This is a genomic window from Herminiimonas sp. (assembly GCF_030655415.1).
Genome location: NZ_JAURVN010000014.1, coordinates 173,015 through 230,311 on the forward strand (window position 1 = coordinate 173,015; position 57,297 = coordinate 230,311).

55 protein-coding genes (1 of these 55 running past the window's edge) are annotated in these 57,297 nt (G+C 51.1%); 22 read left to right on the forward strand and 33 right to left on the reverse strand.

The features are described 5' to 3' along the window. Window positions 1–309 precede the first annotated feature (309 nt). The 4 genes from Q7T66_RS09905 to Q7T66_RS09920 are packed head-to-tail and all read left to right on the forward strand — an operon-like array spanning window position 310 to window position 3,358. The gene (locus tag Q7T66_RS09905; RefSeq protein ID WP_304933168.1) at window positions 310–1,029 is read left to right on the forward strand and encodes a DUF4198 domain-containing protein; all 720 of its coding nucleotides are present in this window, start codon (window positions 310–312) and stop codon (window positions 1,027–1,029) included. Window positions 1,030–1,062: 33 nt separating this feature from the next. Beyond that, window positions 1,063–1,371 carry a DUF3649 domain-containing protein gene (locus Q7T66_RS09910; RefSeq protein WP_304933169.1) on the forward strand — a complete coding sequence of 103 codons (309 nt, stop codon included), beginning with the start codon at window positions 1,063–1,065 and terminating at the stop codon, window positions 1,369–1,371. After that, window positions 1,368–3,008: a PepSY domain-containing protein gene (locus Q7T66_RS09915; protein ID WP_304933170.1), complete on the forward strand. Its 1,641-nt coding sequence runs from the start codon at window positions 1,368–1,370 to the stop codon at window positions 3,006–3,008. The genes Q7T66_RS09910 and Q7T66_RS09915 overlap by 4 nt, the downstream gene beginning before the upstream one ends. Further along, window positions 3,005–3,358, forward strand: coding sequence for a DUF3325 domain-containing protein (locus tag Q7T66_RS09920; protein WP_304933171.1), 354 nt, complete (start codon window positions 3,005–3,007; stop codon window positions 3,356–3,358). The genes Q7T66_RS09915 and Q7T66_RS09920 overlap by 4 nt, the downstream gene beginning before the upstream one ends. Before the next feature lie 78 nt (window positions 3,359–3,436). Here Q7T66_RS09920 and urtE read toward each other — a convergent pair whose 3' ends face one another. The 11 genes from urtE to Q7T66_RS09975 all read right to left on the reverse strand — a co-directional run bounded on the left by urtE (window position 3,437) and on the right by Q7T66_RS09975 (window position 17,994). Next, a complete protein-coding gene (gene urtE / locus Q7T66_RS09925) occupies window positions 3,437–4,135 on the reverse strand; it encodes an urea ABC transporter ATP-binding subunit UrtE (protein WP_304933172.1) in 699 nt (232 codons plus the stop codon). Window positions 4,136–4,142: 7 nt separating this feature from the next. Then, window positions 4,143–4,961 carry an urea ABC transporter ATP-binding protein UrtD gene (gene urtD / locus Q7T66_RS09930; RefSeq protein WP_304933751.1) on the reverse strand — a complete coding sequence of 273 codons (819 nt, stop codon included), beginning with the start codon at window positions 4,959–4,961 and terminating at the stop codon, window positions 4,143–4,145. A gap of 44 nt (window positions 4,962–5,005) precedes the next feature. Continuing rightward, the gene (urtC, locus tag Q7T66_RS09935) at window positions 5,006–6,139 is read right to left on the reverse strand and encodes an urea ABC transporter permease subunit UrtC (RefSeq protein ID WP_304933173.1); all 1,134 of its coding nucleotides are present in this window, start codon (window positions 6,137–6,139) and stop codon (window positions 5,006–5,008) included. Then, entirely contained in the window at window positions 6,136–7,737 is a 1,602-nt protein-coding gene (gene urtB, locus Q7T66_RS09940; RefSeq protein ID WP_304933174.1) for an urea ABC transporter permease subunit UrtB, read from the reverse strand. Before urtB ends, urtC begins: the two co-directional genes overlap by 4 nt. Window positions 7,738–7,892: 155 nt before the next feature. After that, complete coding sequence (gene urtA / locus Q7T66_RS09945; RefSeq protein ID WP_304933175.1) at window positions 7,893–9,146, reverse strand: urea ABC transporter substrate-binding protein; 1,254 nt, start codon at window positions 9,144–9,146, stop codon at window positions 7,893–7,895. A gap of 240 nt (window positions 9,147–9,386) precedes the next feature. Next, on the reverse strand, window positions 9,387–10,103 hold the full coding sequence (locus Q7T66_RS09950) for a GntR family transcriptional regulator (RefSeq protein ID WP_304933176.1): 717 nt from the start codon (window positions 10,101–10,103) through the stop codon (window positions 9,387–9,389). Window positions 10,104–10,153: 50 nt separating this feature from the next. Beyond that, window positions 10,154–13,750, reverse strand: a complete 3,597-nt coding sequence (gene uca / locus Q7T66_RS09955) for an urea carboxylase (protein ID WP_304933177.1) — start codon at window positions 13,748–13,750, stop codon at window positions 10,154–10,156. Between the two features lie 20 nt (window positions 13,751–13,770). Then, on the reverse strand, window positions 13,771–15,585 hold the full coding sequence (atzF, locus tag Q7T66_RS09960) for an allophanate hydrolase (RefSeq protein ID WP_304933178.1): 1,815 nt from the start codon (window positions 15,583–15,585) through the stop codon (window positions 13,771–13,773). 228 nt (window positions 15,586–15,813) lie between these two features. Further along, on the reverse strand, window positions 15,814–17,127 hold the full coding sequence (locus tag Q7T66_RS09965; RefSeq protein WP_304933179.1) for an ATP-binding protein: 1,314 nt from the start codon (window positions 17,125–17,127) through the stop codon (window positions 15,814–15,816). After that, the gene (locus Q7T66_RS09970) at window positions 17,124–17,864 is read right to left on the reverse strand and encodes a response regulator (RefSeq protein ID WP_304933180.1); all 741 of its coding nucleotides are present in this window, start codon (window positions 17,862–17,864) and stop codon (window positions 17,124–17,126) included. The genes Q7T66_RS09965 and Q7T66_RS09970 overlap by 4 nt, the downstream gene beginning before the upstream one ends. Then, on the reverse strand, window positions 17,851–17,994 hold the full coding sequence (locus Q7T66_RS09975) for a hypothetical protein (RefSeq protein WP_304933181.1): 144 nt from the start codon (window positions 17,992–17,994) through the stop codon (window positions 17,851–17,853). The genes Q7T66_RS09970 and Q7T66_RS09975 overlap by 14 nt, the downstream gene beginning before the upstream one ends. A 174-nt stretch (window positions 17,995–18,168) precedes the next feature. On the opposite strand from Q7T66_RS09975, the gene Q7T66_RS09980 reads away from it, so the two are divergent. Genes Q7T66_RS09980 through Q7T66_RS09995 form a run of 4 tightly spaced genes read left to right on the forward strand, consistent with a single transcriptional unit; the run spans window position 18,169 to window position 20,977 of the window. Then, complete coding sequence (locus Q7T66_RS09980) at window positions 18,169–18,876, forward strand: cytochrome c biogenesis CcdA family protein (protein ID WP_304933182.1); 708 nt, start codon at window positions 18,169–18,171, stop codon at window positions 18,874–18,876. A gap of 1 nt (window position 18,877) precedes the next feature. After that, the gene (locus Q7T66_RS09985; protein WP_304933183.1) at window positions 18,878–19,396 is read left to right on the forward strand and encodes a thioredoxin family protein; all 519 of its coding nucleotides are present in this window, start codon (window positions 18,878–18,880) and stop codon (window positions 19,394–19,396) included. A 47-nt stretch (window positions 19,397–19,443) separates the two neighbouring features. Further along, entirely contained in the window at window positions 19,444–20,499 is a 1,056-nt protein-coding gene (locus Q7T66_RS09990) for an alpha/beta fold hydrolase (RefSeq protein ID WP_304933184.1), read from the forward strand. Between the two features lie 58 nt (window positions 20,500–20,557). Continuing rightward, window positions 20,558–20,977 (forward strand): organic hydroperoxide resistance protein, encoded by a 420-nt coding sequence (locus Q7T66_RS09995; RefSeq protein ID WP_304933185.1) that lies wholly within the window; start codon window positions 20,558–20,560, stop codon window positions 20,975–20,977. A 241-nt stretch (window positions 20,978–21,218) separates the two neighbouring features. Here the strand turns inward: Q7T66_RS09995 and Q7T66_RS10000 are convergent, their stop codons facing one another. The 8 genes from Q7T66_RS10000 to Q7T66_RS10035 form a co-directional block, all read right to left on the reverse strand. Further along, window positions 21,219–22,223, reverse strand: a complete 1,005-nt coding sequence (locus tag Q7T66_RS10000; RefSeq protein ID WP_304933186.1) for an SDR family oxidoreductase — start codon at window positions 22,221–22,223, stop codon at window positions 21,219–21,221. A gap of 188 nt (window positions 22,224–22,411) precedes the next feature. After that, window positions 22,412–22,615: a hypothetical protein gene (locus Q7T66_RS10005; RefSeq protein WP_304933187.1), complete on the reverse strand. Its 204-nt coding sequence runs from the start codon at window positions 22,613–22,615 to the stop codon at window positions 22,412–22,414. Beyond that, complete coding sequence (locus tag Q7T66_RS10010; RefSeq protein WP_304933188.1) at window positions 22,602–23,261, reverse strand: SRPBCC family protein; 660 nt, start codon at window positions 23,259–23,261, stop codon at window positions 22,602–22,604. The genes Q7T66_RS10005 and Q7T66_RS10010 overlap by 14 nt, the downstream gene beginning before the upstream one ends. 62 nt (window positions 23,262–23,323) lie before the next feature. Then, window positions 23,324–24,484 carry a zinc-dependent alcohol dehydrogenase gene (locus Q7T66_RS10015; RefSeq protein ID WP_304933189.1) on the reverse strand — a complete coding sequence of 387 codons (1,161 nt, stop codon included), beginning with the start codon at window positions 24,482–24,484 and terminating at the stop codon, window positions 23,324–23,326. Between the two features lie 372 nt (window positions 24,485–24,856). Continuing rightward, window positions 24,857–27,232, reverse strand: a complete 2,376-nt coding sequence (locus Q7T66_RS10020) for a PAS domain S-box protein (protein ID WP_304933190.1) — start codon at window positions 27,230–27,232, stop codon at window positions 24,857–24,859. 128 nt (window positions 27,233–27,360) lie between these two features. Then, entirely contained in the window at window positions 27,361–27,564 is a 204-nt protein-coding gene (locus Q7T66_RS10025) for a hypothetical protein (protein ID WP_304933191.1), read from the reverse strand. 121 nt (window positions 27,565–27,685) lie between these two features. Then, on the reverse strand, window positions 27,686–28,051 hold the full coding sequence (locus Q7T66_RS10030) for a cytochrome c family protein (RefSeq protein WP_304933192.1): 366 nt from the start codon (window positions 28,049–28,051) through the stop codon (window positions 27,686–27,688). After that, the gene (locus tag Q7T66_RS10035; RefSeq protein ID WP_304933193.1) at window positions 28,048–28,593 is read right to left on the reverse strand and encodes a cytochrome c; all 546 of its coding nucleotides are present in this window, start codon (window positions 28,591–28,593) and stop codon (window positions 28,048–28,050) included. Before Q7T66_RS10035 ends, Q7T66_RS10030 begins: the two co-directional genes overlap by 4 nt. A gap of 194 nt (window positions 28,594–28,787) precedes the next feature. Here Q7T66_RS10035 and Q7T66_RS10040 point away from each other — a divergent pair, with 194 nt between their 5' ends. The 6 genes from Q7T66_RS10040 to Q7T66_RS10065 all read left to right on the forward strand — a co-directional run bounded on the left by Q7T66_RS10040 (window position 28,788) and on the right by Q7T66_RS10065 (window position 35,957). Further along, on the forward strand, window positions 28,788–29,186 hold the full coding sequence (locus Q7T66_RS10040) for a cytochrome c family protein (protein WP_304933194.1): 399 nt from the start codon (window positions 28,788–28,790) through the stop codon (window positions 29,184–29,186). A 38-nt stretch (window positions 29,187–29,224) separates the two neighbouring features. Beyond that, complete coding sequence (gene coxB, locus Q7T66_RS10045) at window positions 29,225–30,214, forward strand: cytochrome c oxidase subunit II (RefSeq protein WP_304933195.1); 990 nt, start codon at window positions 29,225–29,227, stop codon at window positions 30,212–30,214. After that, a complete protein-coding gene (gene ctaD / locus Q7T66_RS10050; RefSeq protein WP_304933196.1) occupies window positions 30,211–32,787 on the forward strand; it encodes a cytochrome c oxidase subunit I in 2,577 nt (858 codons plus the stop codon). Before coxB ends, ctaD begins: the two co-directional genes overlap by 4 nt. Before the next feature lie 13 nt (window positions 32,788–32,800). Next, window positions 32,801–33,148, forward strand: a complete 348-nt coding sequence (locus Q7T66_RS10055; RefSeq protein WP_304933197.1) for a hypothetical protein — start codon at window positions 32,801–32,803, stop codon at window positions 33,146–33,148. Window positions 33,149–33,157: 9 nt separating this feature from the next. After that, window positions 33,158–33,694: a M23 family metallopeptidase gene (locus tag Q7T66_RS10060; RefSeq protein WP_304933198.1), complete on the forward strand. Its 537-nt coding sequence runs from the start codon at window positions 33,158–33,160 to the stop codon at window positions 33,692–33,694. 136 nt (window positions 33,695–33,830) lie between these two features. Next, window positions 33,831–35,957: a TonB-dependent receptor gene (locus Q7T66_RS10065; protein ID WP_304933199.1), complete on the forward strand. Its 2,127-nt coding sequence runs from the start codon at window positions 33,831–33,833 to the stop codon at window positions 35,955–35,957. A 217-nt stretch (window positions 35,958–36,174) separates the two neighbouring features. On the opposite strand, the gene Q7T66_RS10070 is transcribed toward Q7T66_RS10065, so the two are convergent. The 3 genes from Q7T66_RS10070 to Q7T66_RS10080 all read right to left on the reverse strand — a co-directional run bounded on the left by Q7T66_RS10070 (window position 36,175) and on the right by Q7T66_RS10080 (window position 38,231). Then, on the reverse strand, window positions 36,175–37,467 hold the full coding sequence (locus tag Q7T66_RS10070) for a sorbosone dehydrogenase family protein (RefSeq protein WP_304933200.1): 1,293 nt from the start codon (window positions 37,465–37,467) through the stop codon (window positions 36,175–36,177). After that, entirely contained in the window at window positions 37,464–37,898 is a 435-nt protein-coding gene (locus Q7T66_RS10075; protein ID WP_304933201.1) for a DUF2231 domain-containing protein, read from the reverse strand. Before Q7T66_RS10075 ends, Q7T66_RS10070 begins: the two co-directional genes overlap by 4 nt. Before the next feature lie 129 nt (window positions 37,899–38,027). After that, a complete protein-coding gene (locus tag Q7T66_RS10080; protein ID WP_304933202.1) occupies window positions 38,028–38,231 on the reverse strand; it encodes a DUF3606 domain-containing protein in 204 nt (67 codons plus the stop codon). A 461-nt stretch (window positions 38,232–38,692) separates the two neighbouring features. Between Q7T66_RS10080 and Q7T66_RS10085 the strand changes: the two genes are divergently transcribed. Beyond that, window positions 38,693–39,340, forward strand: coding sequence for a DsbA family protein (locus Q7T66_RS10085; protein WP_304933203.1), 648 nt, complete (start codon window positions 38,693–38,695; stop codon window positions 39,338–39,340). Between the two features lie 158 nt (window positions 39,341–39,498). Further along, the gene (locus Q7T66_RS10090) at window positions 39,499–40,608 is read left to right on the forward strand and encodes a YbfB/YjiJ family MFS transporter (RefSeq protein ID WP_304933204.1); all 1,110 of its coding nucleotides are present in this window, start codon (window positions 39,499–39,501) and stop codon (window positions 40,606–40,608) included. Window positions 40,609–40,824: 216 nt separating this feature from the next. Here the strand turns inward: Q7T66_RS10090 and Q7T66_RS10095 are convergent, their stop codons facing one another. Further along, window positions 40,825–42,612 carry a monovalent cation:proton antiporter-2 (CPA2) family protein gene (locus Q7T66_RS10095; protein WP_304933205.1) on the reverse strand — a complete coding sequence of 596 codons (1,788 nt, stop codon included), beginning with the start codon at window positions 42,610–42,612 and terminating at the stop codon, window positions 40,825–40,827. A 572-nt stretch (window positions 42,613–43,184) separates the two neighbouring features. Between Q7T66_RS10095 and Q7T66_RS10100 the strand changes: the two genes are divergently transcribed. From Q7T66_RS10100 to Q7T66_RS10120, 5 genes are all read left to right on the forward strand, one after another. After that, window positions 43,185–43,337 (forward strand): hypothetical protein, encoded by a 153-nt coding sequence (locus Q7T66_RS10100; protein WP_304933206.1) that lies wholly within the window; start codon window positions 43,185–43,187, stop codon window positions 43,335–43,337. A 2-nt stretch (window positions 43,338–43,339) separates the two neighbouring features. Then, window positions 43,340–44,194, forward strand: a complete 855-nt coding sequence (locus Q7T66_RS10105; protein ID WP_304933207.1) for a sterol desaturase family protein — start codon at window positions 43,340–43,342, stop codon at window positions 44,192–44,194. After that, entirely contained in the window at window positions 44,184–45,860 is a 1,677-nt protein-coding gene (locus Q7T66_RS10110) for a GH3 auxin-responsive promoter family protein (RefSeq protein ID WP_304933208.1), read from the forward strand. Before Q7T66_RS10105 ends, Q7T66_RS10110 begins: the two co-directional genes overlap by 11 nt. Further along, window positions 45,841–46,941, forward strand: coding sequence for a mandelate racemase/muconate lactonizing enzyme family protein (locus Q7T66_RS10115; protein ID WP_304933209.1), 1,101 nt, complete (start codon window positions 45,841–45,843; stop codon window positions 46,939–46,941). The genes Q7T66_RS10110 and Q7T66_RS10115 overlap by 20 nt, the downstream gene beginning before the upstream one ends. A 137-nt stretch (window positions 46,942–47,078) precedes the next feature. Next, the gene (locus Q7T66_RS10120) at window positions 47,079–48,671 is read left to right on the forward strand and encodes a CocE/NonD family hydrolase (protein WP_304933210.1); all 1,593 of its coding nucleotides are present in this window, start codon (window positions 47,079–47,081) and stop codon (window positions 48,669–48,671) included. 309 nt (window positions 48,672–48,980) lie between these two features. Here Q7T66_RS10120 and Q7T66_RS10125 read toward each other — a convergent pair whose 3' ends face one another. The 5 genes from Q7T66_RS10125 to Q7T66_RS10145 all read right to left on the reverse strand — a co-directional run bounded on the left by Q7T66_RS10125 (window position 48,981) and on the right by Q7T66_RS10145 (window position 53,597). After that, window positions 48,981–49,955, reverse strand: a complete 975-nt coding sequence (locus Q7T66_RS10125; RefSeq protein ID WP_304933211.1) for an alpha/beta fold hydrolase — start codon at window positions 49,953–49,955, stop codon at window positions 48,981–48,983. A 148-nt stretch (window positions 49,956–50,103) separates the two neighbouring features. Beyond that, the gene (locus Q7T66_RS10130) at window positions 50,104–51,561 is read right to left on the reverse strand and encodes an NAD-dependent succinate-semialdehyde dehydrogenase (protein WP_304933212.1); all 1,458 of its coding nucleotides are present in this window, start codon (window positions 51,559–51,561) and stop codon (window positions 50,104–50,106) included. 125 nt (window positions 51,562–51,686) lie between these two features. Next, the gene (locus tag Q7T66_RS10135; protein ID WP_304933213.1) at window positions 51,687–52,364 is read right to left on the reverse strand and encodes a type 1 glutamine amidotransferase domain-containing protein; all 678 of its coding nucleotides are present in this window, start codon (window positions 52,362–52,364) and stop codon (window positions 51,687–51,689) included. A 144-nt stretch (window positions 52,365–52,508) separates the two neighbouring features. Beyond that, a complete protein-coding gene (locus Q7T66_RS10140) occupies window positions 52,509–53,123 on the reverse strand; it encodes a TetR/AcrR family transcriptional regulator (protein WP_304933214.1) in 615 nt (204 codons plus the stop codon). Window positions 53,124–53,348: 225 nt separating this feature from the next. Next, a complete protein-coding gene (locus tag Q7T66_RS10145) occupies window positions 53,349–53,597 on the reverse strand; it encodes a DUF3297 family protein (protein WP_304933215.1) in 249 nt (82 codons plus the stop codon). Window positions 53,598–53,913: 316 nt separating this feature from the next. Between Q7T66_RS10145 and Q7T66_RS10150 the strand changes: the two genes are divergently transcribed. Continuing rightward, entirely contained in the window at window positions 53,914–54,312 is a 399-nt protein-coding gene (locus Q7T66_RS10150) for a hypothetical protein (protein WP_304933216.1), read from the forward strand. A 55-nt stretch (window positions 54,313–54,367) separates the two neighbouring features. Here the strand turns inward: Q7T66_RS10150 and trbK are convergent, their stop codons facing one another. The 5 genes from trbK to Q7T66_RS10175 form a co-directional block, all read right to left on the reverse strand. Further along, the gene (trbK, locus tag Q7T66_RS10155) at window positions 54,368–54,553 is read right to left on the reverse strand and encodes an entry exclusion lipoprotein TrbK (protein ID WP_304933217.1); all 186 of its coding nucleotides are present in this window, start codon (window positions 54,551–54,553) and stop codon (window positions 54,368–54,370) included. Window positions 54,554–54,594: 41 nt separating this feature from the next. Further along, entirely contained in the window at window positions 54,595–54,960 is a 366-nt protein-coding gene (locus Q7T66_RS10160; protein ID WP_304933218.1) for a PleD family two-component system response regulator, read from the reverse strand. Between the two features lie 412 nt (window positions 54,961–55,372). Continuing rightward, window positions 55,373–55,987: a pyridoxamine 5'-phosphate oxidase family protein gene (locus Q7T66_RS10165; protein ID WP_304933219.1), complete on the reverse strand. Its 615-nt coding sequence runs from the start codon at window positions 55,985–55,987 to the stop codon at window positions 55,373–55,375. 103 nt (window positions 55,988–56,090) lie between these two features. Then, a complete protein-coding gene (locus Q7T66_RS10170) occupies window positions 56,091–56,666 on the reverse strand; it encodes a flavin reductase family protein (RefSeq protein WP_304933220.1) in 576 nt (191 codons plus the stop codon). Window positions 56,667–56,808: 142 nt separating this feature from the next. After that, window positions 56,809–57,297, reverse strand: partial view of a DUF3299 domain-containing protein gene (locus tag Q7T66_RS10175; RefSeq protein ID WP_304933221.1) — the 3' portion only. It continues 36 nt past the right edge of the window; 489 of the gene's 525 nt are visible here — the last part of the coding sequence; its start codon lies off the right edge, out of view; it ends in the stop codon at window positions 56,809–56,811.

Below are 57,297 nucleotides of genomic sequence, written 5' to 3' on the forward strand. Positions count from 1 at the left end.
GCTCCTCGTTTTATCTGCTTCAAACTTGACCAAATAGTGATGTGCAATAGGCGAGCGGGGCATGTTTTTCCTCGCCTATTTTCTCTACGCATCAATTTAGTCTTGGCAATTTCTTATTATTTTTCTCCCTCTGCATTTTTCTAGCAAATTTCCCTGAGTGGTGCATTTGTAAAGCTTCATCTATTGGTTGCTGAAGTTGCCATTTCTCATTAAAATGCTAACGATAATTATTCTCATTGGCGTTTGCGGCTTTGTTGCAGCGTTAATGGCACCCCGATTTTTCCATTCACACAGAGAAGGAAGTCCGCGATGAAATTACGTTTAGTCCTGTTGCCTTTGGTATCCGCATTGATGTTCACCGGCGCAGCAAACGCGCATCAAATCTGGTTGGAGCAAACGTCGAAAGCGGCGAATCTGTACTTTGGTGAATTCGGCGAAAACCTGCGTGAAGCATCGCCAGGCCTGCTGGACAAATTCGTCAAGCCAAGCGCGATCTTGTCAGGCGCAAAAGGCGATCAAGCTTTGACGCTGAACAAAGAAGCTGGCTCATTTGTATTGTCTGCACGCGCAGGCAAGAACGAAAGCATCACCGCTGAAGAAGCAAACTATCCAGGCTTCGAAAAGAAAACCGGCGAAACCGTGGTCCGCAGCATCTGGACTCCAGCGGCGCGTCTCGTTACTTCAGATACAGTACAAGCACCAAAGTTGACATTGGATCTGGTTCCTAGCGGCAAACCAGGTGAGTTCAAGGTCTACTACAAAGGCCAACCATTGCCAAAAGCAAAAGTCGGCATCGTCGTGCAATCGGGCTGGAGCAAGGAAGCAACTTCCGATGACCAGGGCGCAGTTAAATTCGATCTGCCATGGCAAGGTACTTACATTCTCGAAGTGCATCACACAGACAAAACAGCTGGTGAGCGCGACGGCAAACCATACGATGTCGCCAGCTTCGTGACGACTTTGTCACTGGCGCAAGCGAAAGGCATCAAGCCAGTACCAGCGGGCCCAGCGGCTACGCCAAACAAATAAGCATCAAAAATACACAAGCGACGAACAAGCAAAATGAGTGGTTCAAGAGTGATGAAACTGAATGAAGATGTGCGGTATCGCCTGGGTGTCGCTTCACGGGCGATTGCCGCCATTGTTGGCGGATATGCATTAGCGGCAGCATCAACTGCCGTGTTGTCACTGGTGTTGCCTTTGCCGCGTGTAGACGCGGTCATGACGGCCACCTTGTTGTCGTTTACCGTTTATACCTGTGCGGCGATTTGGGTTTTTGCAGCGCGCGATGCGTTGCGAGCCTGGCTCGGCATAGGCGTGCCCACAGTAGTGATGGGCTTGGGATTGTGGTTGCTTCGGAGTGCAGCATGAAAGAAGGATTTCGCCAGTCTATGGCATGGATGCACACTTGGTCAGGTTTGCTGGTGTGCTGGGTATTATTTTTGGTGTTCACTGCTGGTACTGCGTCGTACTTCCGCGATGAGATTTCGCTGTGGATGAAACCGGAGTTGCATGCTGCTGCACTGACGCCAGTATCGAATGCGGTGGCGGCACAAAACGCAGTCCGCATGTTGGAAAAAGAAGGTGCCAAGTCACCGCGCTGGTTTATCACGATGCCAAACGAGCGCAATCCGGCTCTGACTGTTGGCTGGACCAGCCCACCGGTTAAAGGTGAAAAAGGCCGCGGCAAATTCAATAACGCACAGCTTAATCCGGCGACCGGCGAACGTCTTGCAGAAGTGCGCGAAACACGCGGTGGCGACTTTATCTATCGTCTGCATTACGACTTGCATTACATGCCGGCGAAATGGGCACGCTGGATTATTGGCTTCTGCGCGATGTTCATGCTGGTGGCGATTGTCAGTGGCGTGATTACGCACAAACGTATTTTCAAGGACTTCTTCACCTTCCGTCCGAAGAAGGGACAACGGTCATGGCTGGATGCGCATAACGCAGTCGCGGTTCTGGCATTGCCGTATCACTTGATGATTACGTATTCCGGTCTTGTGACATTGATGTTTATGTACATGCCGTTTGGTGCGCAAGTCGCCTACAACGGGGATGAGAAAACCTTCCTTGCTGAGTCCTTCCGTCAGGCCGAAGTTAAAAAGCCGGCGCGTGAAGCAGCACCATTAGTGGCGCTTGAGCCATTGATGGCACAAGCAGAAAAACACTGGAATGGCGGACAAGTTGGCCGTCTCACTATCAACAATCCTGGCGATGCGAATGCAACGATCCAGATCACACGTGGTGGTGAAACCAAGCTGTCGAACCTGCGTCAGTCCATGCAGTTCGACGGCGTCAGCGGCAACCTGATTTCAACCATGGGTGATGAGGCCAGCGGCGCTGCAGAAACTCGAGGCGTGCTGTACGGTTTGCACGTTGCTGATTTTGCCAATCCATTGTTGCGCACCTTGTTCTTCCTGTGCGGCTTTGCCGGCTGTGCAATGGTCGCCACTGGTGCCTTGTTATGGGCAGTCAAAACGCGCCAGGGTTATGCCAAAGCGCTGGCCAAAGGAGGGCGCATCGGCTTCGGTTTGCGTCTGGTCGATGGCTTGAACATAGGCGCGATTGCCGGTTTGCCGATTGCACTGGCAAGTTATTTCTGGGCGAATCGCTTGATCGAAGTCGGTATTGAAAAACGTACTGAAGCGGAAATCAGCTGGTTCTTTATTGCATGGGGCATCGCCGCCATCCTTGCGCACATTCGTCCAAATCGTCGCATGTGGCAATTCCAATTGTTCGTTGGCGGCGTCTTGTTTGCGTTGATCCCGGTATTGAATGTCTTTACGACCAATTCACATTTGGGCGTTACCCTGTTCCAGGGTAAAGGCCCAGTCGCGGTTGCTGGTTTCGATTTTTTCGTGCTTGGCTTTGGTCTGCTGTTGATCTATGCAGCGAAAAGACTGGCACCGAAAAAAGTCGCGCTTAAGTTGAACGCGAAAGACAAGGCGATTGAAATCAAACACAAAGATGGCGACCACTCGTCGCTGCGGGAGGCAACATGACCGCATTTGGTGTGATCTCTGGACTGGCCTTCGCCTATGCAGGTTGGACCGCGCTGAGCATAGGCATGGATAGGCATTATTCGGATATCCACGGCCGCGGCAAAGAGCCGGATCAACGCACGCGCAATCAATGTCGTTTGCTGGGCACGCTGGGCTTGCTCGCTACCTTTGCCGTCAGCGTCAAGCTGCAAGGTTGGACGGTAGGCGCAGTGCTCTGTCTCGGGATCATGACTGCCGGTGCATTGTTGCTGGTGTTACTGCTAACCTACGCACCGCATCGCGCGATCAAATTTGGCAAAGTGGCTGCGTTGCTTTCCGTCATGTTTGGAATGTTGTGGTTGTCTGCTTGAGTGTAAACAAATCTGTATAAATTTAAAAAGCCGTGGAAGAGAGTGATCTCTTCCACGGCTTTTTTATAAGATAGCTTTTTATACGGCCAGATGTCGCTTCACACTTTCGTCATCCATTTGATCTGCGGTGCCGGATGCGACCACTTCGCCGCGCGACATCACGATAAAGTTATCGGCCAGCTCACGTGCGAAATCGAAATACTGTTCGCACAATAAAATCCCGATATCGCCGCGCTCGCGTAACAAGCTGATAACGCGGCCGATATCTTTGATGATGGATGGTTGTATGCCTTCTGTAGGTTCATCCAGAATGATCAGTTTCGGATCTGCCAGTAGCGCACGTGCAATCGCCAATTGTTGTTGCTGACCGCCGGATAAATCGCCGCCACGTCTATGCAGCATTTCTTTTAAAACCGGGAACAGTTCATATACTTCGCCACGTATCGTCGAAGCCTTGCGACCGGATTTGGTTGCCATCCCCATCAACAGATTTTCTTCAACCGTCAGGCGTGCAAAAATTTCGCGACCTTGCGGCACATAAGCGATGCCGAGTTGTGCGCGTTGATGCGGTTTCAGCTTGGTGATGTCGCGGCCTTCCAGCGATACATTGCCGGCGGCGGTTGGCAAGACGCCCATCAGGCATTTCAGTAGAGTGGTTTTACCCACACCGTTGCGGCCCAAGAGCGTCAGGCATTTGCCTTTTTCCAGTGACAGCGAGACGCCACGCAAAGTATGCGCTGCGCCGTAATATTGATTTAGTTGATCGACTTGCAGCATGATTTTCCTATCGTCCCAGATACACTTCAATCACGCGTTCATCCGCTTGCACCTGCTGCATGGTTCCTTGTGCGAGTACCGAACCTTCGTGCAGCACGGTGACTTTGCCGCCTTGCGAAATCTCTTCGACGAAGCCCATATCGTGTTCAACCACCATGATCGAATGCTTGCCGCGTAATTCGTTCAATAGTTCTGCGGTGCGTGCGGTTTCTGCGTCGGACATACCGGCGACTGGTTCATCCAGAAGCAATAATTGCGGCTCTTGCATCAAGAGCATGCCGATTTCCAGCCATTGTTTTTGTCCATGAGATAGCAGGCCAGCAGGTCTATGTTCGCTGCCGTTCAGGCGGATCAACTTCAGGATTTCTTCGATCTTGCCTATCTGTTCGGAATTCAAACGCGCAAACAAAGTTGTCTTGACGCGTTTGTCCATCTTCATCGCGAGCTCAAGATTTTCGAAGACGGTGTGTTGCTCGAATACGGTCGGACGCTGAAACTTACGGCCTATGCCGGCATGGGCAATTTCGTATTCCGTCATCTTGGTCAGGTCGATACTCTGACCGAAAAAGACGGTGCCGGAAGTAGGGCGCGTCTTGCCGGTGATGACATCCATCATCGTGGTTTTTCCAGCGCCGTTCGGGCCGATGATGCAGCGCAGTTCGCCGACCGAAATATCCAGATTCAACTTGTTGATCGCCTTGAAGCCATCGAAGGAAACAGTGATGTCCTCCAGATACAGAATCGCACCGTGTGCGGTATCTACGCCTTCCGGCTTGATGCGGCCGTAGCTAACATCGCCTTCGCCTAGCTCGTTGTCTTCGATCATGTGACCGGAGTGATCGATAGGTCGCATGACCTTGTTGATGTTGCTCATGCTGCCTCCTCGGTTTTAGCACGCTTCTTGAATTTCTTCGCCAGGCCCAGAATGCCTTGTGGCATGAACAGCGTGACCAGGATGAAAATCAGACCCAATGCAAACAACCACAGGTCAGGGAAAGCGGCAGTGAACCAGCTCTTTAAACCGTTGACGGTGAAAGCCCCAATGATCGGGCCGATCAAGGAACCGCGACCACCGACCGCAGCCCAGATCACCATTTCAATTGAGTTGGCTGGCGACATTTCGGACGGATTGATGATGCCGACTTGCGGCACGTACAAGGCACCGGCGATACCGCACAACACCGCCGACAAAGTCCAGACGAAAAGCTTAAACCACAAAGGGTTGTAGCCGATGAACATCAGACGCGATTCGGAATCGCGCACACCTTGTAATACACGACCGAGTTTTGAAGTAACGATAGCGCGGCACAGGAATAGAGCGCCCAGCAAAAAGAGCAATGTCACCATATATAGCGCAGCCTTGGTCGATGGATCTGTGATCGTAAATCCGAGTATGCGTTTGAAATCGGTGAAGCCATTATTGCCGCCGAATCCAGTGTCGTTGCGGAAGAACAGCAACATGAATGCGAAGGTCATGGCTTGCGTGATGATCGAAAAATACACACCCTTGATGCGCGAGCGGAAAGCGAAGTAGCCGAAGACAAAAGCCAAAATGCCAGGCACCAAAACCACCAGCAGCATCGCGAACCAGAAGTGCTCCGTCATCCACCAGTACCATGGATATTCCTTCCAGTTCAGGAACACCATGAAGTCCGGCAAATTGCTTTGGTACACGCCATCGCGTCCAATGGAACGCATCAAATACATGCCATGCGCATAGCCACCTAGCGCGAAGAACACACCGTGACCCAGCGACAAAATGCCGGTGTAACCCCACACCAGATCAAGCGCCAGTGCCGCCATCGCGTAACACATGAACTTGCCGATCAGCGCAATCGTGTAGCTGGAAATATGCAGCGCATGACCGTCAGGGAAGATCAGATTCAATAAAGGTAATGCTGCAAGAACGACTGCGCAAAACACAATCCCTATCCAGGCTGGACGAGAGAAGAGGGCTGGTTTTGCGGCCAAACTCAAAGGGGCGTTTGGATTCGAGGTACTCATTCGACGCTCCTGCCTTTCAGCGCAAACAGGCCTTGCGGGCGCTTCTGAATAAAGATGATGATGAAGACGAGAATGGCGATTTTTGCCATTACTGCACCGGCGACAGGTTCCAGAAATTTATTCACTTCGCCCAGGCCGAATGCGGCAATCACGGTACCCGCCAAATTGCCTACGCCGCCGAGCACCACCACCATAAATGAATCAACGATGTAACCCTGACCAAGATCGGGACCGACATTGCCTAGCTGCGACAGTGCGACGCCACCCAGTCCGGCGATACCGCAACCAAGTCCGAAAGTCATCATGTCTATTTTGCCGGTCGATACGCCGACGCAATCTGCCATGCGGCGATTCTGCGTGACTGCACGGACAAACAAGCCGAGTCGCGTTTTATTGAGGATGAGCCACACAGCCAGTACGACAAACAATGCGAAGAAAATAATCACGATGCGGTTATAAGACAGCACCAAAGATCCAAGCACCGTGACGCCGCCCGACATCCAGGACGGATTCGCGACTTCGACGTTTTGCGCACCGAAAATAGTCCGCACGGTTTGCATCAACATCAAGCTGATACCCCAGGTACACAACAAGGTTTCCAGTGGACGACCATACAACCAGCGTATGACGAGTCGTTCCAGCATAATGCCGACCAAACCAGTCACGATGAACGCGGCTGGCAATGCCACAAGAAGATATGCATCGATGGCGCCGGGGAAATAGTTGCGGAACAGCAGTTGGCATAAATAGGTTGTATAGGCGCCTATCATCAACATCTCGCCATGCGCCATGTAGATGATGCCCAACAAGCCGAAGGTGATGGCCAGTCCCAAGGCTGCCAACAACAAGACGCTGCCTAGAGAGATACCGTAGAACAGTTTGCCGACGAATTCGGTAATTGTCAGATGACGATTCAATGCGGTCAGCGTGCGCACGACTTCGATGCGAACTGCTTCGCTAGGCTCGTTGTAAGTGCCGTCAGGATTTTTCACCAGCATTTGTTCCAGCACCGACTTCAGGTTGGCGTTGGTGGTGCTCGCCAATGTTTTGACCGCAGCGCGGCGCTGATCGGCATCGGGCGATTGCAGGTTGGCAGTGGCGACGACTTGCAACAGGATCTGCTTGATCTCTTCGTCTTTTTCTTTTTCCAGCGCCTTGTTGATCAGGGGAATTTGTGCCGGATCGGCACCTTTGAGTAATTCATTCGCTGCGATCTTGCGAGCATTGCGATCGTCGGAAAACAATTTCAAGCCGGACAATGCCGCTTGCACTACACCGCGCAAACGATTGTTGACGCTGATACCTTCTGCATCATCGGGTGCTGGCGCGGTCTTGCCTGTCGCAGGATTGTAGGCATCGGTGTCTTCGATGATCAGCACGTCGCCGGCCGGCGTCGCGTACAAGGTATCGGTATCGAGCGCAGTCAATATCTTGCGCGCATCGTCGTCGACCAGCGCTGCAATTTGAATGACCGCTGCTATGCGTGCGTCAGGATCGTCGCCTGCGAGAGGCTTGAGCAAAGTCGCGTCGATCGCAGCCTGCGCATGTACGCAAGCGGCTAACAACACGACTGCAAATAATTTTGGAAGAAGTTTCATGGTCTTTTCAATAGCCGGCAAAACATGTGGAAAGTCTTGCGGGTGAAACTGGAAATCTGCTTCTCTAATCTGTCGGACATCTGCGCCGGATCGATACTTGATCCGGCGCATTGCCACGTTTCTTGCTATATCAATTTACTTTTCAAACCTGCTGCTTACATCTTTTGCTTGCCTTCGTTGCCCGGGATGTATGGGCTCCAAGGTTGGGCGCGGATGGTGGTTTTGGTTTTGTTGACAACGTTGAACTGACCGTCAGCCTTGATTTCGCCGATCATGACTGGCTTGTGCAAGTGATGATTGGTTGCGTCCATGGTCAACGTGTAGCCGGATGGAGCCTTGAAGGTTTGGCCAGCCATTGCTGCGATGACTTTGTCGGTATCGGTGGACTTGGCTTTTTCTACAGCCTGTTTCCACATGTACAAACCAACGTAAGTTGCTTCCATCGGATCGTTGGTCACGACTGTGTTCGCGTTAGGTAATTTCTTCGCGACTGCATAGGCTTTCCATTTTTTGATGAAGGCAGCGTTCACAGGATTCTTGACGGATTCAAAGTAGTTCCATGCAGCCAGATGACCAACCAATGGTTTGGTATCCACGCCGCGCAGTTCTTCTTCACCGACCGAGAATGCAACGACAGGGACGTCGGTTGCTTTCAAGCCTGCATTACCGAGCTCTTTGTAAAACGGTACGTTGGAATCGCCATTGATGGTCGAGATCACCGCTGTCTTGCCGCCGGCTGCAAACTTTTTGATGTTGGCAACGATGGTTTGATAATCGGAGTGACCGAACGGTGTATAGACTTCGCTGATGTCGCTGTCTTTGACGCCTTTGCTATTCAGGAATGAGCGCAGGATTTTGTTGGTAGTACGTGGATAGACATAATCGGTGCCGAGCAGGACGAAACGCTTGGCGCCGCCGCCTTCTTTCGACATCAGGTATTCAGTTGCAGGAATCGCTTGCTGATTCGGTGCTGCACCAGTGTAGAACACGTTTTTCTCGAGTTCTTCACCTTCATATTGCACAGGATAGAACAGCAGGCTGTTGAGTTCCTTGAAGACCGGTAAAACTGATTTGCGCGAAACCGAAGTCCAGCAACCGAACACGACCGATACCTTGTCTTGCGAAATCAGTTGACGTGCTTTCTCTGCAAACAATGGCCAGTTCGATGCTGGATCGACGATCACTGGTTCCAGTTTTTTACCCATCACGCCGCCATTGGCATTGATCTCTTCGATCGTCATCAGTGCGACGTCTTTGAGCGAAGTTTCGGAAATGGCCATCGTGCCCGACAAGGAATGCAAAATGCCGACCTTGATCGTATCCGCAGCAAATGCAGCCGGGAGCCAGGATGATGCGCAGAATGCAAATGCGCCTAACGCTGTTGCTTTTAATAGTGTGCGACGTGACATTTTGGTGAGCTCCTAAAGTGAATGAAGAAAATCAATACCGAAGACAAAGAAATAAACAATGCAACAACACAGAAAACAGCACGGACAACAGCAACAAGAAAACAAACTTCTGATTCAAATCTTTAATTCAGTTTCCAACTCAAATCCCTACGAAATTTCTTGTTCAAACAACAGCAAATTTCAGGCCATGCAATTGTTCGTTAAACACCTGCAGACAATTGATGCAAACACGGAAAATAATCATGCTTCCTCCCGACTGCCATAACGTTCACGTGCGGTCTGTAACATGAACAATGTGATGCGCTTCACTTCGGCCTGGCTTTCGGCAATGTGACCGCAAATCATTTTTTGTGCGCCGGCAACATCCTTGTCGAAAATCTTTTTCAGAATTTCTGCATGTTCGCGATAGGTCGCTTCGATGCGCGGCGCTTTGGTGAAGTCGAGGCGGCGAATGATGCGTATGCGCTCGGTGACGTCTTGATGGATGCGGACCATTTCATCATTGCCGACGGCAGAAACGAGTCGTGCGTGGAAGGCTTCATCCAGTGCGGCTACGGTGGTCGGGTCTGTCAGATATTCTTCTTCCGGAATCAGCCAGATTTCGCGCAAGGTAGCTAGGCGCTCGGTGAGGTCTAGTTCCACCAGTTTGGCGATGGCATTGGTTTCCATCATGATGCGGATTTCGTACAAGTCTTCGAAGTACTTGAAGTCAAAGGCGCGCACTTGCCAGCCACTGCGAAAATTCACATCAACGTAGCCTTCACGCTGCAACCAGAACAAGGCTTGCCGTACAGGAGTACGACTGACTTGCATGCGGGTTGCGATATCGCCTTCACTGAATTTATCGCTAGGTAGCAAACGGAAATCGAAGATATCCGCTTTCAGTTGCGTATAAATCTGGATCGCCAGATTGTTCGCATTTCTTCCGGAAGAGGGCGGCGCTTTCAAATCGAGCATGATGGTTCCAGTTAAGAAGCTTGCTTGTTCAACTGACGTATTCGTTTAAATTATTCGATCGAGACCAGCGGATCGCCGGCGTTGATCATCATGCCGGGCTGACAATGGAACGCTTTTACGATGCCGTCATGCGGCGCTGCGATATGGAATTCCATTTTCATGGCTTCCAGAATCAGCAATGGATCGCCAGCCTTGACCTTGCTACCGGCCTCGGCGACTAGCTTCCACACATTTCCTGTGATGTCGGCCGATACAACCGAGCCGGTCAGCTCGGTCACATCGATGGCATTTTTTTCAACTTCATGTGAGCCGGCGTTAAAGCCTTCGCTGGCCCAATGCGCGATTTCGGTATCGAAGGCAGCTTTTTGCTTGGCGCGGAAATCGACCATCTCTGGCTCGATGCGTGCGAGGAATTCGTTGTACTTGCCTAGGTCGAAAATTTCTTCTTCGATCAAGACATTGCAACGTCCTTCGCGGAAGTCATTGCGCAACGTTGTAAGTTCTTCTTCTGTCACTGGATAGAAGCGCACTTGATCGAAGAAGCGCAACAGCCACGGCTTGTTGTCGACGAACATCGCGTTCTTCATGAACTTGTTCCAGATCGGCAGCGTGCGGCCGACCAGTTGGTAACCGCCCGGGGAATCCATACCGTAGATACACATGTAGACGCCGCCAATACCGACCGTGCCTTCAGCCGTGTAAGTGCGGGCCGGGTTGTACTTAGACGTCAGCATGCGATGACGCGGATCAATCGGCACTGCGCATGGTGCGCCCAGATATACGTCACCGATACCAAGCACCATGTAGCTGCTTTGATAAATCGTGTCGCGCACTGTGTCGTCGGATTCAAGACCATTGATGCGGCGTATGAATTCGGTATTGCTAGGTAACCACGGTGCGGTGTCACGCACAGATTGGCGATATTTGGCGACTGCATCCAGCGTCGCGGAATCGTTGTAAGCCATCGGCAGATGGACGACGCGACTTGATACCTGCATCGTTTCGATACCGGTCAATGCGCCGTCGGTCGTCACCAATAATTCAACCAATTTCTTCTGGCTGATAATGCGGCTGTCGTAACGCACTTGCAGCGAACGTACACCTGGCGACAACTCAATCACACCATCGCTCGGATGCAATTTCAGTGCTTCCATCAAGGCATGAATGCGGAAACGCAGATTCAGATCGAGTACGTTTTCGCCGTATTCGATGAGGATGTATTTATCACCAGCCTGGCGGAAAACGGTTTTTGGTCTGCCATCGGCTGCTGGCGCTTCAAATAGAATCGGCTCGCCGCGTGTCAATGAAAGAACTGGTTCAGCAACCACGCCTTGCCATGTTTCGATGAAAGCATCTTGTTGCTGTTCAAGGACTAACGCGTCATCAAAAGACATTTCACGGAAGCGTATCTTGTCGCCCGGTTTAACCTGACCGACTTTCCACAACTCGCCTTTGACGATCGTCGCCGCGCAAACGAAGCCGCCCAGACTAGGGCCGTCGCGTGTCAGGATGACTGGCATGTCGCCAGTGAAGTTGATACTGCCGATCGCGTATTCGCAATCATGCACATTCGATGGATGCAAGCCAGCTTCGCCACCGTCGGAGCGTGTCCATGTTGGTTTCGGTCCGTTCAAGCGTATGCCGAGGCGATTCGAGTTGTAATGCACTTCCCATTCGCTGGCGAAGAATGTTTCTATCGATTCAGCAGTGAAGAAATCTGGCGCGCCATGCGGGCCGTACAACACACCGATGTCCCAGGTTTTGCCGTAGCTTGGAATCATGGATGTAGGCAAAGCAGCCGGTGCATACAGCGGCGCAGTGTCTGCCAACGCAGGCAAGGATGGATTCGCCAATGGCAAAATATCTGCAGCGCGCAAAGTGCGACCGGCGTGACCGCCGAACTGACCCAGTGCAAACGTCGCGCGACTACCGAGATACAAAGGCAGATCAAAACCATTACGTACGGCGAGGTAACTGCGGCAACCGCTGATCGCTTTGCCGATGCGCAGGATCTGGCCGGCACGAACGTCGATTGGTTTCCAGAAATCGACAGCAACACCATCGAGGTCGGCTTTGGTTGGTGCGCCGGTTAGTGCAATGACGGTGTCGCAATGGAAGCGCAAGGTCGGTCCGAGTACGGTGGTTTCAATGCCTGCGGCTTGCGGATGATTGCCGACGATGCGATTCGCCAAACGGAATGCCCAGTCATCCATCGGGCCGGATGGCGGCACGCCGATATCCCAGTAACCGACGCGGCCTGGATAATCCTGCACCGTGGTGTAGGTGCCGCCGTCGATGATTTCCACCACAGACGGGCGGTAATTAAAGCTGTCCAGATAACGTGTCGATACTTCGCCGGCAGCAAAGCCTGCGCTGGCGACGACCTGACGCAAGTAATCGAGATTGGTCGAGATGCCGGCCAGGCGTGTTTCGCTCAAGGCACGCGACATGGCGGCGATTGCAGCGACGCGGTCTTTGCCATGCACGATCAGCTTGGCGATCATTGGATCGTAATGGGCTGATACTTCGGTGCCGGTTTCTACCCAGGTATCGATGCGTGCGTTTGGCGGGAAATAAACTTCCGTCAATGTGCCAGGACTTGGTGCGAAATTGCGCAGCGGATTTTCGGCGTAGATACGTACTTCTATCGATGCACCAACTGGCTCGATCAGACGATCGAGCGAAGGCGGTTTGCCCGCTGCAGTCAGGATCATCCATTCAACCAGATCGATGCCAGTCACGCTTTCGGTGATCGCATGTTCGACCTGCAAACGCGTATTCACTTCGAGGAAATAGAACGCTTGTTTTTCGCTGTCGTAGATGAACTCGACGGTACCGGCCGAACGATAGCCAACCGAACGCCCCAGGCTTTCTGCAGCTGCCCACAACTGACGACGAACTGCTTCCGGCAAATCTGGTGCGGGCGTTTCTTCCACTACTTTTTGATTGCGACGTTGCAGCGAACAATCGCGCTCGCCCAAGGCAATCACATGACCGCGACCATCACCAAAAATCTGGACTTCAATATGGCGTGCTCTATCGACGAAGCGTTCTACAAAGACACCGGCGTTTGAAAAGAATGACTGGCCGAGACGCTGTACGGATTCAAACGCGGCGATCAATTCGGCTTCGCTATTGCAGCGTGTGAGACCGATGCCGCCACCGCCTGCGGTGCTTTTCAACATGACCGGATAACCAATGCCGGCTGCAGCTTCTTGTGCTGCAGCCAGACTTGGTAGCAACCCGGAACCCGGTACCAACGGTACGTTTGCTAGTTCAGCTAGTTCACGTGCGGCGTGTTTCAAGCCGAACTGTTCCATCTGTTGCGACGTCGGACCAACGAAAGCAATGCCTTCCGCTTCGCATTGCGCAGCGAAGTCTGCGTTCTCGGACAAAAATCCATAACCAGGGATGATCGCTTGCGCACCAGTTTGCTTTGCTGCCGCGATGATCAGGTCACCACGCAGATAGCTTTCTGTTGCAGTTTGACCGCCTAGAGAGACGGCGACATCGGCTGCCGAGACGTGCAAACTATTGCGATCGGCGTCGGAGTATACGGCAACCGACTGTATGTTCATCAGCTTGAGCGTGCGCGCGATACGGCATGCAATTTCACCGCGATTTGCAATTAGAACGGTAGTGAACATGTTGGTCCCGGGTCAGTTTGTTATGGTTTTGCAGTCGTGTTCAAGCTGGCCAAATACGCTGCCCAGCCGCCGAATTCCGTGATGTCGCGTGCGCCATCCAGACCGGATGGTTCGCAAATAAATCCTTTGACTGTGCTGCCGTCCGCCAGCGTCACGGTGCCGATCCCCAGTGGTGCAGGGACGCCAGCAACGAAGGAACCGAAAGCTGCCGATGGCACATCCCACAGCTCTAGCTTGATGGCCGAGCCGCTAGTACTGCGCACCAAACCTGGTTTTGGCGGCTTGGTATTGGCGAGTGCATACAACAGATAGTTGTCAGCGCTGGTTGTGCTGAGAACGAATTGCGCATCGCGGCTGGTCAGTTCATGATTCAGCGGCATGCCGCGCAAATGTGCGCCGACCACGGCAACACGAATCATGTCGACCGATGCAGCAATAGTTGCGATTGGTGCAGAAGGGGCCAATGCCAAGCCGGTCGCGCCGCGCTTCAAACCTGTGCTTTGATGCCATTGCGCAGCGAACACGGCGAGCGCGCGTTCTTGCCATGCATCGGCAATCAAGGTGATGCCGAATGGCAGGCCATCGGCGCGCATGCTGGCCGGCACGGCGAGTGCGCTCCAATCCAGCAGATTGACGAAGTTGGTGTACTTGCCGAGGTTGCTGTTGAGTTTTACCGGCTCGGCTTCGAGCTCGCTAATTTTGTAATGCGTCGGTGCAGTTGGTACAACTAGCGCATCGAATTGCGCAAGCAACACATCGGCTTTGCGCTTCAGGTCGGCGAGTTTGTAGATGCCGTTAAATGCATCTGCCGCTGAAAAATTCTTCGCCTTGAAAATGATGTCGCGCACGACAGGATGGATATCCGCTTCATGCGCAGTGGCAAATGCCTGGATCGCTGCATAACGTTCGGCGACCCACGGGCCGTCATACAAGAGTGCTGCCACTTCATCGAACAGTGAGAAATCTACAGCGACGCACGTTGCGCCTTGTGCTTCCAGTTGTTTGATCGCGGCGAAGAATGCTTTCTCTGCAAGTGCATCGCCGTAAAATTCTGGTTTGGCTGGAATACCGAAGCGAGGTTTGGCCGGCAGGCTTTTACTTTTCGCTTCAGCCGGAATCGCACGCGACAAACCATCGCTCAAATCAAGTGCGGCAGCTACGTCATACACAGCGACCGCATCTTCATTGGTTGTCGCGAACACAGATACGCAATCCAGTGTGCGACAAGCTGGTACCACGCCGGTATTGCTGAAAGCGCCGCGGGTAGGTTTCAGGCCGATGATGTTATTCAAACCAGCTGGCACACGACCTGAACCAGCAGTGTCGGTGCCTAATGAGAATGGAACGATGCCACGCGCAACGACAGATGCAGAACCAGAACTAGATCCGCCGGAAACGTATTCCGGATTGATCGTATTAGTTGGAATACCGTACGGCGAACGCACGCCAACCAGGCCGGTGGCGAATTGATCCAGATTGGTTTTGCCAATCACAATCGCGCCAGCATCCAGCAAGCGTTGAATGATCGTTGCATTCTTGGTCGGCGCATACGCGAACGCAGGACAAGCCGCAGTCGTCGGCAAGCCGGCGACATCGATATTGTCCTTGGCCGCGAACGGTACACCATATAAAGGCAAAAGAGTCAGATCACCGCCGGCCGCTTTCAGCTGTGCGTCGAGTTGCGCCAAGCGTGCGCTCAGCGCGGCCTGATCAATGATCGAGATCCATGCAGGATCAGGCGAGGGCAGTGAGGTGAGTAGAGCAGCGAGCAGTTCCGCAGGTTTGGCACCAGTGCGATAAGCGTTCTGCCATTCAGTAATTGTCCATCCGAGCATTTGGTATCCCTTCTTGTGTACAAGATGGGATATAGCAAAGGCCATGCCAATTGGACAAAACTCTTTACAAGCTAATGGTGGCGCGCTTTTTGCAAAATATGTACTGAAAATCAGCCGATTATTTCTGCACTCGCATGGAGCGCTTGCACAAGGTGAGGGCGGAACTTGTCGCGCGATTTTGATGCAGCTTACGCATTGCTATGCATTGTTAAGCGGCATCGAAGTCTCTTATAAGCTGACGTTCCTTAACGCGAGACTTGCCTCCAATCCACCTTCAGGATGATTGCGTAAGCTAAGAGTGCCATTCAAAGTCGAGGCCAGTTGTCTTGCGATTGCCAAGCCTAAGCCGGTGCCACCGGTATCGCGGTTACGTGATGCTTCTAATCTATAGAACGGTTCAAATACTTTGTCCAGTTCCGTTTCTGGAATACCCGGACCGTTGTCGCGTATCAGAATGATCAGTTCATCTGAATTAGCCGCGATCGACAGTTGCACCGCACCCGCATACTTGAGTGCGTTGTCGATGAGGTTGCCGATTATGCGACGCAGGCCGTGAGGTCGCGTTACTAATGAGGTGTTGGCTTTGCCGTTTAAAGTAATGGCATGCCCGACATCCAGATAATCGCCGACCAAACTGTCGACCAGAGAATCAGGATCGATGCGACATGGCGCTTCCACAGTGCCATGCAAAGTGCGGGCATAGGCCACGCCATCCCTTACCAATACTTCCATTTCCTGCAAATCGCGATTCATTTTTTCACGCTGGATATCATCATCCATCATGTCGGCTCGCATGCGCATGCGCGTAATTGGTGTTTGCAAGTCGTGAGAAATCGCCGCGAGGATTTGCGTTCGTTCAGCCATGTAAGCACCGATACGATCCTGCATGGAGTTGAATGCACGTGCGGCCAGAGTAACTTCAAGTGGGCCGCTTTCCGATAGCCTGTCTGTTTTCAGATCCGGGCCAAATCCATCAGCAGCGTTTGCAAATTGCGCCAATGGTCGCGTCATCAGTCGCACACCTATCCATGTGAACAGCGCCAACAGTGCGAGTTGCAATACCAGTACGACTGGCAACCATGCAGAAACAGGCAAGCCAGCCGGCTGCATGTCTATGGTGAGCTGCGTGCCGTCGCTGAGTTCTACGTGTGCTTGCACACGATCACGCTGTCCGGGTACCACGCTCGCGGTGACGCGGTATTGTTTGCCGATAGACTTTAAAAATGAATCCGCTATCCGTTTGGATAATTTGCTGTCAGGCACGTGACCAACTTCGCCCGGTCCCAGGGAAAAGCGATAGGTGCGTCGTTCAAGTCTTGGCAGCCATTCGGCGCGTTCGGCAGCAGGCAGGCGATCGAGCAGCGCGACGGAGCTGGCGACATCCTGCTCCAGATAGCCAAGCATCAATCCTGTGGTCGCTTCGCGTCGTTCGTTGATGATCAGCCAGTATGACAAGGCATGCGCTGCGGCCAGGCCGACGAACAGTATCAGCGTCAACCGCATGAACAAGGTGCGTGGCCAGCCCAGGCGGAGCTTTGTCATGCCGGACCACCCGTCACGTCCACTGCAGACGAAAACACATATCCTTCGCTGCGCAAGGTCTTGATGTAGCGCGGTTCGCGTGCATCATCGAGCAAACGCTGACGCAAGCGACTCACGAGTAAATCAATCGAACGATCAAACAGGTCGGAGTCGCGTCTCTGAGTGAGATTCAGCAATTGATCGCGCGTCAATACGCGTTGCGGATGATCAAGGAAGACCCGCAGCAACCGGTACTCAGCGCCACTCAATGACACCATCGTGCCGTCGCGATCCAGCAAGTGGCGAGCGATCGTATCGAGCTTCCAGTCGCCGAATGAGATGAACTGATCTGGCTCATGGAGCTGCAGGTTAGGCGGCAGCATGCGGGCACGGCGCAACACCGAACGAATACGTGCAAACAGTTCGCGTACCGCAAACGGTTTGGTTAGATAGTCATCCGCACCCATCTCCAGTCCGACGATGCGATCCGTTTCTTCGCTACGCGCTGTCAGCATCAGAACCGGTAAAGCCCGCCATTTGCTCGCACGTAGTTCGCGGCAGAGCGTCAGTCCATCTTCGCCGGGCAGCATCAGATCCAGTACCACAAGGTCGAAGTTGTGCTGTTCCAGCAGCGCACGCATCTGGCGGCCGTTGGCGGCAACCGTGGCACGCATGCCATTTTTTTCGAGATAGGTCGCGAGCAATTCGCGGATCTCGCGATCGTCATCAACGATCAGGATGTGGTCAGTATTTTCCATCGTTGCATCTTAACTTAGGACGGCGCACGCGTAACTGGCTGGACGCTATCAGCGTACAGCTTAATGGCTTGGTGATCTCGGCTGTGATGCCGCCGAACAGAAAAGCCAGGGTTGCAATAAAACGCTTCATGCGGGGCTCCTTGAAGTGGAATGCAGCCTTTATACCCCCACGCCATCCTCGCTTTGTATCGCAATGTATCTGGCATCAGCAAGGATACAAAACATTGCAATACCCCCAGTTTCCGACACATGCGGGATACGCATGGACGATTAAATACGTTCATCCAACAAGGAGGATCGTATCGTGAACAATCTTATAGAAGCACCACTGGCCTTACTTGCAGGCGTACTGACCATCGCGTCGCCGTGCGTACTGCCTATCTTGCCCATCGTGCTGGGTAGCACCTTGCAGCGCATCAATCGTACCCGACCTCTGTTCATCGTCGCCGGCTTTGTTCTGACCTTTGCCGCGCTCGGCATGTTACTGGCCAGCGCATCGCAGCATGTAGTCATCGCGCATGAAACCTTGCGTCTGACCGGTATAGGCATGTTGATGTTGACCGGTCTGCTGATGTTGTGGCGGCAGCCTTATGAATGGGCGATGGCGCGCGTCGGTGGCCTGCTGAATCGCGTCGGTCCTGCAGCAGGAGCCAGCGATCGCGGCAATCTTGGTGGCTTCCTTCTGGGCATGTCGCTCGGTGCGGTGTGGACACCATGCGCGGGTCCTGTACTCGCCTCGATTCTGGTGCTGGTCGCCAAGGCACAAGACGTCGGCTGGTCTGCGACCTTGCTCATCCTCTATGCAATCGGTGCAGGTATTCCAATGCTGGTGATTGCCTACGGCGGTCAGTTCATCGCCACGCGTATTCGTGTAGTAGCTCGTCATACACACAGCTTGCAACAGGTTTTCGGCGTGCTGATTTTGCTCACCGGTCTCGCTATTTACTTCCAATACGACGTGCTGATCTACGCGTCGCTCGCTGACATTTTTCCCACCTTGAAAGGATTTTGAAATGAACTCGACCCTTAAAAATATGCTGGCGATCACTGCGCTCTTTGCCGCAACCGCGCAGGCGGCTCCGGCTGATACCGCGATGCAAGCTCCCGAATTTGTCGGCATTGAAAAATGGCTGAACTCGGAACCGCTGACGATGCAGCAATTACGCGGCAAAGTCGTCCTCGTCGATTTCTGGACTTACACCTGCATCAACTGCGTACGCACGCTGCCGTACGTCAAGAGCTGGTATGAGAAGTACAAGGATCAAGGTCTGGTCGTCATCGGCGTGCATACGCCCGAGTACCCGTTCGAGCGTTCGACCGACAACGTGAAGAGTGCGATCAAGCGCTTTGGCATTACGTATCCGGTCGCACAAGACAACCAGTTCGCAACCTGGAATGCATACAGCAACCGTTATTGGCCGGCAGTTTATTTGACCAATAAAAAAGGGCAGGTCGTCTACAAACATTTCGGTGAGGGTTCGTATCAGGAAACCGAAGCAAAGATTCGCGCACTGCTTGCAGAGCCGCAATAAGTTTGTGGCACCACTGACATTTATTAATCATTTAAGGATCAATCATCATGACTGACACAAGCAACATGAATCGTAGAAATTTCCTGAACACAGCCGCTCTTGGACTGGCGGCAGTACAAATGGGCATGCTGCCAAGCGCCAATGCCGCATCTTCCAGCAGCAACTCTATGAGTGCAGCTACAGGCATCTCACCTGGTGGCAATTGTTTTGCTGGCATCAAACAGATAAAGGCAGGATTGCTTGATGTGGGTTATGTAGATGTCGGCCCACCAAACGGTGTTCCTGTATTGCTGATACACGGTTGGCCATATGACATCCATGCGTTTATCGATGTTGCACCTATCCTGAGTGCAGCGGGATATCGCGTCATCATCCCGCACCTGCGCGGTTATGGCAGCACACGATTTCTGTCAAACGACACATTACGCAATGGCCAACAGGCGACATTCACGGCAGATATGCTTGCCTTCATGGATGCACTGAAAATTGATCAGGCCATTGTCGCCGGATTCGACTGGGGTGCAAGGATCGCCGCCACATTAACCGCTTTATGGCCGCAGCGTTTCAAAGCCTTGGTATCGGTCAGCGGCTATCTGATCGGCAGTCAGGAAATCAATCGCAAGCCGCTTTCTCCGAAAGCCGAGCTGCAATGGTGGTATCAGTATTACTTCGCGACGGAACGCGGCGAGCTTGGATATCGCGAGAACACGCATGAGTTTGCGCGTTTGATTTGGGAGCTCGCTTCGCCGCAGTGGAAGTTCGACGATGCGACATTTTCCCGTTCCGCAAAGTCGCTCGACAATCCGGATCACGTTGCGATTTCGATCAGCAACTACCGCTGGAGACTTGGACTCGCAACAAGCGAAGCAAAGTATGAAAAGCTGGAAAAACAGCTCGCCAAGTTTCCAAATATTGGTGTGCCAACCATCACGATGGAAGGCGATGCCAACGGTGCGCCACATCCGGATCCCAAAATCTATGCAAAGAAATTTACTGGAAAATATGAACACCGATTGCTGATTGGCGGCATTGGACACAATCTGCCGCAGGAAGCACCGCAGGCATTTGCAAAGGCGATTCTGGATGTGGCAAAACTGATTTGATGAGCATCAATTGTTCACTTACTAAAACTTATCTACTAAATTACTAAAGGAAATAATCATGACGTTATCCACAAAAATTCTGTACACAGGCAAAACGCACACCACCTCCGGCGGACGCGATGGCTCTGCACGTAGCGACGACGGCCGTCTGGATATCAAGCTTTCTTCACCGGGTTCAAAAGGTGAGGGCACGAATCCTGAGCAACTGTTTGCAGCGGGTTGGTCTGCCTGCTTCATAGGCGCAATGGGATTGGCTGCCGGCAAAATGAACGTCCAATTGCCGATGGACTTGAGCGTCGATGCAGAGATCGGCCTGTGCAATGCCGATGGCGCTTACTTCTTGCAGGCACGTCTCAATGTGAGTATTCCTAGTATTGAAAAGGACGTCGCACAAGCACTCGTCGATGCAGCACATCAAACCTGTCCATACTCCAAAATGACGCGTGGCAATATCGACGTTGCCATCAATCTGATCTAAGCGATACAGAAGAGCCTACGGAATAGACGAGGGCGCAAAAAAAAACGTGGCTGGATATAATTCAGCCACGTTTGATTTTTTATTCAGGACACTCACAAGCACAGCACGGCGAACAAAACAGGAATCATGATTCGCCACGTTGGGTTCGAAGATATGTGCAGTATGGCGTCCGCTTCAGACGGCTGGATACACACCGAAGTAAGCGAGACGCCCCGCAAGAACGGAAGCCTGGGCTACGTACTTATTCGCCTACGCTACCGGTAATTGGCAACACAATACCAGTGATGTAGCTAGAGCAAATAGCGGACGCAAGAAATACATAAGCAGGTGAAATTTCTTCCGGCTGTGCCGGTCTGCGATAACTGGTTTGCGCGCCGAATTGCGCAATTTTTTCTGGGTCTGATTTATCTGCCGGATTCAGTGGCGTCCACACTGGACCGGGTGCGACTGCATTCACTCTTATGCCCTGATCCAGGACATTGCCAGCCAGCGCCATCGTGAATGCGTGAATCGCGCCTTTGGTAGTTGAATAATCAATCAAATTTTTACTACCCTTCAAGCCTGTTACTGAACCGGTATTGATGATGGAAGAGCCACGCTTCATATGGGGCAGTGCTGCTTTGGCCATGTGAAAGTAACCATAGACATTCGTCTTCATGGTTTCGTCAAAGCGTTCTTCCGTCAAATCTTCCAGACTATCGGCATGCTCTTGAAATGCAGCATTGTTTACCAATACATCCAGCTTGCCAAAAGTCTTCACGGTCTTCGTCACGGCTTTCTTGCAAAACGCCGGGTCCTTTACGTCGCCAGGGAGTAACAAGCATTGGCGTCCTTCCGCTTCAACATGGCGTTGCGTTTCCTTCGCATCTTTATGTTCGTTTAAATAAACAATTGAGACGTCGGCACCTTCGCGCGCAAACAATATCGCGACCGCACGACCAATGCCTGAATCACCGCCAGTGATGATTGCAGTCAGGCCTTTCAACTTGCCACTACCTTTGTACCCAGCTGCGAGAAACTGAGGTGCCACATCCAGCTCTGCTTCCAAGCCGGGTTTTTGCAAATGTTTGCCTGATAGCGGTGGGGCAATTTGCTTTCTGTCGCTTGTTTGGACTGCAGATTTGGATGTGCTTGACGCTTTTTTAGACTTCGCCATGTCTTTCAAATCCTGCTCACGCTGAATCTTTTTTTGTTTGTTGACGGTAGAGGTGACTGATTGGGATTTTGATTTGACGGAAGATGCCATACGTCTCTCCTGTGAATGATCGTTACATGTTGCAGGAAACCCCATCGAGTCGTGGCTTTTGAAACCAAGGAACGGGATGATATCCCCGTTGGGGCCATTAGCAACTTTGCAAATACAAAGTGGGCGGTCAGCGACCGAGTTGCTATTGATTACATCGGTACGCTGTTAAACACCAAAATAATTAGTAATCAATTTTTCTTTGGCGTGCTATCTGCCTTGTCAGCTTTTCCCACCGGTTTATTTGCTTCATCTCGAGGGACATACACCCCTGTACGTTGTTGATACGTCTGACTCTCTGGGCCAGTGCCAGCGCGCACAGGTTGCTTAACAGGCGCTCTGTTCTTTTGAACCATGCGATCGCTATTGGTCTCTTCCACTTTACGTGAGCTCATTTTTTTCTCCGGTTTTATTGGTTTTTACTGGTGAAGACGGCATACCGATTGCATCAAGATCAATGCGATTATCCTGACCGTCTGCATCAGGACTAGCCGCCATTTCCTGATGAGTAGGGACAACGGGGGAACCAGCCGTGTTCGTAAGTAATCCGCTATTACTCACATCAACGTGATGGCTGTACTCAACGCCACTTATGCCAGGGGAACTGGAATCAAATGGCGTGGCTTCAGGATGTTCGAGTAGTGCTTTAAAACGTGCAAGATCTGCTTGCAGCCGTTCAATCATTATCAATTCTGTTGTTGCTACGCTTTGCGGCGCTACATGCAGATCAATATGCAGAATCACTTGTACTCTGCAATGAGTATTGTCTACGTCGTGTATCGAGACAGTCGTACTTTCATTGCTACCTTCTACAAGATCACGCCATGCAAGCATTCTTGATGGTTCATTCATCGTGATTTCTGAATCCCATTCGATTTCTTTATTTTGATGTAGCACACGCCAGTGCAAACGATCTGAACTTGTTGCAATCACTTCTTGAACGTTTTCCATGAAGAGCGGGTAGCTCTCATATTGCGTCCATTGGCGGTAAGCTTGGGAAGCAGAAACTGCAATGTCTATCGTATGTTCGATTCTGATCATCGCTATCTCCTATATGGTCGATTGAGGTGAGATATGAAAATTGTTTGAATTGTCAAAACCGCTTATGGCGTAAGCACAACTTTTCGACAGTCCTCTTCCTTCTTATCGAAAATTTTGTAAGCTTCTGCGGCATCTTCCAATTTCATTTTGTGCGTAATGATGATGTCCGGTTGCAGCTTTCCTTCTTCGATAAAGCGCAAGAGTTCTGGCATGAACTTCTGCACATGGGTCTGGCCCATTTTTATCGACAGACCTTTGTCAAATGCATCGCCAAACAAAAAGCCATGGATAAATCCTGTGTAGACACCCGGCACGCTGATTGCGCCGCCTCGTCGTGCGGAAGCGATGCATTGCCGTAAAGCGGCTCCGCTACTTGTTTCCACTTTCAAGCCTGTCAAAACGGTTTCCAACGCGCTCCCTTTGGCTTCAAATCCCACTGCATCAATTACCGCATCTACACCTCGATAGGAGGTGTTGGCCATAATCACTTCTGCAGGATCAACTTCGTCAAAGTTGATCGGAACTACGCCATATGTATGGCTGGCGAATTCGAGACGATAAGCGTGGTGATCCACCATGAAAATTTGTTCAGCACCTAGCATACGTGCGCATGCTGCCGCCATTAAGCCGACCGGCCCCGCACCGAATATCGCGACTGTTGAACCCTGAGTAACACCGGCATTCAACACTGCTTGATAACCCGTAGGTAAAATATCGCTGAGAAATAAAACCTTTTCGTCACTGAGAGTGTTGGGCACCTTGAAGGGACCGACATTGGCCTTTGGAACTCTGACGAGTTCAGCCTGACCTCCGGGAATGCCACCATATAAATTGCTAAAGCCAAACAAGGCTGCGGGTGGGCGTATCTGCTTTTTATTCAGCGCACCGCCGGGGCCGGAGTTGGTGGTCTCGCATGCGGAGAACTGTTCGATGTTGCAGAAAAAGCAGGAGCCACAAGCTATCACAAACGGAATGACGACACGATCACCGACGGCTACATTGGTAACATCCCGTCCTGCATCTTCTACGACACCCATGAATTCATGGCCCAGAATGTCGCCATCCTTCATGCCGGGAACTTTACCTCTGTAGAGATGAAGATCAGAGCCGCAAATGGCGGTCGCTGTAACACGCAAAATGATGTCGTCGTTCGCTTCCAAAACAGGATCAGCAACAGTTTCGACTCGTACGTCTTTACTTCCTTGATAAGTCAGTGCGCGCATAAAGTTCTCCAGAGTTATTTGTGAAATAGACCTCACTTCTAACTTTGAAGAATAGGAGATGGCATATAGATGACCTATAGGCGTTTTACGCCATCTTGTGTAAGACAAGATGTCAATTGCTGTAGAGATAGAAACTTGAAATAACGATGACTTTAGATGAGGAGTGGCCGACGTTTTCCGACTTCTCTTATATTGAACTTCGATGGGTAAAGAAAGAATGCAGTAAAGAAAGCGGGCAGATCAAATCGAAATTGAATCTGTGTGCATAGATATATGTAAGGTCGTCCGAACGGGGCGCAGCCTCCCCAAGATATGGGGAGTAAGAGTTAACTCTGCAAGCAATCAACCGCTATGTCAGAGGACTACACAGCGCTAACTCAAACGTTTAAGTGCTGTAGAAAGTGCGCTCTCATCATAGGGTTTTCGAAGTAAAACGGCGTTGGGTGGTGCAGGGAAGTTGATGTCACCGCTGGCAAAAATGATGCGTAGAGCGGGTGCTATTTGCTTTGCCGCATTTGCTACGACGGTGCCCGACATATCGGGCAGATTGATATCTGTCATTAATACAGCGATCGATTCTCTATTAAGTAGTTCGAGAGCCGTCTTTCCATCGGCCGCTTGAAATACTGTGTGGCCCATTATTTGGAGTAATTCCGCTGTATTTTGGCGTATGAATTCATCATCCTCCACCAACAGGATGGTGAGCAAAGTTGATGATGTTTCGTTTGTAAAAGCGGCGTTAGAAACCGATTTATTTTCTTTTAAAGTAGCACTCGTTTTTTGCTTCTGGTTGGCAAGCACGTGACGTACCTTGCGCGCCAAGGCTTCTCGCGTATAAGGCTTGTTCAAGAGCTCAACACCAGCATCCAGCCGCCCTCCGTGAACAATTGCATTTTGGGTATAACCGGACGTAAACAGTACCGCGATATTGGGCTGGCACTCGCGGGCTTTTCGGGCTAGATCAGGGCTGCGCATCGGGCCTGGCATTACGACGTCTGTAAAAAGCATGTCAATCTTGATGCCACTTTCAATGATGGAGAAAGCACTTTGTGCATCCACCGCCTTTAGAACCTGGTAGCCGAGTTCTCTGAGCATGTCGACCACAATACCGCGAACCTGTTCATCATCTTCTGCAACCAGAATAGTCTCGGATCCACCGATAACGACTTGTTCGTGTTCGACAGCAATTTCATCTTCAACTTCAAAGGTGCGCGGCAAATATATTTTGATAGACGTACCTTGGCCGACTTCACTATAAATTTTGATGTGTCCATCGGATTGCTTGACGAATCCGTACACCATGGACAAACCCAGCCCGGTACCTTTTCCTTCCGGCTTGGTCGAGAAGAAGGGTTCAAAGGCCTGGGCCGCGATTTCTGGCGTCATGCCAGTACCCGTATCTGTAACAGCGAGCATCACATATTGACCAGGCACAACATCTGGATGCTTGCTCGCATAGTCATCATCCAAAAATGCATTGCCCACTTCGATAGTCAATTTACCTACGCCATTCATTGCATCCCGTGCATTGATGGCTAGATTGAGCACTGCATTTTCAATCTGAGTGATATCGACCATCGCATTCCACAATCCTGCGGATGCCATGACTTCTGTTTCAACTGACTCGCCTATGGTTCTCGCCACCATGTCTTGAAAGCTGTTGAGAAACTTGCCAAGATTGACAACCTTAGGTGCAAGCGGCTGACGTCGTCCGAAGGCGAGTAGCTGATTCGATAGTGTGGCGCCTCTGCTTACGCCGGTCAAAGCGCGCAAGATACGGTTTTGAGCACGTTCGTTGTCGCCTAATTCCCTACTTAGCAGATGAAGATTGCCGGAAATAACCTGTAGAAGATTGTTAAAGTCATGCGCAATTCCGCCTGTCAGTTTGCCGATAGTCTCTAATTTTCTGGATTGCTGAAGCGCCATTTCTGTCTTTTTCAAAGCAACCGCGGCCTCTACTTTTTCTGAAATATCGCGCGTGACTTTTGCATAGCCAATAAACTTTCCATCGTCGTCATAGATGGGATCGATGACGACATGCGCCATGAATTTCTTGCCATTTTTTGTGACGCGCCAACCTTCTTGCTCAAATCGGCCCTCAGAAAGCGCAGAGGCGAGGGCAAACGCAGGCTTGCCGTCTTTTCGATCTTGATCGGTATAAAAACGTGAGAAGTGGGTGCCGACGACCTCGGATCGTGTGTAGCCCTTGATGCGTTCTGCGCCAGCGTTCCAATTGGTGACAATGCCGGTTTCGTCGAGCATGTAGATTGCGTAGTCGGTAACACCCTGGACCAGGAACCGGAACTGCTGTTCGCTCAAACGAAGCGCCTCGGCGGCTGCTTTACGCTCTGTAATGTCACGGGTTATCTTGGCAAATCCGATCAGACGGTTGTTGCTATCCCGGATCGCATCAATCACAACGCTGGCCCAGAAGCGTGAGCCATCTTTGCGCTGCCGCCATCCTTCCCCTTCAAATTTCCCTTCCGTTTCAGCTTGAAACAGAGCGCTCTTCGGCAAGCCAGACAATTGATCTTGCTGAGAATAAAAACGAGAAAAATTCTGACCGATGATCTCTTGCGGTTCATAGCCTTTAAAACGGCGCGCACCTTCATTCCAGCTAATGATGGTGCCGTCTGTATCCAGCATATAAATCGCATAATCCGAAATCGCTTCGACTAAAAGTCGAAAGCGCTGGAGTTCTATTAACTGCAGATCAGGTGAGGCAGATTGTGGGTGCGACTCGGACATATTGATACCAAAAAAAAGTTGTGTGCTAATTCACTATCGGGAAGATAGTACAACTGCTCTTTGGATTTGTACTGAAAAGCTTGATTGCTTGCGCGAATAGAAAGCAAATCTGAATTTATTCCGAAACTCTACTGAGTTTGCTCGGATGCTGAAACGTCTTCAGTCGGATGTAGCTTGCCAAGCATCGATTTAGCTTCTTGCGTAGCATTTTTCGTCAGGTCGGGACCGTCACGTCCATACATCGCCTGATAAGTATCTCTGGCAGTGCTGGCACTAAAGCCTGCGTCCACTAAGGTATTGATCCACTTATCTCGCCATTCGATTCGCATCATGGTCAGCCTCCTTTGTTAATAATTCTAGGGGCTCATTTAACATTTATCAATCCCATATTAATGGGGGTTACAATTTTTTTATTGCCGTTCGGCCTGTTGTAAATTTGTACCGAGCGTCAGCTTATTTTAATGTTGAGAGATAGGCAGCCATGTCACGCGCATGCTCTTCCGTAACACCCATATCTGGCATGGCGGTCAGAGGATCGATACGCTTTGGATGACGTATCCATGCGACGAGATTCTCGGTGTTGTTGGGCAAGTTGCCAGCAATCATCGGGCGGCTGGCAACCCCATCAAGCTGAGGGCCGACAAAAACTTTCGATCCTGTTATGCCTGGAATCACGTGACACGCGTGACAGGCATATTGCGTCAAGGCTATTTTCCCGCGTTCTGGATTTGCATCGACACGCGATTCTGCGGGGTCTTTGCTGCAGGCCGTGATGGCAAGCAGCAGGGTGGCGATAGAAATAATGCGGCGCGCAATCATTTCTCCCCCTCTTGATTGCTTGCGAGCATTTTGTAGTCTGCCGGGGACAGTTGCGGCATCTGCTGCAGGAATGCCACCAATTGCCAAAGCTCCTCATCCTGCATACGGTATTCCCATGCGGGCATGCCGCTCATCTTGATACCGTGACGCACTATCCAGTACATTTGTCCCGCATCCCATTTACTTGTTACGTCTACGAGCGGCCCGGGAACAGGTTGCATACCCATGCCGATACCCCGTGGCGCAACACCCGGCGCACCATGACATTCAACACAGTTAGCTTGATAAAGAACAGCACCACTTTTCACTAATTGTTTGTCGTCCAATGGTGGCGTAATGACTTTGCGTGCGTGGAAACGCACTGAATGATGCATGCCTTTTTCAAGGATGGCATGCACGAATTGCAGATGCTGTGAGGTGGACGCTACGTTATAAATGCCGCTAGCCAATACTGCAAATCCGCCCAATGCGCCAGCAATCGCCAGCGTGATGAGAGTGGCGCAAACGGTTTTCACGATCAGTTTGGTTTTTGCAGTTGCCATAGTTTGCGCGTATGAGTGGATGCGGAGCTTCAGCTCTTGATGTTGTTAGGGGCGCGTGCATTGCTAAAGTTCAACAAACTATCGCTTCTAAATCGTGTGAACAATTCTGTCCTGCGAGGAACTAGTTGATGTTTTGCATCTCATAAAGACAACTCACAACTACATGCTCCGCATCCCGATGCCGAGTGCGACCCATGCATTTACCAGACGTCACAACTCGGTTTCAGCTTTGTGTACTTGCACTCGTTGTGCTGTCCTGCGCTGCGTGTGACAGTCGCCCATTACCTCCTGTATTACCAACCGGTGCGTCGCCTGGCGATGTCATACGTGGCAGAAGTCTGCTTGCCCAGTATCAATGCGGCGCTTGCCATGTGATACCTGATGTTCCGGTCGCGCGTGGCATTGCGGGTCCGCCGCTGGGTGACTTCGGTAGGCGCAGTTATATCGCCGGACACGTCCCTAATAATGCGGAATTGTTGGCGCAATGGATCGTCGATCCGCGCTCCCTTGTTCCAAACACCACGATGCCTAGCATGGGCGTATCGGCCGACGATGCGCGCGACATGGCTGCCTACTTGCACACGCTGAGATGACGATGCCGACATCATTCCTTTTGCTTTGGAAATTTGCCATGCGCTCAGTGTGTGGCTTCGTAATATTGATGCTGGCCGGCTGTGAACAAAGCGAGCGGTTGCAGTCGGTGCTGCATCCTATGGGCAATGACGCGAGCGTGATTTCTGGCATTGCATGGTTGCTGTTTGGTGGTGGCGCAGTCATTTTCATTGGCGTCATGATCTTGCTCGCTATGAGCTTGCGGAACGGCAGGCGCACTGTGCGTCCCGCGGTCTGGTTGATCGGTGCTGGCATCGTGTTTCCGGTAGTGGTGCTGACTTCCTTATTGATTTATAGCGTGACACGTAGTCAGCAACTGACACCGCCGATGTCACAAAACGCATTAGTGATTTCAGTCACGGCGAAATTATGGTGGTGGGAAGTACGCTATCGCGATGGCGAGAGTGGCAAGGACATCACGCTGGCGAATGAAATCCACTTACCGGTCGGGCGCCCCGTTTATCTGGCGCTGACTAGCGACGATGTGATTCACAGTTTCTGGGTGCCTGCGCTGGCTGGTAAGGTCGATATGCTCCCAGGTCGCATTACGCGATTGCGCGTCACAGCAACGGATGCTGGCGTCTTGCGAGGGCAGTGCGCCGAATATTGTGGAGAACAGCACGCGCGCATGGCTTTGCATGTAGTAGCCGAGTCGCCGGAAAAATTTGACGCATGGCTGGCGGGACAATCGAAGCCAGCAACTGAACCTGCCAATGCATTGCTGGCGCGCGGCCGAGAAATTTTTATGGAGCAGCGTTGCGCCGCCTGTCACACGATACGCGGCGTCTCCGAAGAAACGATAGCTGGCCAGACTTTAGGACCGGATCTGACACATGTAGGTAGCCGTCTTTTTCTAGGTGCAGGTGTGCTGAAGAACGATCGCGATGCGCTACAGAACTGGATAACTCATACGCAAAAAATCAAGCCGGGGGCACGAATGCCATCGTTTAATGAAATCGATGAAGAGGCCATGTTTGCATTGTCGTCTTATCTGGAGCAACTCAAATGACGCGGGCCGAATCTTCATCTCACTCATCATCTGATTCAGCGCGCCTGTACACCGGTGAGTTTCCCAATTCGCTGCCGCGACCGCAGGACGAATTACCGGAGCTCAAACGCATTTGGCGCACGCCACGCGGATTACGATTCCTGACGACGGTCAACAACACCAATATTGGCGTGCTGTATATCGGCACCGCTTTATTGTTCTTTGTGCTGGCCGGCATTCTTGGGCTGATGATCCGTGCACAGTTGGCGGTGCCAGACAACGATCTGATATCTGCTGGCACGTACAACCAAATATTTACGATGCATGGCACGGTGATGATGTTCCTGTTTGCCATTCCGGTGGTGGAAGCAATCGCCGTGTATCTATTGCCTGGCATGCTGGGTGCGCGTGATTTGCCATTCCCACGCTTGAGTGCCTACGCATACTGGGCTTATGCGATCGGCGGCCTCGCATTCTTCTGCACCTTGTTCGTGGGCCTCGCACCGGATGGCGGCTGGTTCATGTATCCGCCTTTGACCAGCAAGGAATATTCTCCCGGCATGAATGCGGATTTCTGGCTTCTAGGTATCGGCTTCATCGAAATATCCGCGATTGCCGGCGCGATTGAATTGATCATCGGCATCTTGTTTACGCGTGCACCTGGCATGAGCCTGAGCAAGATGCCGATTTATGCGTGGTCCATGTTGGTGGTGGCGTTGATGATTGTGTTTGCGTTCCCGGCGATCATCGCTGGCACCACGCTGCTAGAACTTGAACGTGCATTTGACTGGCCATTCTTTATTGCTGACCGCGGCGGTGATCCGGTGTTGTGGCAGCACCTGTTCTGGTTCTTTGGTCATCCAGAGGTGTACATCATTTTTCTGCCGGCGGCGGGCATGGTATCGACGATGATTCCGACGATTGCGCAAACGCCGCTGGTTGGTTATCGCACCATCGTGGTGGCGCTGCTGGCAGTCGGGATGTTCAGCTTCGCGCTGTGGGCCCATCACATGTTTACCGCAGGACTAGGTGTGATGGAATTGAGCTTCGTATCGGCTGCCAGCATGGCGGTGGCGATCCCAACTGCGATTCAAGTATTTGCATGGATCGCGACCTTGTGGCGCGGCAGGGTGCGCAAAAGCACGCCAACTTATTTCCTGCTCGGCTTCATGTTCATCTTCGTGCTGGGCGGACTTACTGGTGTGATGGTGGCGGTGCTGCCGTTCGACTGGCAAGTGCACGACACCTATTTCATCGTTGCGCATCTTCACTACGTGCTGATAGGCGGCATGGTGTTTCCGATGTTTGCGGGACTATATTACTGGATGCCTCTATTGAACGGAAATACCTTGTCTGAGCGCTGGGGCAAGTGGGTGTTCTGGCTGATGTTCGGCGGCTTTAATCTGGCATTTTTCCCGATGCACATTACTGGTTTGCTCGGCATGCCTAGACGTGTGTATACCTATGGTGCCGAGATGGGCTGGGGTCTATTGAACATGCTGTCGTCTATCGGTTCGCTAATTCTGGCGATTGGCGTGGCGCTGTTCTGCATCGATGCGATTCGTACCTTCCGCAAACCGGCACGCAAGATCGACAATCCTTGGAATGCATCGACGATGGAATGGCTGGAGTCAGATGACTATTCGTCGCGCAGCATTCCTGAGGTCAAGTCACGCGATCCCTTGTGGGATCAGCCCAATCTTTCGCAAGAAGTAGCGGCAGGATTGCACTGGTTGCCAGGTGCAGCGACCGGACGTCGCGAGACGATGATGACTAGCCCGGTATCGGCCACGCCTACGCATGTACAGATATTGCCGACAGACAGCTGGCTGCCCTTGCTGGCCGCAGCAGGTACTGCCGGCTTTTTCTTATTGCTGACGGTGGAGTTGACGGTGATCGCGTTCATCTGCGGATTTATCGCAATTGCATCGGTCATCTGGTGGTTGTGGCAGGTTGACGTGCAGTCTGCTGCATCGTCGGTCAAGGTGGCTAACGGCGTGTGGTTGCCGGTTGGTGCTACTGGCGCAAGCTCGCACTCATGGTGGGCCACCATCATCATGCTGGTGGTCGACCTGACGATTTTTGCGTCCTTCCTGTTCGCATACATTCATGTTTCGATGATGCTGACTGTGAGCTGTCCGCCACCGAACGCAGCCTTGCCTTCATCTACCTGGCCACTGATGTCGTGCGGATTGCTGCTAGCGGGGTCCATCGTGTTTGAAATCATGCGGCGTCGTACACGCAGTCAGCAACTAATATCGCAAACCGGTTTGCGCATCGCCGTGATCGCGGCTATTGCGATGGTGATTGGCGCCTTCGCTGCCGATTTCATCGGACATCAGCGCGCAGGTCTTGATCCAACTGCACAAGCATGGAGCGCAACCGTTTCTGCACTGCTCGCATATCAAGGCTTCCATGTGGTGGTGCTGTCTCTGGCTGCTGGTTATTTGCTGGCGCGATCATGGTCCGGCAAGCTGACTTCTGCCAGCCGCGGCACACTCGACAACATCGGATTGATGTGGCATTGCACGACCCTGCAAGGGTTCACTGCTGCATTTTTTGTCAATGTGCTGCCCTTGGTGATGGAGTTCTGAGGATGACATCCTGATGCAATCACGCGACCATTTTTTTCGGGATTCAGTGGATGCCAGTGCGCCGCTATTGCTGTGGGCATTGCATTTTTTTGCCGTATATATCTTTGTCGCGTTGGCATGCGGCAGCACCTTGGCTGACGCACAGTTGGCTGGCTATTCGATCATCAAGAGTGTGTCGCTGTTGCTGAGCATGATTGCAATTTTGCTCGTCGCGGGATTGTGCTGGCGTGCAATTTTGCTGTGTCGTCAAAGGCCTCAGCAGTTGCTTTCTTTGGCGCGCTTTGGTTGCGCCATGTTAGCGGCCATAGGGGTTATCTGGACGAGTGTACCTATGCTCATTTTGGCGTCCTGCCAAGCTTGAATGAATTTTATGCGTAAAGCTTCACGGTTTGTCGTCACCGTCTTTGTGCTCGGTTCAATAGTATGGTTGGGCTGGCACTATTTTCCACCCATTGCGCGCACGCCTTTTTATTCCGTTTATCTGAGCTTTCAGGAGTCGCCGCGCTCGCTGCCTATCCCGGTCAAAAATGTAAAGTCATCGCAACTGGCAGATACATGGAACGCCGCACGAAGCGATAACCGTCTTCATCAAGGCATTGATATTTTCGCGCGTCGCGGCACGCCGGTGCTGTCGACGACGGAGGGAATTATCCTGAATGTTGGGACCAACAATCTCGGCGGAAAAGTAGTGTGGGTATTAGGGCCTGGAGGTCAACGCCATTACTACGCACATCTTGACCGCTATGCCGAGATTGCCGCCGGGGAAAGGGTAGTGGCGGGATCAGAGATTGGCTACGTGGGCAATACCGGTAACGCGCGTGGAACCTCGCCACATTTACATTACGGGATTTACACCGGTAGCGGTGCGGTGAATCCTTATCCCTTCTTGAAAGCTGTTAGTCCGTGATCGTAGACAAATTTGCGAGCTGTTATACAAGCCGCGTCCACTTAATTGACGAACTTAAATGCCATACCGACAGTCATCATATTGCGGATTTATTTTCCCTTTATTAACCAATTGGCTTGATGGTCTTAGTCGCACGATGAAAAACTACAGTGTCCCATGTGGTGTCCTTAATTTCAAAAAAACATATCCATCTGCGATGTGTACTTTGATCGCATCGCTGCTTGCCGCGCACGCGCAAGCTCAGGAAGCATCATCGCTGCAATCGCTGCCGGAGATCGTCGTCAGCGCGAGCCGCTCGGAACAGAATCGTTTTGATGCACCTGCTGCAATTGATGTAGTGCAAGTCAACGGCTTCAGCGCGCAATCACCGCTGGTCAATATGTCTGAACTGTTGTCTGCGGTACCAGGCGTACAGGTACGCGAGCGACAGAATTATGCGCAGGACTTGCAGATTTCGGTGCGCGGTTTTGGCACACGTTCTACCTTTGGCGTTCGTGGTGTACGGATCTTGATAGACGGGATTCCGGCGACGATGCCAGATGGACAGGGACAAGCCTCAAGTGCCAGCCTGGCATCCGCTAGTCGCATCGAGATACTCCGTGGTCCGATGGCGCAGTTGTATGGCAATTCTGCCGGCGGCGTGTTGCAAGTCTTCACCAAGGATCCGCCTATGAAACCGGAAGCGTCCTTGTCCTTGGGATTTGGATCGGACAATCAACGCTTGCTTGGTATCGCTGCGGGCGGCGGCAATGAAACTCTGGGCGGCGTGATTGATATCAGCCAGTATTCAACTGATGGCTATCGCGATCACAGTGCTGCACGGCGCACGACCATTAACGCCAAAGTCGTGGCACGTCCATCTAGCGATACCAAAATTACCGCAATTCTCAATAGCTTTGATCAGCCCTTGTCGGAAGATCCTTTAGGCCTGACGCGTGCCGATTTTCAGAATAATCCGCGTCAGGTTGTTCCCGGCGCCATTACTTTCGATACGCGCAAAACGATCACGCAGCAGCAGATTGGCATCTTGCTCGAACAGCGATTAAGCGCGAGCGACACACTGAATGCCCGCGTATATGGCGGCACGCGCCAGGTATTTCAGACCCTGGCATTTCCTGGTGATACGCTCGTTCAAGCGGGCGGCGTCGTCGATCTGGATCGTGGTTATGGTGGTGTCGGTTTGAACTGGACCCACGAGACCCAAGTAAACGGACTGCCGCTAAATTGGACTGTTGGCGTGGAAGCAGACTCTCTAAGCGAACGACGTCTAGGCTTCGTTAACAACAACGGTACGCCAGGTGCGTTGCGTCGCGATGAAAACGATCATGCTAAAAATACCGATGTGTTCGCGCAAATCGATTGGACCTTCGCGCCGCAATGGCGTGCCACCGCCGGTGTGCGCATGAGTCGCGTCAAGCTATCGGTCGATGACAATTACATAGTGCCGAATGCTGATCCAACGTTAAACAATCCTGATGACAGCGGTAGCGTCGAGTACAAACAGACCAGCCCCGTCGTCGGACTGGCTTGGCGAGCGAGCGACAACGTCAATCTATATGCCAACGTGGGTAAGGGATTCGAAACGCCGACACTAGCGGAATCCGCTTATCGCGCCACCGGCACCGGTCCCAATCTCGGCTTGCGCGCATCAACGAGTGTGCAATCCGAGATCGGCGCGAAGATCAAAAATGGTCGCCACCTGATGGACTTCGCTTTATTTAAATCGCGTAGCAAAAATGAAATCGTGCAGGAGCGATCCGTGTTCGGCAGGGCTACGTTTCAGAACGTTGATAGTGTTGAGCGTCGTGGAGTCGAAGCATCATGGCGCACTGAATGGAATAGTCAGCTATCGTCCAATGTGGCCTATACATGGCTAGACGCAAGATTCCGCGAGTCATTCAGCAGTGCCAATGGCACAAGCGCTGCGGGCAACCGTTTGCCCGGAACCCCGGAGCACAGCCTTTATACGGAGCTGCAATATCGTTGGCAAAATGCAGTGACTACCGCAGTAGAGATGCGCGCCGAAAGCGAATCCTATGTGAACGACATCAACAGCGATGCGGCAGGCGGTTACGCGGTGTTCAATCTGAGGGCAGGGTATGAGTTCAATGCCGGCCCGACGAAGATGATGTTGTTTGGTCGCATCGACAATGTATTCGACCGCGCATATGCAGGGTCGGTTGTGGTCAATGATGGCAATGGACGGTTTTTTGAACCGGCACCTGGGCGTCGCCTGTATATAGGAATGCGGACGCAGTTTTAATTCTCTTGTCGCACCATAGAAATACCGACTCCGGCATCAAACTCATCTAGTTAATCCAAACGCTTTAACTGACAAATGGCGTAGACAATAAAAAGCGATGAACGCGTAAACGTTCATCGCTTTTTTATACAGGCTCCCGAGAATGGCTAGCTAAGGAGCGATGGTTTATCACACAGGAGCGGCAATAAACTTCAGAGCATTTGCAGAGCTTATCAACTCAACGATTACGGGATACTCTCCAAATCGTATTTGCCAGATCATCTGCAATAATCAGCGCTCCGCGAGGATCCACGGTTACCCCGACAGGGCGACCTCTGGTTTTTCCATCGGCGCCACGGAAGCCGGTCGCAAAGTCTACTGGTTCACCTGATGGGCGGCCCTTACTAAACGGGACGAAGATCACTTTATAGCCGACAGGATCAGCGCGATTCCAACTGCCGTGTTCACCGATGAATACACCTTCGGCATAAGCAGGACCCATCACAGCTGAGGAAAAATCCAGGCCGAGAGCAGCTACGTGTGATCCGAGGCTGTAGTCTGGCTTTACAGCAGCAGCCACTTTTTTCGGATCTTGCGGCTGCGCACGTGTGTCTACGTTCTGACCCCAATAGCTATATGGCCAGCCGTAAAAAGCACCTTCACGTACTGAAGTCAGGTAGTCCGGAACCAGATCGGGTCCGAGCTCATCACGCTCGTTCACAACTGTCCACAGTTGTCCTGTTGCGGGCTGTATCGCTAACGCGGTTGGGTTACGAAGACCGGTAGCATAAGTTTTAGCCGCACCTGTTTGAGCGTCCACCTGCCAGACTCTAGCCCGATCAAGTTCAACCTCCATGCCACGTTCGGTGATGTTGCTGTTCGAGCCTATACCAACATAAAGGAAGCGGCCGTCAGGGCTGGCGGTGAGCGCCTTGGTCCAATGATGATTTACTTCTGATGGCAGGTCTGTAATCTTCGTTGGCTGTCCGCTCGCCTGGGTCTGGCCCGTTTTGTAATCAAAGCTCACCAAGGCATCTTGATTGGCCACATAAATTTTGCCATTGGCAAAAGCCAGGCCGTAGGGCGCGTTGAGGTTTTCCGCAAACACTGTCTGCACCTCGTACTTGCCATCACCGTCCGCATCTCTCAACAACGTCAGACGATTGCCACCCTTGACCTTGGTATTGCCCTGCGCCTTGATGTAGCCAGCAATCACATCCTTCGGTTTCAGCTTCGCGGCATTCCCGCCGCGGCCTTCGGCCACAAGAATATCGCCATTCGGCAGGACCAGGGTTTGACGCGGGATCTTCAAATCGGTTGCGATCGCAGTGACGTTGTAACCCTCAGGCACTGTTGGTTTCGAATCGCCCCAATTCACCGGCTCGGCAATTTTCATCGACGGCAATAAAGTGCGTTGAGGTTCTGGAAGTTTCGGATCTGCGCCGCGAGCCTGCGTGGCATCTCCGTCACCGCCGCAAGCGCCCAATAAAAGTGTCATGCTCAACAAAGTGAGTGTGCTGGTATGTTTCATTCTGCATCTCCTGAACGAAGTCCGGTAAGCGCTAACCAGGTAGCAGCAAAGGTCAACACGGTCACGATGACTGACAGCACCAGACTTGAGGGCATCGCGGCCCACGCATCTTTGGCATGTTCAAATGCGTTGAGAAGTCCTAACACCCAAGTGATCAAGACCAGCAGGAAGTATGTTAGCGGACGTCCGGCTTTCCGATCTGCGCCCAACAAATTAGCAATCGCAAACAGTAAGGCCAGCCCACAAAACAAAAGGCCTCCTGCAATAAGCCAGGAGGCGAAGTTACTCCACTGTATTTGGTAGGTCTTGAAATAGGCGATGTCGCTTAAGAGCGCACCTAAAAACAAAGGCACCGTTCCGGCAATTAATATCGCGTGAAGTGGACCGGGTAGAGCGCGGTAAATAGGGCTGGCAGTGCCTGAAGAATACATGGCTTGCTCCTTTAAATAAATTTAGGCGTGCGACCAGTCAGACTGGTTGCAGGTATTCGTTAATGATGTACGTCGGGTTCGGCTAGATAAGCAGAAATTGCTATGCAAGGCTTGAATAACATTTCTCACTCAACTTGCAGTCGTGCTTACAGGTTCAGGTTTGTTCAAGTACTCGGCAACGTCTTTCACCATTACTCCAGCGACGGTTACTGCATCCCACAATTCTTGTGTGGTGCAACCGAACTTTTTGCTCCAATACTGAAGCTCATATGATTCGTTAATATCTATGCGACTGCTGTCGGCGGGGATGCGATCTTCAATGTTCTCAGGCATGCTTTTCTCCTTGAACTGGAGTTACAGCTTAAGAACTGGTCAGAATAAGTACTGTGCGGTAGCACTCATTTCCTATCAATACGAACCTGCTGAGCGACTCTTACGTACGCTGCTCGCAAGGAGTGACTCGTCCAATCTGTTACATCATGTATCAGCAAAATTGCATAAAACCGTATTTATCTACATTTTCTGCATAAGTATAGTTTGTCACATCGGGACTGCGTACCAGCACTCAGCAACGCCGAAGCAGCTTCCATTTCGAATGCCTGCAATCCGAGTGATAACTAAAGTAAAGGCCCCAAATGAACACAACTAACAAAACGGTCATCGTTCGTTCGCAATAAGGAAAAGTGGAAGATCGTGAATAAAACTTTTACTAATCTGGTTGTTTAACTAAACGCTTGCTTCATTATATTTTGCGGACTGCTGTCGATGACAGCGTCCGCCTAAGGAAAGAAAGTATGAAACTTATATTTGTAGGTGATCCCATGTGTTCATGGTGTTACGGCTTCGGCAAGGAAATGACCGCGCTGGCGAAATTACATCCTGAATTGCCGCTTGAAATTGTTGTGGGTGGCTTGCGTGCAGGCGCGACGGATGTGCTTGATGAGGCGGGCAAGAACTTTCGCCTTGTTCATTGGGCACGCGTGGAAGAAGCCAGTGGTTTGCCATTCAATCGTGATGGCTTGATGGCTCGCCAGAATTTTGTATATGACACCGAACCAATTTGTCGTGCCGTAGTAGCCGCGCGAGTGATTACACCTGATGCCGATTTGCTGGCCGTATTCAGAGCGCTACAGCATGGCTTTTATGTCGAAGCGGTTGATACGACAGACGGACGTATTCTTGCTCGACTGGCGAGCAATGCACTTATCAAGCAGGGCTGTGCGGTCGACGTTAGTGCGTTTTATAAAGTGTGGGAAGCAGATAGCACGATCGCTCTAGCAAAAAAAGATTTTGCACGGTCACGTTCATTGGGCGTAAGAAGCTTCCCCGTACTTTTACTGGAAATGGATGGAGAGATACGAACCATCAGTCCCGGATATGCGCATGTTGAAGAATTAGAGCGGAACTTGCAATTGGTATTGCAAGCACTCCATATTTCATAGCCGTTCAACATCATGCTGAAAATAATGCGTCCCAACAATTCATTTGTTCTAGATCTATCTGAATGCTTTAATGCATCATGAATACTCACGATAGTTCAAGCCAGCGGACACCAATTTGGGCGATCTGCCTGACGGGAAGTCTAGGATTAGCGGTTGCAATGGGCATCGGCCGATTTGCATTTACGCCGATGCTCCCTCTGATGCAACGCGAGGGATTGATTGATGGCGGAAGCGGCGCGTGGCTGGCTTCAGCAAACTACATAGGCTACTTGATAGGAGCACTGACGGCTTCTTATCTTCCTGGTAAAGCACGAACGCAAGTGGCGTTCAGTTTGCTGGCAACAGCTGTTTTAACGATGAGCATGACTCTACAAGAGAATGTCGCTAGCTGGATAGTGCTGCGATTTCTGGCCGGTGTGGTGAGTGCATGGACTCTGATATTCATCAGTGGTTGGGCTGTCTCTGCTTTGGCCTTGCGCAAGCGTAGCGATGCAGGTGGCTTGGTCTTTGCTGGCGTCGGTATAGGGATTGCTTTGGCCGGCCTCTGGGTCTGGTGGCACTCCGACGTAGATGCCTTATCTATATGGACGCAGCTTGGTTGGCTGTCTCTCTGTTTAAGCGTCATTGTTGTAGCGCTGTGGCCAGCATTATCTGCGGATGCTCAATCGAATCTGTCCACATCAACGGATACCGACAGTCGTCCCCCCGAGCAAATCAATCGTCACAGCAAGGTGCTAGTCCTTTGTTATGGCGCGCTAGGCTTTGGCTATATTTTGCCCGCAACTTACTTGCCTACACTAGCGCAAGGCTTGATCGATGATCCGCGGCAATTTGGTTTGCTATGGCCTATTTTCGGTCTGGCAGCAGCAGGCTCGACACTTCTGGCTGGACATGCTCTGCATCGCTGGAAAGGCAGTGATATTTGGGCGCTCAGTCATGTCGCTTTAGCGATAGGCTGCCTATTGCCCTTGTTCAGTCATTCAGGCTGGGCCGTTATGCTCGCTGCTATTTTGGTGGGCGGAACTTTTCTTGTTGCGACCATGACCGGCTTGCAAGAAGCGCGTCACGTTAGCTCGTCAAATCCCAAACCTTTGCTTGCACGTATGACTGCAGCGTTTGCAATTGGCCAAATTGCCGGGCCTTTGACGGTATTGTTGTTCAATTATTTGTCTGTTGAAACACTTGGCTTCAACAGTCTTGAGCTTGCACAAGCCTTGGCAGCATTACTGCTTTTGATTAGCGCAAAATCGTTGCGTCACCTCACATAATCGGAGCATTCAATTCTTTTGGTTAAAGAAGCTGATTGTAGGGGAAGAGGGCATCGTCGAATTGAACACACCGATTGGAACTATTACGATGGTTTCTTGGATAATGAATTTCGCAAGGACGCCATCAAGGCCGACGGCTGATGTGGCGCCTCTTTTTTTTAGAATTGTTAATATCTGTCATTAACTTTTATCTGCACAGAACTATAAAAAGAAGAACTACGGCGCGATAATTTTCTCTTCTCCATGCTTAGGCGGCGGAATATATTCAATATTTCCCAGTACCAGCGCACGCCCGGCGAATAGACCGCCGGTAGTTTCTAACGCGAAACGCTCGGCATCCCGAGTACGTAATTCGGCAATCAAATCATCGGCTTGCTGTTCATCAGAACCTAACAAGATCACGGCCTGCCTTGACATCAGCAAGGATGATTCGAATGTCTCGCGGATGACAAAATCGGCATCATGCTTAACAAGCTCGAGCGCATGTTCACGATCAAAGGCGCGCACCACGAGTTTGGCATGGGGGCATTCGTGGCGCGCCGTTTCTACAATTCGGGTCACTGCATTCTTATCGTTAATGCAGACAAGGATAACGGATGCTTGGAGCGCGCCAGCGGCATGGAGAATCTCTGCGCGCGCGCCGTCGCCATAAAAAACCTTGAAGCCGTAAGGTTCGGCGGTGCGTATGACATCCGGGTCATTATCGATAATTGATAATTTAGCGCCCTTGGCCAATGGACCTTGACTGGCAATCTGACCAACTCGACCAAAGCCAATGATGACAACACTGGCTTGAATATCTTTGGGGCCTTCTATGCCATCCAATGAAACATTTTGTTTACTACCAAACCCTTTATACAAAACTACGACCATTGGCGTTAATGCCATCGAGAGCACGACGATCGCAGTGATGTTTGCATTGATTTCAGATGTAATGACATTCAGCTTGAGTGCTTCTGTAAACAACACGAACGCAAACTCACCGCCTTGCGCCATCAGAATCGCTCTGTCGATTGCTTCTGCATGATTGCTCTTTGCCAGCCGTGCGACGCAATAAATACAGATGGCCTTTGTAATCATTAACGCCAGGACGCCTGCGATCACGAGTTGCCAGTTACGCGCAACCACATCGAGATTCAATGCCATGCCGACGCCTAGGAAAAACAGTCCTAATAGCAAACCTCGGAACGGTTCAATGTCTGCTTCCAGCTGATGGCGAAAGGTTGATTCAGAGAGCAAGACGCCCGCCAAAAATGCGCCCATCGCCATCGATAGTCCACCTAATTCCATCAGCAATGCCGCACCGAGAACCACCAACAAAGCGGCGGCGGTCATTACCTCGCGCGCCTTCGCTTTTGCCAAGATGCGAAACAGTGGGTTAAGCAGCCAGATACCGGCCCCGACCAGTACGACTAAAGACAGCGTTGCGAAACCTATCTTTTCCCACACGGGTACGCCATGCGACGTGCCCATATCGGCCGGTGCCAGGAAGGCGACGATGGCCAGCAAAGGAACAATCAGCAAATCCTCGAACAACAAGATCGAAACAATGCGTTGTCCCTTTGGCGTTTGCATGTCACCGCGTTCGCTGAGAACCTGCATCACGATTGCAGTCGACGTCAGTACAAATCCCGCGCCACTGACAAAAGATACTTGCCAGGAAAAGCCGAAAGCGATGCCTACCAAGGTGAGCAATACCGAACTCAGCAGAACTTGCATACTGCCCAATCCAAAAATTTGTCCTCGCAAGCTCCACAGGTGCGATGGTTTCATTTCCAGTCCGATAATGAACAAGAACATGACGACACCAAGTTCGGCAACATGAATGATGGTCTGTGGATCCGACATCAGACCCAAACCTGATGGGCCTATGGCGAGTCCCGCAGCCAGATATCCAAGCACGGAGCCGAGACCAATACGTTTAAAAAGCGGCACGCCGATAACTGCAGCGCCTAATAAGGTCACGATGCCAACTAATTGATTGGTGCTGCCGTCGATTGCCATAAAGTTTCCTGATTTTGCCGGTAATTCTTGTTAAGGGCGATATTGTATCTAGAACAAGGGAAGGGTGATTTTAAGAATTCAGCGTTTAAAAATGGGGCTTCTCATAAAGAGCCATAGGCCAGAAGCGGACATGCGCATCCCATAAAAATAGTATTGTGCTAACAAGTCTTCAGTGGCAGCATGTCGTGCGTTCGCGGAGTGCGCAGTTAGTAAAAGCGATCCTTATTGTCGGCGAGAATACCAATTAGCAAACTAAAAATTCAACATCAATGCATTTACTAGAAACACGACGCGATCGATCTGACCTTATTCGTTACTCGAATCTACTTTTTCTATTGGCTTCGCTATTTCTTATAAGGGTGGTGGGACAGGCTATCCAATATTGGTTTCCCCTTGAGTTTTTGCCAGCATTCGGCGACTTTCAAGGTAGTTCGCTGCCTTATGCACTACTGTTGCTTATACAGTTGATTCTCCTTTTATTCATGTACCGGGTCGCATGGAAACTTGCTAATCGTAAGTTTCCACCTAACCGTCGCGTCGGGCGATGGCTACTTGTATTGGGCGTCATATACATGGCAGGTTCTATTGCTCGTATCACCATCGGGATAGCTGCTGCAGATGCAGACGCTTGGTTTACTAGTTGGATTCCTGCTGTATTTCATGTTGTACTCGCTGCATTCGTATTGACTCTGGCAATTTTTCATCTGCGAACAAAGGAAAACTAAGCATGAAGGTCTGGCTTTCTTATGTCTGGTATCCCGTTACCTTGGTGGGTGCTGTGTTGGCATATTTTCATTTGCTATCGATTGGAAGCGAGCCTGTCGCTGCAGCGTATGTCCCGGTTGTATTGTCCGGCATCGTGATAGTTATCTTGGAATGGTTTTTCCCAGCGCGTCCTGACTGGCGCCCAACAAAGTCAGATGTTATTGCTGATACCGCATTTTTGGGCATGGTGCAAATCGCCGTTGCTAGGTTATTAGGGTTGATCGGCGTGCTATATGTGGCAGCCTGGGCTAATAAACACGTAGGCAGCACGCTCTGGCCAGGTGATTGGCCTTTACTTGCACAGATATTATTTATGGTGCTGTTAGTGGACCTGATGCGGTATTGGCTGCACCGCGCCGCACATAAGTACATGTTTTTATGGCGTCTACATGAAGTGCACCACTCCCCGGACATTCTCTATACCCTTAATGTTGGACGCTTCCACCCATTTGAAAAAATTTTGCAGTTTTGCCTCGATACAGTACCTTTTCTGCTGCTTGGCGTCGCCCCTGAGGTCTTAGCTGGCTATTTCGTTTTTTATTCCGTTAACGGCTTTTTTCAACACAGTAATTTGCAGCTGCGTTATGGATGGCTCAACTACATAGTAGGTAGCGCTGAGACGCATCGCTGGCATCATGCACGCGATCCAAAAGCTGCCTACTGCAATTTCGGCAATACCATTATCATTTACGATCTACTGTTTGGCACTTGGAAGTTGCCTAGACCGGTGGACGATATTGGTATTCCAGACCGTAACTACCCTAAGGGTTTTTGGGCGCAGATGATTTCACCTTTCCGACGCCGCAATGACTCTTGATCTGATTACGCTTTATCTCCGTCTTACTGCATGGCAGCAAGGGGCGCGCATTGCGTGGATGGCGCGCAATCCGATGAAAGTACAACACCGCCTGTTGGCCAGAATTCTTGCCGAGAACGAAAAAACTAGTTTCGGCCGCGAACACGAATTTGAACGAATTGACGGCTATGAAGAGTATGTAAGGACTATACCGGTATGTGAATTCGAAGATTTGCGTGCATTCATCGAGGCCGAGATCAACAAAGGCGACGCTGCACTGACCGCATCATCGCCGCTGTGCTATATGCGAACCAGCGGTACTACCGGCAAGCCCAAGGATCTGCCGCTCATCTCCACGCATCTGTCCGCCCTACAACGCATCCAGCGGACTGCGGTAGCTTTCCAGCACCGAAACTATCCGGAAGGATTTGCAGGCAGCATACTTGCTATCACTAGCCCGGCTAGTGAAGGCACTCTGTCGAATGGAAAACCTTATGGGTCTGCGTCAGGAGTTGTCTCTCGCAGTACGGCGCGCTCCATACGTAACAGATTCGTGCTGCCTTATCAGGTACTGGGCATCGCCGACAGTCGCCTCAAGTATTTACTGATACTGCGACTCGCGCTGGAGCGTAAGGACATCAGCTACATCGGAGCCGCCAATCCTTCAACCCTGCTCGCGTTAATAAAAATTTACCGCGAGCATCGCGAGCAACTAATTAGCGATATACGAAGCGGCGACTTTTTTCTCTTGGCTGATTTGTGTGCAGATGTAGCCCTCGCTGTGGCGCCACGTTTGTCGGCCAATATTGCCCGTGCTGACGAACTGGCGCGCATGGATTCTCGTGGACGCCTGGCAGACCTATGGCCAGAACTGCGTCTGATCGTTGCCTGGACGTGCGCCGGCGCTGGCGTAGCTGCGGCAGCTTTAAAGCAGGAACTCTCTCCACAGACCAAGATACTTGAACTGGGCTACGTCTCCAGCGAGTTTCGCGGCACCATCACATTGGGCCGGTCCTCCGGAAGCGGATTTCCGACGCTCGATACGCATTTCTTCGAGTTCGTGGAGCGTGACAAATGGGATAGTGGGCAACCCGAATTTCTCACTCTCGATAAGGTGCGCAAGGGCGGCCTCTACTATGTCGTAGTCACCACTCCATCCGGACTGTATCGTTATTTCATCAACGATTTGGTAAAGGTAACCGGATTCCTGCATCAGACCCCCTTGCTGCGCTTTATCCAGAAAGGCAAAGGCGTCACCAGTATCACCGGCGAGAAACTTTATGAGTCGCAAGTACTGGCAGCAGTGAATGCGGGCATGCAGAGCCTCGGCAGGCATGCTCATTTCCTCATGATGATCGCTGATGAAACGAATTCCCTTTACCGACTTTACGTCGAAGCTGGTGACATCGAAACCCTTCCTTCAGTTGAAACACTAGCTAATCTTGTGGACGCAAAGCTGGCTGCGCTTAATCTCGAATATCAGGCCAAGCGTGAAAGCCTGCGCCTGGGCAGCATAAGCGCACACTGGTTATTGCCGGGTGCCGGCGATGCCTACAAGCGTCATTATGTAGCGCAGGGTCAGCGTGAAGGTCAGTTCAAGACCGTGGCCGTCGCATATTTAAAGGACTCCTCTTTCGACTTTACATCTCACATCGCCAATGCTGTCTATGAAACTACTACGGATTAACCCATCCATTCTCGATATACCGTTCAAGGAGTCGTTCAAGCATGCTTCTGCCGAAAGAGTCGTCACACAAACTTTGTGGGTGAAGTGTGAGACAGCAAAAGGTATCAACGGCTTCGGCGAAGGTTGTCCACGCGAATACGTAAGCGGAGAAAGTCTGGAATCAGCATTGGCCTTTGTCGCACAGCATCATGAATGTTGGTTAGCGGAGATCGACAGTGTAGATGCTTTGCGTGCATGGATTAAAGTGAACCGCGTCTTACTCGATGCCAATCCTGCTGCATGGTCGGCAGTGGAGCTGGCGATGCTGGATGCACTAGGCATCGAAAATAGCTGCTCCATAGAGAAGCTGCTCGGCTTGCCCGAACTCTGCGGAGATTTCCTGTATACCGCTGTGCTCGGCGACGCTTCGACAGCGAAGTTCCAGTCGCAACTCGAACGCTATCAAACGAGCGGCTTCACTGAATTCAAGATCAAGCTTTCCGGCAATCTCGATCTGGATAAGCAGAAAATCGCAGTCCTGCGCGCAGCGGGCGTGCCAGCCAGCAGAGTCCGAGCCGATGCCAACAACCTGTGGCCAGATGTGGACAGTGCGGTCCTTCATATGAAGGCCTTGAATTTTGCCTTTATGGGCCTTGAGGAACCGATACGTGCAGGCAGCCCACAAGCACTGCGACAAGTTGCTGTCGCTTTAGGAATGAAGATCATCCTCGACGAAAGTCTGTTGCGCCTTGATCAGATCTGCGACTTCGAAAAAGATCCGCAGCACTGGGTCGTCAACGTGCGCATCTCCAAGATGGGCGGCATCCTGCGTTCGCTGGAAATGCTATCCGCCATACGTCGGGTGGGTTTCGGGCTTATCGTCGGCGCTCATGTTGGCGAAACCAGTGTGTTGACCCGCGCAGCTTTAACGGTAGTGAATCAAGCGCGTGATATTTTGATTGCGCAGGAAGGTGCATTTGGCACGCATTTGCTGACGCATGATGTGATGGAAAAACCCTTGATGTTTGGCCATGGCGGGGTATTAGAGTTTGATGCGAGAGGAAAACCCGGTCTGGGAATCGATGTAAGGATACTGACTTGAAGGTTTTCCGCTTTATTTTTCTATCCGCGATGATGGTTGTTCTATGCGGATGCCAAGCGTTCGTAAACTACAAATTTCTTCCGCGTGAGGGTGTGCGTCCGGCGGAATACGAGGTAGTGGTTGATCGCGATATATCAATGATCACTGCCGACGAAGTCGAATTGGTTGCCAGCATTTATCGTCCAAAAATGGACAGCCGAACTCCCACTATTCTGGTTCGCATTCCCGTCAGCAGCAATTGGAAGAACGATATGGCCATGGAGGCGGTGGCAAGCTTTTGGGCTAGCCGGGGTTATACAGTCGTCATACAAGGTACGCGCGGACGCTATAAATCTGGTGGTGAGTTTTACCCGTTGCGCCCGGAGCGTCAGGATGGCATCGAAACACTCAAATGGCTGGCGCAGCAGCCATGGTTCGATGGCCGCCTTGGCATGTGGGGAGGGTCAGCTTTCGGTTACACACAGTGGGCTGTCGCGGATCAACCTGGTCTGCTGGCAATGAATATTCAAATCGCTAGTACGGATTTCGGAACGATGTTCCATCCCGGCGGTGCATTCTCACTTGAGTCAGCGCTATTTTGGGCTGTTCGCAGCCGCGGCAAATCAGACGAAGATCCTTACTTCGACGCATTGGGAAAAGGATTTAATGGGTTTCCATTGATTGAGGCCGACGACAGAGCCGTCGGCGATATACGCTTCTTCAATGATTGGGCAACCGAACAAGCAGGCAGCGCTTATTGGACTGCCATCGACGGCGTAGATCGCGCTGCCAACGCGCAAGCACCTGTGCTGCTGATGGCCGGCTGGTCGGATCCATTTTTACCGACACAGCTTCGAGATTTTGCATCGCTGCAAAATTCATCCATCAGACCCGTAGCAGAAGGCAGCCGACTTATTATCGGCCCATGGACGCATGCCGACCCCATCATCTTTCCGGACGGGTCTTCGGCAGGAAGTTATCGCGCCGCGAGTCTGGCACCAAGTATTCCTTGGTTCGACCATCATCTGCTCGGACAAGCTCTGGATCCGGCCTTCAAAGCACCTGTGCGTATATATGTAATGGGCGAAAATGTCTGGCGCGATGAACCGGCCTGGCCATTGGCAAGAGCACGTGATACCGCTTTTTATCTGCATGGCAGCGGCAAGGCGAATGGTTTGCAAAGCGATGGCAAGTTAGCCCTCGAAATGCCCACAAAATCAGTTAAAGACATGTATCGCTATGATCCCGTGAATCCGGTTCCTTCGCGTGGCGGCGCTATGCTTGGTCCAAGAGCTGGCATGATGAAGCAGAACGATATCGAAGCTAGAGAAGACGTACTCGTTTATTCGACCGAGCCTCTGATAGAAGATATGGAAGTGACGGGGCCGATCAGCGCCATGTTGTATGTACAAACATCAGCCACCAACACTGACTTTACCGTCAAACTCATCGACGTCCATCCAGACGGCAACGCTTACAATATTTCTGATGGAATCTTGCGGCGCAGCTATGCCGCAAATTCAGACCCGACCGAAATAGCGGTAGAACTCTGGCCCACCAGCATGTTATTCAAACGCGACCATAAAATCCGTATCGAGATTAGTAGCAGCAACTTCCCGCGATACGACCGAAATTTGAATACGGGTGGCGATATATCGAAGGAGACTTCACCGATAGTGGCGATTCAGACCTTGCATCATTCACCAGCTATGCCATCGCGCATAATACTGCCGGTGATTCTACGTAGATAAAAAGCAAGTTTTTAGGAAACATGCAGTCAGAAATCGAATAGAGTTCACTGGCGAAATCTCTACACTTAATAATTGGTCAAAACTTCCCACTTAAGCGAGAGGTACAGCAAACTACTTATCAATCTGTGCGAGCCGAACAAGAAATTGCGAAATGAGCTCGTAACTTTGATTCATATCGCAAAAATCCCCACATAAAAGTTAGCGCCTGGAAGCCGGAACAAGTGATCGCGCAAATGATAAAGCCTGCCTCTTGAAGAGACAGGTTTTGAGATAACGAGTTATGAGCTAACGATGAGAACTAGTCAGGCATCAAGATTTGGCGAATTCTAGAATGTCGGCGTTGACCTTTTCTTTATGGGTATCGGTCAAGCCATGTGGCGCACCTGGATAAATGATCAGCTTGGCGTGCTTGACGATTTTGGCTGAGGCTTTGCCGGCTGCATCGATAGGCACGATCTGGTCATCATCACCGTGGATGATCAAAGTCGGTTTGTCGAATTTTTTCAAATCATTGCGGAAGTCGGTTTCCGAGAATGCCTTGATCGAGTCATACATATTCTTGTTACCGCCCATCATGCCTTGCATCCACCATGCGTTGATCAGGCCTTGCGATGCTTTTGCGCCTGGACGGTTAAAGCCGTAGAACGGGCCTGATGCGATATCCAGATACAGCTGCGAACGGTCTTTGACCGACGCTGCGCGTATGCCGTCGAATACTTCAATCGGCAAGCCGCCTGGATTGTCTGCGGTTTTCAACATCAGTGGCGGCACTGCAGATATCAGTCCAAGTTTGGCGATGCGTTTGGTACCGTGACGGCCAACATAGCGTGCGACTTCGCCACCACCAGTTGAGAAGCCGATCAAGATTACATTTTTCAAATCCAGTGCTTCAATCAACTGCGCCAAATCATCTGCGTAGTGATCCATGTCATTGCCAAACCAAGGTTGGCTAGAACGGCCGTGACCGCGGCGGTCATGCGCGATGACGCGGAAACCGTTATTCGCCAGATGGAACATTTGCGATTCCCAGCTATCCGAATTCAGCGGCCAGCCGTGGCTGAATACGATAGGTTGGCCTGAACCCCAGTCTTTGTAATAGATTTCAACGCCATCTTTTGTCGTGATGTAATTGGCTGTTTTCTTCACTGCGCCGCCAGCGGGTGCGGCGTTTGCTTCGCTTGATACAGCAGCTACCAATGGCAGAGCAATTGCGGCGGCGAGGCCAGCGCTGCCCATCAAAGCGGAACGGCGGGAGAGGCTTACGTTTTTATCGGCGGTAGTCATGATTATTCCTTTAGCGTGAATGAGTTATAAAATTGCTGTGTTATTTTTGATGCGGTACTTGTAACGACGATGTGTATCTAAACTTGTGAATCAATCCTGCGAACCAGCATGCAGCGACTGGTTCGCATGAGTTAATCTGCGCTGCGAGTTACAAGCCACCAAGGCTGACGTACTTCAAATTCAAGTACTCGTCGATGCCGTGTGTTGAGCCTTCGCTGCCGATGCCGCTGTCCTTGACGCCGCCAAATGGAGCAACTTCGGTTGTGACCAGTCCTTCATTGACGCTCACCATGCCACTCTGCAGCGCGCGTGATAAACGGAAAATGCGTGAGAGATCGCGGCTGTAGAAATATGCAGCAAGTCCAAATGGTTCGGCATTGGCAGCGGTTAATGCGTCTTCTTCTTTTTGAAAACGGAACAAGGCAGCGACCGGGCCGAAGGTTTCTTCATGCGCGATGATCATGTCGCTCGTTGCGTCGGTGATAACCGTCGGTTCGTAGAAGGTTCCACCCAGTGCATGGCGCTTGCCGCCGAGCAGAATCTGGCCGCCTTTGGCTTTTGCATCAGCTACATGGGCTTCGACTTTATCCAGGGATGCCTGGTTGATCAGTGGGCCTTGTTGAACGTCAGGAGTAAAACCGTTGCCGACTTTCAGTTGCGATACGCGTTCTACCAAGCGACGCGCAAATTCGTCATAGATCCCATCTTGAATGTAGAAGCGGTTGACGCAAATGCAGGTTTGTCCGCTGTTACGGAACTTGGCTGCGACTGCACCTTCGACGGCTTTGTCGATATCCGCATCATCGAAAACGATGAAGGGCGCATTGCCGCCGAGTTCCATCGATAGTTTTTTCATGGTTGCGCCTGACTGTTCGTACAGCAGTTTGCCGACGCGAGTTGAGCCAGTGAAAGTGAGTTTGCGTACGCGCGCATCGCTCGTTAGTTCAGCGCCGATCTGTACGGCATCGCCGGTGATTACGTTAACGACTCCGGCAGGCAAGCCAGCTTTTTCCGCAAGTACGCCCCATATAAGTCCGCAGTACGGAGTGAACTCTGATGGTTTGGCCACGACTGTACAGCCGGCCGCAAGTGCGGGTGCAATCTTGCGTGCCAACATGGAGAAGGGGAAGTTCCACGGCGAGATCGCGCCCACCACGCCGACTGGCTCACGCGTCACCAGGATTTGTCGACCCTGCCATGGCGAAGGAATAATTTCACCTTTGATGCGTCGGGCTTCTTCTGCAAACCATTGAATATAGTCGGCGCCCAGTTGCATCTCTGCGCGCGCTTCGGCAATCGGCTTCCCTTGTTCAAGCGTGAGCAAGCTGGCTAGATCATCCAAATTTTCGCGAACAATTGCCACTATCTTTTGCAGAAAATCAGCGCGTTCTGCTGCGGTTGTCATGGACCATTGCGCAAGAGCAGAGTGCGCAGCATCAATCGCAAGCCGAGTCTCATCTGTGCCTGACCATGCAATTGATCCGATCTTTTTGCCGTTTGCCGGATCTTCTACGCTGTGTTCACTGCGGTCATTGGCAGCTAGCCATTTGCCGTTGATGAAGTTGGCTTCTTTTAACCAGCCTGAGGATTTTATATGTTCTAGCATCGTGTTCACTTTCCGTATTTGATCGTTACTGTGGTCACTCCGGTTGAATGCAAATTCACAATTCACGGAGTGATCAAGGGCAGGCGCTGTTTGCTTTTGGATGGTTCTAATGGTTTATGAGACCCTCAGGCGATTTGCTGCATCAGCAAAGCTGCAGCGGCGCTCGATGAACCAGGATTTTGACCAGTAATCAGCAAGCCGTCTCTGACTACATACGAAGCCCAATCGTCGCCTTCAGAATAGATGCCACCTTTAGATTTCAGTTCATCCTCAACCAGGAAGGGCACGATGTCGGTCAATTCAACAGCGGCTTCTTCAGAGTTAGTAAAGCCGGTCACTTTTTTACCTTCTACCAAAGGTCTGCCATTGGATGTTTGTACGTGACGCAAGACGCCCGGTGCATGGCATACCAGTGCAACTGGTTTGTTGGCTGCGATGAAGGACTCAATCAAGGCGATCGACACTTTGTCTTCTGCCAAATCCCACAATGGACCGTGACCACCTGGATAAAACACAGTGTCGAAATCAGCTTGATTGACGCTGTCGAGTCGCACAGTGTTGGCCAGTTGTGCAGTCGCTGCAGCATCTGCTTCAAAACGATGTGTCTGTTCGGTTTGATTTGCTGGCTCATTGCTTTTTGGATCCAGCGGGGGCTGGCCACCTTTAGGCGAGGCGAGAACCACTTCGACGCCAGCGTCCTTGAAGGTGTAATAAGGCGCGGCCAGTTCTTCCAACCAAAAACCAGTTTTGCGGCCGGTGTTACCAAGTTCGCTATGCGATGTGAGGACCATAAGGACTTTCATTTTCATTCTCCAGTAAGTGAATCAATAAATTAGATCAAGGACTATTAGACCAGTCGTCTAATGCAAGATCAAAAAAAAGCATTTCATTGAAATGCGGGTAACTACAAGTTAAAAATTTTAAAATAGTGCGCTTAAACACTGGCTCTAAACAGCAGGTTCAACAACACGCACTATTTGTTGAGTCAATTTCATTGCCGTTTTAAATGGCTCGGTACTACGTTCAATCTTCACCATCACGCTCGCGCCCAGCCATAACTGATACAAGCTTTGCGCTACATTCTCCGCATCGCCATCGATATTCAAAGAACCTTCAGCCACACCGACCTCAATCGCGCGAGCCAAGCGGGTGACAATTCCAGAAGTACCTTGTTTGAGCGCTAAACGCATAGGCTCAGACAAATCAGCCACTTCAGCCGCCAACTTCACCGCCAGACATTTACCCTGGCAATCAAAGAACGATTGCGAATCCTGCCAGATTTGCCAGTAGTCCATCAACCTCTGAGCCATCGTCATGCTTGGCTGACTCAGGGTTGCATCGAGATCGGCCAAATAATCTTCGAAATAACTCTTCAACAGTTCTTCGCCAAAGACTTCTTTCGATCCGAAGTAGTGATAGAACGAGCCTTTAGGCACGCCAGCACTCGTCAAAATCTCATTCAAACCGACAGCAGAAAATCCTTTGCCAGCCATGATGCGTTGGCCTGTAGCAAGGATGTTCTCGCGGACATCGGAAGATTCGGAAGCAGTTGAAGTAACCATGAACGAAAGATACATGTAATTAGACCGGTCGTCTAGTATTATTTAAAATATTTTCAAAAGGATCTTTGTGAAGCTTTGAAAGGGGGAAAAAGAGAATGAAAGCTTAGGTCTTAATGCAGCTGCAAGATGAGGCCAAACTTCTAATCGCGCCTGCAAAAAGCTTTAAACCGCAGGCTCTTGCAGACACGTATTGAAGTTAAGTAATGCGACTAAAGCGAAAAGTCCTTACCGATAAAACGGTTCGACCTTGCCTTTGACTTTGGTCATTAAAGGGTTGCCCTTGCGATCGAGTGCTTTTCCCGCGGGGATTTTGATCCATCCTTCGCTGATGCAATACTCTTCAACTTCAGTGCGCACTCTATCGTTGAGCTTGATGCCGACGTCGTGCTGGAATATCGCCTCGTTGTAGTACGGGCTGCGAGGATCGACTGAGAGGCGATCAGGGAATGGGGGGAGGTGTGCGGTATCGTTCATGGCCATAATTATCAACCATAAGATTAACTAAAACAATTTTTTGCTTTGTTTCGTGCATCAGTCCTTGGCATTGCGAGCCGCAAAATCCGCTGTAAAGCGAACGTACCGCTGGATGCTCTACCATTTACAAGATCGGGTTTCCGATTATTATGTGCGAGATGTGTTGTAGCCGATTACAAGCACGGTTAAATATTTGACGGATTCGACGCAGAGAAATAGAACTTTTAGCATTGCCCCGACATCTATTTTGAGATACCCGTAACATCGAAAGTATTCTCTACATTCAGCAAGCAAATTAAACAATCAGGAGCGCCAAATGGATGACAACGACCACGAGTATTTTGGAATTGATGAAGGCAATGAAGCACTCCGCGAATATGCTTCAAATCTGACTGACAGCGAGAAAGATGAGCTTCTCGCCAGAATAAAAGAAGATGAAGCGTTTGCCGAGCTGATGCGAAATGCCATCGATGAAGTCAATAATCTTTTTACCGTAGCGGCCGTTGGCGATGATGGCGACTACGAAGAAACGCTGGAAGAGATGATTCACGACATCGACAATCCCGAACCAAGCGTACATAGACTGCGCATGTACTACCTGGAGAATAGGGATGAAATAGATATGAGCGCACTGCTATCGACTTCGGATGAAGAAGAGCAGTATTCGAACCGACTAGACGCGCTGCTAGAAACCTACAGCGCTAAACATGCCTAGGAAATAGAAGGTCGGGCTGCTCAAACCAGGTAATTTTTTACACTCAGACGCTGGTTCAGCCCGGCTTCACATTGCTGCAAGCCGCATGCAGAAAATCACGAAGATCTTCTTTAGTCGTGAATTGGTTGATGTGTTCGCTCGTGCAAGTCTCGGGTGAAGGCGTAAAAGTCTTCTCCTTGGTGCAGCCGGACAAAGCTGCAATCGCCATACAAGCGGCAGCCAACGAATAGATGGTTTTCATCCGCACACTCCGTGCACACACACTTTGATTACTCAACGACATCAGCACAGCACTGGTGAATGGCGTATCGCTGCCTTCAAGCTCGATAGCAATTCTTCGGTGAGGATAGGTTTCTGCACCACGTCGAACACGGAATCTGGTTGGTAGATCGGTGGTCTGCCGCTGATCAAGATCAGGGGAATATCACTGGTCTGCGGATTTTGTTTGATCTGATGACACAAGGTCAGCCCATCGATATGCGGCATATCGATATCAGTGAGAACAACATCAGGTTTATGAGATTTTAAAATCTCCAATGCCTCTTCGCCGTCCTGCGCCACCAAAATAGTAAAACCGTTGGCTTGAAGCAGTTCGGACATCACATCTCTAGCATCGAGATTGTCTTCGGCAATTAGGACTGTCGGCATGATTGTAATTAAAAAAAGAGAATGATAATGCCATCAAATGAGTCATGTGGATGTGCGCTACCGCTCTTGACTCAAAAGATGTTTTGGAGCAACGCCTTTAATGCCTAACTGTACTTGTTAAAGTCGTCCGGGTAGAGGCACATGTATCCCCATCATTTTGACGAGCTCCAGAAGAATAATATTGACGACAAGAAAAACCGAAATGGTGACGAATATATTCTTGAACTTCTTATGCGCTAAGCAACAAATTCCAATAGATAGAATGGTCGCACCGATTTTGAAAAGCCACCCAATACTGTTCGATTCAGCCCATTCCATAAGTTCTCCTGGTTACCAGCTGTAGCTTCACTGCTACTAGTGTAATAGCAAGATGCTGTTTGTATTAACGCATTCATGGCAACGTGAGATTGAATTAATACAAGCTGGCTTTCGTACGCTCTGGTAATTCACTATCGTATGTCGCTGCATCGAACACGCCGCCACTCAGTCGTTTATGCATGGCGCCAGGCGAGGGCAGGCTACTGCGTTCGACGTACTTGTCGGCATCCCACAGATGGGAGCGAACGATCGCCCTTGAGCAGTGAAAATACGCCGCATCGATCTTAACGATAATGACGGTACGCGGTAGCTTGCCGTCTACCTCAAACATCGCAAGCATATCCGGATCAACCGTGATTTCGGCATGTCCGATAACGCGTAATACTTCACCTACGCCCGGAATTAGAAACAGCAGCGATACCATAGGATTCTCAACAATGTTGCGTAAGCTGTCGATCCTGTTGTTGCCGGGGCGATCAGGAATAGCAAGAGTTTGCTTATCGAGAATTTTAATAAAGCCTGCGACATCGCCTCGTGGCGAGCAATCAACGCCGCCCGCACCGATCGATGCTAGAACCACAAAAGGCGACGCCTTCACGAAGGCTTGATAGTCCTCGTTCAAGAAATCGATTTCTTTCCACAGTGCCCGCTCATGTGGTGTGCCGTAAATCGCCTCCAGTTGTTCCACATTTGTGATCGCATGTGTCATGCAGGATGCTCCTCATCTAATTTAACGTTTTGATCTTGCCGTCTGAGTTCAGTATAAATTTTATGTCTAAGCGTTTATTGCCTCTCAGGATCTACGTTTAGTTTTATTTCGTGCTCGATATTGACTCGCCAATTGCGTAGTAATGTCCGCCTGCGATGTAGTGCAGGCTGCGCCATGCTGGATCGGCACTCTCAAAGTTCCAATGCCCATCTTTAAACACGCGTGTATCGGCCCATGCGCCTACCACCTCACCGATAAACAAATCGTAGCTTTGTTGGTTGTGCGGTTCTGGAACAAGTTTGCATTCGAGCCAGGCCGAACATCCTTCGACAAAGGATTGCTCGCTACCATCCATGCGTATCAATTTCGCGCCTGCTTGCTGCAACTTGTCCGGTGTATCAGCCAGGCTTAAGGATCCTACTGATTGCGTCAGATTTAACTGCGCTACGGTTGGCACCTGTATGACAAAGGAGCCACTTTTTTCGACCAGCTCACGCGTCTTCGCAGCTTTGTCTAGTACCACAGTGAGCTTGGGCGGCGAGTAATCCAGAGCGCACGCCCATGCAGCTGCCATGACATTGCTTACGCCGTCATGGTTTGCCGATACCAGCACAGTCGGCCCGTGGTTGATCAAGCGGTACGCTTTTTCCAGCGGCACAGACAAAATATAATTTTCCATTCAAGTTACTCACAGATTTTTCAAAATTGTATGGAAGTTATTTTTACTCTATAGGAATAAAAAAGGCGACCGTAAGACCGCCTTTCTTCTATCCAGCTTTCAACGAAAGCTTCGCCCACACTGGCAAGTTCAAGGTCTCTATCTAGTCAGCGGTTGATAGCGACGCGTCGGTCATCCGATAATACAGACCCATAGGATCGTCTTTCATGATTTCCATTTTTCCGGAAATTATCAATGGTTCGAAGGTGAACTTGAGCGGCTTTTTGGTCTTCACTTCAACCACGCCTTCTGGCCCCGCCGGCAAACAGTAAGAGCAGGTTGGCGGGGTATGAGAAATCAGAAAATGCTTCTGTTTCTCGCCAGCCTCCAGCGGCATCATGAATCCCTGAATCTTGATTTCCTGATTATTGAGTGCGGCGACTTCTTTGGTGAACTGCGGAACAATGCTGTTTTTAGCGCGCACTTGCTTGACCTTGGCCAGCGTGTTCCAAGAGGTCACACCTTTTTTATCCATGATGACCGGCATCTGCGCAGGAACACCATTGCCAGGCGGCGTGTGCTCGGCACTTTGCTGCGACTTTTGTGCAAACGCGGGCGCAGCTGTCAGCGCTGCCAAGACGGTCAGTGAACA

Excerpts from the sequence above, each read along its gene's own strand:
- Q7T66_RS09905 (WP_304933168.1), top strand. The coding sequence starts at position 310 with ATGAAATTACGTTTAGTCCTGTTGCCTTTGGTATCCGCATTGATGTTC.
- Q7T66_RS09910 (WP_304933169.1), top strand. The coding sequence starts at position 1,063 with ATGAGTGGTTCAAGAGTGATGAAACTGAATGAAGATGTGCGGTATCGC.
- Q7T66_RS09915 (WP_304933170.1), top strand. The coding sequence starts at position 1,368 with ATGAAAGAAGGATTTCGCCAGTCTATGGCATGGATGCACACTTGGTCA.
- Q7T66_RS09920 (WP_304933171.1), top strand. The coding sequence starts at position 3,005 with ATGACCGCATTTGGTGTGATCTCTGGACTGGCCTTCGCCTATGCAGGT.
- urtE (WP_304933172.1), bottom strand. The coding sequence starts at position 4,135 with ATGCTGCAAGTCGATCAACTAAATCAATATTACGGCGCAGCGCATACT.
- urtD (WP_304933751.1), bottom strand. The coding sequence starts at position 4,961 with ATGATCGAAGACAACGAGCTAGGCGAAGGCGATGTTAGCTACGGCCGC.
- urtC (WP_304933173.1), bottom strand. The coding sequence starts at position 6,139 with ATGAGTACCTCGAATCCAAACGCCCCTTTGAGTTTGGCCGCAAAACCA.
- urtB (WP_304933174.1), bottom strand. The coding sequence starts at position 7,737 with ATGAAACTTCTTCCAAAATTATTTGCAGTCGTGTTGTTAGCCGCTTGC.
- urtA (WP_304933175.1), bottom strand. The coding sequence starts at position 9,146 with ATGTCACGTCGCACACTATTAAAAGCAACAGCGTTAGGCGCATTTGCA.
- Q7T66_RS09950 (WP_304933176.1), bottom strand. The coding sequence starts at position 10,103 with ATGCTCGATTTGAAAGCGCCGCCCTCTTCCGGAAGAAATGCGAACAAT.
- uca (WP_304933177.1), bottom strand. The coding sequence starts at position 13,750 with ATGTTCACTACCGTTCTAATTGCAAATCGCGGTGAAATTGCATGCCGT.
- atzF (WP_304933178.1), bottom strand. The coding sequence starts at position 15,585 with ATGCTCGGATGGACAATTACTGAATGGCAGAACGCTTATCGCACTGGT.
- Q7T66_RS09965 (WP_304933179.1), bottom strand. The coding sequence starts at position 17,127 with ATGACAAAGCTCCGCCTGGGCTGGCCACGCACCTTGTTCATGCGGTTG.
- Q7T66_RS09970 (WP_304933180.1), bottom strand. The coding sequence starts at position 17,864 with ATGGAAAATACTGACCACATCCTGATCGTTGATGACGATCGCGAGATC.
- Q7T66_RS09975 (WP_304933181.1), bottom strand. The coding sequence starts at position 17,994 with ATGAAGCGTTTTATTGCAACCCTGGCTTTTCTGTTCGGCGGCATCACA.
- Q7T66_RS09985 (WP_304933183.1), top strand. The coding sequence starts at position 18,878 with ATGAACTCGACCCTTAAAAATATGCTGGCGATCACTGCGCTCTTTGCC.
- Q7T66_RS09990 (WP_304933184.1), top strand. The coding sequence starts at position 19,444 with ATGACTGACACAAGCAACATGAATCGTAGAAATTTCCTGAACACAGCC.
- Q7T66_RS09995 (WP_304933185.1), top strand. The coding sequence starts at position 20,558 with ATGACGTTATCCACAAAAATTCTGTACACAGGCAAAACGCACACCACC.
- Q7T66_RS10000 (WP_304933186.1), bottom strand. The coding sequence starts at position 22,223 with ATGGCATCTTCCGTCAAATCAAAATCCCAATCAGTCACCTCTACCGTC.
- Q7T66_RS10005 (WP_304933187.1), bottom strand. The coding sequence starts at position 22,615 with ATGAGCTCACGTAAAGTGGAAGAGACCAATAGCGATCGCATGGTTCAA.
- Q7T66_RS10010 (WP_304933188.1), bottom strand. The coding sequence starts at position 23,261 with ATGATCAGAATCGAACATACGATAGACATTGCAGTTTCTGCTTCCCAA.
- Q7T66_RS10015 (WP_304933189.1), bottom strand. The coding sequence starts at position 24,484 with ATGCGCGCACTGACTTATCAAGGAAGTAAAGACGTACGAGTCGAAACT.
- Q7T66_RS10020 (WP_304933190.1), bottom strand. The coding sequence starts at position 27,232 with ATGTCCGAGTCGCACCCACAATCTGCCTCACCTGATCTGCAGTTAATA.
- Q7T66_RS10025 (WP_304933191.1), bottom strand. The coding sequence starts at position 27,564 with ATGATGCGAATCGAATGGCGAGATAAGTGGATCAATACCTTAGTGGAC.
- Q7T66_RS10030 (WP_304933192.1), bottom strand. The coding sequence starts at position 28,051 with ATGATTGCGCGCCGCATTATTTCTATCGCCACCCTGCTGCTTGCCATC.
- Q7T66_RS10035 (WP_304933193.1), bottom strand. The coding sequence starts at position 28,593 with ATGGCAACTGCAAAAACCAAACTGATCGTGAAAACCGTTTGCGCCACT.
- Q7T66_RS10040 (WP_304933194.1), top strand. The coding sequence starts at position 28,788 with ATGCATTTACCAGACGTCACAACTCGGTTTCAGCTTTGTGTACTTGCA.
- coxB (WP_304933195.1), top strand. The coding sequence starts at position 29,225 with ATGCGCTCAGTGTGTGGCTTCGTAATATTGATGCTGGCCGGCTGTGAA.
- ctaD (WP_304933196.1), top strand. The coding sequence starts at position 30,211 with ATGACGCGGGCCGAATCTTCATCTCACTCATCATCTGATTCAGCGCGC.
- Q7T66_RS10055 (WP_304933197.1), top strand. The coding sequence starts at position 32,801 with ATGCAATCACGCGACCATTTTTTTCGGGATTCAGTGGATGCCAGTGCG.
- Q7T66_RS10060 (WP_304933198.1), top strand. The coding sequence starts at position 33,158 with ATGCGTAAAGCTTCACGGTTTGTCGTCACCGTCTTTGTGCTCGGTTCA.
- Q7T66_RS10065 (WP_304933199.1), top strand. The coding sequence starts at position 33,831 with ATGAAAAACTACAGTGTCCCATGTGGTGTCCTTAATTTCAAAAAAACA.
- Q7T66_RS10070 (WP_304933200.1), bottom strand. The coding sequence starts at position 37,467 with ATGAAACATACCAGCACACTCACTTTGTTGAGCATGACACTTTTATTG.
- Q7T66_RS10075 (WP_304933201.1), bottom strand. The coding sequence starts at position 37,898 with ATGTATTCTTCAGGCACTGCCAGCCCTATTTACCGCGCTCTACCCGGT.
- Q7T66_RS10080 (WP_304933202.1), bottom strand. The coding sequence starts at position 38,231 with ATGCCTGAGAACATTGAAGATCGCATCCCCGCCGACAGCAGTCGCATA.
- Q7T66_RS10085 (WP_304933203.1), top strand. The coding sequence starts at position 38,693 with ATGAAACTTATATTTGTAGGTGATCCCATGTGTTCATGGTGTTACGGC.
- Q7T66_RS10090 (WP_304933204.1), top strand. The coding sequence starts at position 39,499 with ATGGGCATCGGCCGATTTGCATTTACGCCGATGCTCCCTCTGATGCAA.
- Q7T66_RS10095 (WP_304933205.1), bottom strand. The coding sequence starts at position 42,612 with ATGGCAATCGACGGCAGCACCAATCAATTAGTTGGCATCGTGACCTTA.
- Q7T66_RS10100 (WP_304933206.1), top strand. The coding sequence starts at position 43,185 with ATGGCAGGTTCTATTGCTCGTATCACCATCGGGATAGCTGCTGCAGAT.
- Q7T66_RS10105 (WP_304933207.1), top strand. The coding sequence starts at position 43,340 with ATGAAGGTCTGGCTTTCTTATGTCTGGTATCCCGTTACCTTGGTGGGT.
- Q7T66_RS10110 (WP_304933208.1), top strand. The coding sequence starts at position 44,184 with ATGACTCTTGATCTGATTACGCTTTATCTCCGTCTTACTGCATGGCAG.
- Q7T66_RS10115 (WP_304933209.1), top strand. The coding sequence starts at position 45,841 with ATGAAACTACTACGGATTAACCCATCCATTCTCGATATACCGTTCAAG.
- Q7T66_RS10120 (WP_304933210.1), top strand. The coding sequence starts at position 47,079 with ATGATCACTGCCGACGAAGTCGAATTGGTTGCCAGCATTTATCGTCCA.
- Q7T66_RS10125 (WP_304933211.1), bottom strand. The coding sequence starts at position 49,955 with ATGACTACCGCCGATAAAAACGTAAGCCTCTCCCGCCGTTCCGCTTTG.
- Q7T66_RS10130 (WP_304933212.1), bottom strand. The coding sequence starts at position 51,561 with ATGCTAGAACATATAAAATCCTCAGGCTGGTTAAAAGAAGCCAACTTC.
- Q7T66_RS10135 (WP_304933213.1), bottom strand. The coding sequence starts at position 52,364 with ATGAAAGTCCTTATGGTCCTCACATCGCATAGCGAACTTGGTAACACC.
- Q7T66_RS10140 (WP_304933214.1), bottom strand. The coding sequence starts at position 53,123 with ATGGTTACTTCAACTGCTTCCGAATCTTCCGATGTCCGCGAGAACATC.
- Q7T66_RS10145 (WP_304933215.1), bottom strand. The coding sequence starts at position 53,597 with ATGAACGATACCGCACACCTCCCCCCATTCCCTGATCGCCTCTCAGTC.
- Q7T66_RS10150 (WP_304933216.1), top strand. The coding sequence starts at position 53,914 with ATGGATGACAACGACCACGAGTATTTTGGAATTGATGAAGGCAATGAA.
- trbK (WP_304933217.1), bottom strand. The coding sequence starts at position 54,553 with ATGAAAACCATCTATTCGTTGGCTGCCGCTTGTATGGCGATTGCAGCT.
- Q7T66_RS10160 (WP_304933218.1), bottom strand. The coding sequence starts at position 54,960 with ATGCCGACAGTCCTAATTGCCGAAGACAATCTCGATGCTAGAGATGTG.
- Q7T66_RS10165 (WP_304933219.1), bottom strand. The coding sequence starts at position 55,987 with ATGACACATGCGATCACAAATGTGGAACAACTGGAGGCGATTTACGGC.
- Q7T66_RS10170 (WP_304933220.1), bottom strand. The coding sequence starts at position 56,666 with ATGGAAAATTATATTTTGTCTGTGCCGCTGGAAAAAGCGTACCGCTTG.